At 68.7% G+C, this 55,389-nt stretch carries 63 protein-coding genes (1 of these 63 only partly in view); 36 read left to right on the forward strand and 27 right to left on the reverse strand.

Annotated features, from left to right (window positions below):
* Nucleotides 1-779: 779 nt before the first annotated feature.
* A complete protein-coding gene (locus tag BS329_RS38600) occupies nucleotides 780-1,187 on the reverse strand; it encodes a hypothetical protein (RefSeq protein ID WP_076168170.1) in 408 nt (135 codons plus the stop codon).
* 445 nt (nucleotides 1,188-1,632) lie between these two features.
* Here BS329_RS38600 and BS329_RS38605 point away from each other — a divergent pair, with 445 nt between their 5' ends.
* The 6 genes from BS329_RS38605 (at nucleotide 1,633) to BS329_RS38630 (ending at nucleotide 6,115) form a co-directional block, all read left to right on the forward strand.
* Nucleotides 1,633-2,067 carry a hypothetical protein gene (locus BS329_RS38605; protein ID WP_076168172.1) on the forward strand — a complete coding sequence of 145 codons (435 nt, stop codon included), beginning with the start codon at nucleotides 1,633-1,635 and terminating at the stop codon, nucleotides 2,065-2,067.
* Between the two features lie 9 nt (nucleotides 2,068-2,076).
* The gene (locus tag BS329_RS43650; protein WP_076168174.1) at nucleotides 2,077-3,561 is read left to right on the forward strand and encodes a hypothetical protein; all 1,485 of its coding nucleotides are present in this window, start codon (nucleotides 2,077-2,079) and stop codon (nucleotides 3,559-3,561) included.
* A gap of 23 nt (nucleotides 3,562-3,584) precedes the next feature.
* The gene (locus BS329_RS38615; RefSeq protein WP_076168176.1) at nucleotides 3,585-4,886 is read left to right on the forward strand and encodes a hypothetical protein; all 1,302 of its coding nucleotides are present in this window, start codon (nucleotides 3,585-3,587) and stop codon (nucleotides 4,884-4,886) included.
* On the forward strand, nucleotides 4,883-5,110 hold the full coding sequence (locus BS329_RS38620; protein ID WP_076168178.1) for a hypothetical protein: 228 nt from the start codon (nucleotides 4,883-4,885) through the stop codon (nucleotides 5,108-5,110). The genes BS329_RS38615 and BS329_RS38620 overlap by 4 nt, the downstream gene beginning before the upstream one ends.
* 234 nt (nucleotides 5,111-5,344) lie before the next feature.
* Nucleotides 5,345-5,611: a hypothetical protein gene (locus BS329_RS38625; RefSeq protein ID WP_076168180.1), complete on the forward strand. Its 267-nt coding sequence runs from the start codon at nucleotides 5,345-5,347 to the stop codon at nucleotides 5,609-5,611.
* 96 nt (nucleotides 5,612-5,707) lie between these two features.
* The gene (locus BS329_RS38630; RefSeq protein WP_143253389.1) at nucleotides 5,708-6,115 is read left to right on the forward strand and encodes a hypothetical protein; all 408 of its coding nucleotides are present in this window, start codon (nucleotides 5,708-5,710) and stop codon (nucleotides 6,113-6,115) included.
* 60 nt (nucleotides 6,116-6,175) lie between these two features.
* Here the strand turns inward: BS329_RS38630 and BS329_RS38635 are convergent, their stop codons facing one another.
* From BS329_RS38635 to BS329_RS43140, 14 genes are all read right to left on the reverse strand, one after another.
* Nucleotides 6,176-6,679, reverse strand: coding sequence for an Imm1 family immunity protein (locus tag BS329_RS38635; protein ID WP_076168183.1), 504 nt, complete (start codon nucleotides 6,677-6,679; stop codon nucleotides 6,176-6,178).
* A complete protein-coding gene (locus BS329_RS38640) occupies nucleotides 6,676-7,494 on the reverse strand; it encodes a DddA-like double-stranded DNA deaminase toxin (RefSeq protein WP_143253390.1) in 819 nt (272 codons plus the stop codon). The genes BS329_RS38635 and BS329_RS38640 overlap by 4 nt, the downstream gene beginning before the upstream one ends.
* A gap of 347 nt (nucleotides 7,495-7,841) precedes the next feature.
* Nucleotides 7,842-8,507, reverse strand: a complete 666-nt coding sequence (locus tag BS329_RS38645) for a GNAT family N-acetyltransferase (RefSeq protein WP_076168187.1) — start codon at nucleotides 8,505-8,507, stop codon at nucleotides 7,842-7,844.
* Nucleotides 8,508-8,638: 131 nt separating this feature from the next.
* Nucleotides 8,639-8,893 (reverse strand): hypothetical protein, encoded by a 255-nt coding sequence (locus tag BS329_RS38650; RefSeq protein WP_076168188.1) that lies wholly within the window; start codon nucleotides 8,891-8,893, stop codon nucleotides 8,639-8,641.
* 97 nt (nucleotides 8,894-8,990) lie between these two features.
* Nucleotides 8,991-9,398, reverse strand: a complete 408-nt coding sequence (locus BS329_RS38655; protein ID WP_076168190.1) for a DUF4913 domain-containing protein — start codon at nucleotides 9,396-9,398, stop codon at nucleotides 8,991-8,993.
* The gene (locus BS329_RS38660) at nucleotides 9,398-11,161 is read right to left on the reverse strand and encodes a type IV secretory system conjugative DNA transfer family protein (protein ID WP_076168192.1); all 1,764 of its coding nucleotides are present in this window, start codon (nucleotides 11,159-11,161) and stop codon (nucleotides 9,398-9,400) included. Before BS329_RS38660 ends, BS329_RS38655 begins: the two co-directional genes overlap by 1 nt.
* Nucleotides 11,149-12,741 (reverse strand): hypothetical protein, encoded by a 1,593-nt coding sequence (locus BS329_RS38665; protein ID WP_143253391.1) that lies wholly within the window; start codon nucleotides 12,739-12,741, stop codon nucleotides 11,149-11,151. Before BS329_RS38665 ends, BS329_RS38660 begins: the two co-directional genes overlap by 13 nt.
* Complete coding sequence (locus BS329_RS38670) at nucleotides 12,738-14,204, reverse strand: SCO6880 family protein (protein WP_076168194.1); 1,467 nt, start codon at nucleotides 14,202-14,204, stop codon at nucleotides 12,738-12,740. Before BS329_RS38670 ends, BS329_RS38665 begins: the two co-directional genes overlap by 4 nt.
* A gap of 70 nt (nucleotides 14,205-14,274) precedes the next feature.
* A complete protein-coding gene (locus tag BS329_RS38675; protein ID WP_076168196.1) occupies nucleotides 14,275-15,687 on the reverse strand; it encodes a TrbL/VirB6 family protein in 1,413 nt (470 codons plus the stop codon).
* Between the two features lie 29 nt (nucleotides 15,688-15,716).
* Entirely contained in the window at nucleotides 15,717-16,430 is a 714-nt protein-coding gene (locus BS329_RS38680) for a DUF8175 domain-containg protein (RefSeq protein WP_143253392.1), read from the reverse strand.
* A gap of 5 nt (nucleotides 16,431-16,435) precedes the next feature.
* Nucleotides 16,436-16,732 (reverse strand): hypothetical protein, encoded by a 297-nt coding sequence (locus BS329_RS38685; protein ID WP_076168200.1) that lies wholly within the window; start codon nucleotides 16,730-16,732, stop codon nucleotides 16,436-16,438.
* Nucleotides 16,732-17,277 (reverse strand): hypothetical protein, encoded by a 546-nt coding sequence (locus BS329_RS38690; protein WP_076168202.1) that lies wholly within the window; start codon nucleotides 17,275-17,277, stop codon nucleotides 16,732-16,734. Before BS329_RS38690 ends, BS329_RS38685 begins: the two co-directional genes overlap by 1 nt.
* Nucleotides 17,274-18,269 (reverse strand): NlpC/P60 family protein, encoded by a 996-nt coding sequence (locus BS329_RS38695; protein ID WP_076168204.1) that lies wholly within the window; start codon nucleotides 18,267-18,269, stop codon nucleotides 17,274-17,276. Before BS329_RS38695 ends, BS329_RS38690 begins: the two co-directional genes overlap by 4 nt.
* A 5-nt stretch (nucleotides 18,270-18,274) precedes the next feature.
* A complete protein-coding gene (locus BS329_RS43140) occupies nucleotides 18,275-18,793 on the reverse strand; it encodes a hypothetical protein (RefSeq protein WP_143253393.1) in 519 nt (172 codons plus the stop codon).
* A gap of 392 nt (nucleotides 18,794-19,185) precedes the next feature.
* Here BS329_RS43140 and BS329_RS38705 point away from each other — a divergent pair, with 392 nt between their 5' ends.
* The 3 genes from BS329_RS38705 (at nucleotide 19,186) to BS329_RS38710 (ending at nucleotide 21,060) form a co-directional block, all read left to right on the forward strand.
* A complete protein-coding gene (locus tag BS329_RS38705) occupies nucleotides 19,186-20,400 on the forward strand; it encodes a helix-turn-helix domain-containing protein (RefSeq protein WP_076168208.1) in 1,215 nt (404 codons plus the stop codon).
* 73 nt (nucleotides 20,401-20,473) lie between these two features.
* Nucleotides 20,474-20,671, forward strand: a complete 198-nt coding sequence (locus BS329_RS43145; protein WP_143253394.1) for a hypothetical protein — start codon at nucleotides 20,474-20,476, stop codon at nucleotides 20,669-20,671.
* Nucleotides 20,668-21,060, forward strand: coding sequence for a hypothetical protein (locus tag BS329_RS38710; RefSeq protein ID WP_143253395.1), 393 nt, complete (start codon nucleotides 20,668-20,670; stop codon nucleotides 21,058-21,060). Before BS329_RS43145 ends, BS329_RS38710 begins: the two co-directional genes overlap by 4 nt.
* A 740-nt stretch (nucleotides 21,061-21,800) precedes the next feature.
* On the opposite strand, the gene BS329_RS38715 is transcribed toward BS329_RS38710, so the two are convergent.
* Complete coding sequence (locus BS329_RS38715) at nucleotides 21,801-22,076, reverse strand: hypothetical protein (RefSeq protein WP_076168212.1); 276 nt, start codon at nucleotides 22,074-22,076, stop codon at nucleotides 21,801-21,803.
* Between the two features lie 443 nt (nucleotides 22,077-22,519).
* Between BS329_RS38715 and BS329_RS38720 the strand changes: the two genes are divergently transcribed.
* Nucleotides 22,520-23,128, forward strand: coding sequence for an RNA polymerase sigma factor (locus BS329_RS38720; protein WP_076168214.1), 609 nt, complete (start codon nucleotides 22,520-22,522; stop codon nucleotides 23,126-23,128).
* Nucleotides 23,129-23,258: 130 nt separating this feature from the next.
* Nucleotides 23,259-23,444 (forward strand): hypothetical protein, encoded by a 186-nt coding sequence (locus BS329_RS38725; RefSeq protein WP_076168216.1) that lies wholly within the window; start codon nucleotides 23,259-23,261, stop codon nucleotides 23,442-23,444.
* Between the two features lie 429 nt (nucleotides 23,445-23,873).
* Here the strand turns inward: BS329_RS38725 and BS329_RS38730 are convergent, their stop codons facing one another.
* Nucleotides 23,874-24,179: a hypothetical protein gene (locus BS329_RS38730; RefSeq protein WP_143253396.1), complete on the reverse strand. Its 306-nt coding sequence runs from the start codon at nucleotides 24,177-24,179 to the stop codon at nucleotides 23,874-23,876.
* 184 nt (nucleotides 24,180-24,363) lie between these two features.
* Between BS329_RS38730 and BS329_RS38735 the strand changes: the two genes are divergently transcribed.
* The 8 genes from BS329_RS38735 (at nucleotide 24,364) to BS329_RS38770 (ending at nucleotide 31,464) form a co-directional block, all read left to right on the forward strand.
* Nucleotides 24,364-25,179, forward strand: a complete 816-nt coding sequence (locus tag BS329_RS38735; protein WP_244197462.1) for a S1 family peptidase — start codon at nucleotides 24,364-24,366, stop codon at nucleotides 25,177-25,179.
* A 725-nt stretch (nucleotides 25,180-25,904) separates the two neighbouring features.
* Complete coding sequence (locus tag BS329_RS38740; RefSeq protein ID WP_143253397.1) at nucleotides 25,905-26,513, forward strand: hypothetical protein; 609 nt, start codon at nucleotides 25,905-25,907, stop codon at nucleotides 26,511-26,513.
* A 7-nt stretch (nucleotides 26,514-26,520) separates the two neighbouring features.
* A complete protein-coding gene (locus BS329_RS38745; RefSeq protein ID WP_076168223.1) occupies nucleotides 26,521-27,324 on the forward strand; it encodes an SAM-dependent methyltransferase in 804 nt (267 codons plus the stop codon).
* 157 nt (nucleotides 27,325-27,481) lie between these two features.
* A complete protein-coding gene (locus BS329_RS38750) occupies nucleotides 27,482-28,462 on the forward strand; it encodes a class I SAM-dependent methyltransferase (RefSeq protein ID WP_076168225.1) in 981 nt (326 codons plus the stop codon).
* Between the two features lie 225 nt (nucleotides 28,463-28,687).
* Nucleotides 28,688-29,926 carry a helix-turn-helix domain-containing protein gene (locus BS329_RS38755; protein WP_076168227.1) on the forward strand — a complete coding sequence of 413 codons (1,239 nt, stop codon included), beginning with the start codon at nucleotides 28,688-28,690 and terminating at the stop codon, nucleotides 29,924-29,926.
* Nucleotides 29,927-30,031: 105 nt separating this feature from the next.
* Nucleotides 30,032-30,364, forward strand: coding sequence for a hypothetical protein (locus BS329_RS38760; protein ID WP_143253398.1), 333 nt, complete (start codon nucleotides 30,032-30,034; stop codon nucleotides 30,362-30,364).
* Complete coding sequence (locus tag BS329_RS38765; protein WP_076168231.1) at nucleotides 30,358-30,735, forward strand: hypothetical protein; 378 nt, start codon at nucleotides 30,358-30,360, stop codon at nucleotides 30,733-30,735. The genes BS329_RS38760 and BS329_RS38765 overlap by 7 nt, the downstream gene beginning before the upstream one ends.
* Before the next feature lie 444 nt (nucleotides 30,736-31,179).
* Nucleotides 31,180-31,464, forward strand: a complete 285-nt coding sequence (locus BS329_RS38770) for a hypothetical protein (protein ID WP_076168233.1) — start codon at nucleotides 31,180-31,182, stop codon at nucleotides 31,462-31,464.
* Between the two features lie 53 nt (nucleotides 31,465-31,517).
* Here BS329_RS38770 and BS329_RS43655 read toward each other — a convergent pair whose 3' ends face one another.
* Nucleotides 31,518-31,688 carry a hypothetical protein gene (locus BS329_RS43655; protein ID WP_158075877.1) on the reverse strand — a complete coding sequence of 57 codons (171 nt, stop codon included), beginning with the start codon at nucleotides 31,686-31,688 and terminating at the stop codon, nucleotides 31,518-31,520.
* Nucleotides 31,689-32,141: 453 nt separating this feature from the next.
* On the opposite strand from BS329_RS43655, the gene BS329_RS38775 reads away from it, so the two are divergent.
* The 4 genes from BS329_RS38775 (at nucleotide 32,142) to BS329_RS38790 (ending at nucleotide 35,984) form a co-directional block, all read left to right on the forward strand.
* Nucleotides 32,142-32,702, forward strand: coding sequence for a hypothetical protein (locus BS329_RS38775; protein WP_143253399.1), 561 nt, complete (start codon nucleotides 32,142-32,144; stop codon nucleotides 32,700-32,702).
* Nucleotides 32,703-33,072: 370 nt separating this feature from the next.
* The gene (locus BS329_RS38780; protein WP_143253400.1) at nucleotides 33,073-33,669 is read left to right on the forward strand and encodes a hypothetical protein; all 597 of its coding nucleotides are present in this window, start codon (nucleotides 33,073-33,075) and stop codon (nucleotides 33,667-33,669) included.
* Between the two features lie 2 nt (nucleotides 33,670-33,671).
* A complete protein-coding gene (locus tag BS329_RS38785; protein ID WP_076168239.1) occupies nucleotides 33,672-34,919 on the forward strand; it encodes an MAB_1171c family putative transporter in 1,248 nt (415 codons plus the stop codon).
* Nucleotides 34,920-35,663: 744 nt separating this feature from the next.
* Nucleotides 35,664-35,984, forward strand: a complete 321-nt coding sequence (locus tag BS329_RS38790) for a hypothetical protein (RefSeq protein ID WP_143253401.1) — start codon at nucleotides 35,664-35,666, stop codon at nucleotides 35,982-35,984.
* A 97-nt stretch (nucleotides 35,985-36,081) separates the two neighbouring features.
* Here the strand turns inward: BS329_RS38790 and BS329_RS38795 are convergent, their stop codons facing one another.
* Both BS329_RS38795 and BS329_RS38800 read right to left on the reverse strand, forming a co-directional pair.
* On the reverse strand, nucleotides 36,082-36,450 hold the full coding sequence (locus BS329_RS38795; protein WP_143253402.1) for a hypothetical protein: 369 nt from the start codon (nucleotides 36,448-36,450) through the stop codon (nucleotides 36,082-36,084).
* A 281-nt stretch (nucleotides 36,451-36,731) separates the two neighbouring features.
* Nucleotides 36,732-38,078 carry a GGDEF domain-containing protein gene (locus tag BS329_RS38800; RefSeq protein WP_158075879.1) on the reverse strand — a complete coding sequence of 449 codons (1,347 nt, stop codon included), beginning with the start codon at nucleotides 38,076-38,078 and terminating at the stop codon, nucleotides 36,732-36,734.
* A gap of 274 nt (nucleotides 38,079-38,352) precedes the next feature.
* Here BS329_RS38800 and BS329_RS45315 point away from each other — a divergent pair, with 274 nt between their 5' ends.
* Nucleotides 38,353-38,487, forward strand: coding sequence for a hypothetical protein (locus BS329_RS45315; RefSeq protein WP_279628251.1), 135 nt, complete (start codon nucleotides 38,353-38,355; stop codon nucleotides 38,485-38,487).
* Nucleotides 38,488-38,618: 131 nt separating this feature from the next.
* Here BS329_RS45315 and BS329_RS38805 read toward each other — a convergent pair whose 3' ends face one another.
* Both BS329_RS38805 and BS329_RS38810 read right to left on the reverse strand, forming a co-directional pair.
* A complete protein-coding gene (locus tag BS329_RS38805; protein ID WP_076168246.1) occupies nucleotides 38,619-39,824 on the reverse strand; it encodes an MFS transporter in 1,206 nt (401 codons plus the stop codon).
* 289 nt (nucleotides 39,825-40,113) lie between these two features.
* Nucleotides 40,114-40,668, reverse strand: a complete 555-nt coding sequence (locus BS329_RS38810) for a helix-turn-helix domain-containing protein (RefSeq protein WP_158075880.1) — start codon at nucleotides 40,666-40,668, stop codon at nucleotides 40,114-40,116.
* Nucleotides 40,669-41,127: 459 nt separating this feature from the next.
* Between BS329_RS38810 and BS329_RS38815 the strand changes: the two genes are divergently transcribed.
* The 9 genes from BS329_RS38815 (at nucleotide 41,128) to BS329_RS38855 (ending at nucleotide 49,422) form a co-directional block, all read left to right on the forward strand.
* On the forward strand, nucleotides 41,128-41,979 hold the full coding sequence (locus BS329_RS38815; protein WP_076168250.1) for a hypothetical protein: 852 nt from the start codon (nucleotides 41,128-41,130) through the stop codon (nucleotides 41,977-41,979).
* A 511-nt stretch (nucleotides 41,980-42,490) separates the two neighbouring features.
* Nucleotides 42,491-43,003 carry a hypothetical protein gene (locus BS329_RS38820; RefSeq protein WP_076168251.1) on the forward strand — a complete coding sequence of 171 codons (513 nt, stop codon included), beginning with the start codon at nucleotides 42,491-42,493 and terminating at the stop codon, nucleotides 43,001-43,003.
* Nucleotides 43,004-43,103: 100 nt separating this feature from the next.
* Nucleotides 43,104-43,316 carry a hypothetical protein gene (locus BS329_RS38825; RefSeq protein WP_076168253.1) on the forward strand — a complete coding sequence of 71 codons (213 nt, stop codon included), beginning with the start codon at nucleotides 43,104-43,106 and terminating at the stop codon, nucleotides 43,314-43,316.
* Nucleotides 43,317-43,384: 68 nt separating this feature from the next.
* On the forward strand, nucleotides 43,385-44,230 hold the full coding sequence (locus BS329_RS38830; protein ID WP_076168254.1) for a hypothetical protein: 846 nt from the start codon (nucleotides 43,385-43,387) through the stop codon (nucleotides 44,228-44,230).
* Between the two features lie 97 nt (nucleotides 44,231-44,327).
* Nucleotides 44,328-45,218 (forward strand): GP88 family protein, encoded by an 891-nt coding sequence (locus BS329_RS43660; RefSeq protein ID WP_076168256.1) that lies wholly within the window; start codon nucleotides 44,328-44,330, stop codon nucleotides 45,216-45,218.
* 154 nt (nucleotides 45,219-45,372) lie between these two features.
* On the forward strand, nucleotides 45,373-45,960 hold the full coding sequence (locus BS329_RS38840; RefSeq protein WP_076168258.1) for a hypothetical protein: 588 nt from the start codon (nucleotides 45,373-45,375) through the stop codon (nucleotides 45,958-45,960).
* Nucleotides 45,957-47,213, forward strand: coding sequence for an MFS transporter (locus tag BS329_RS38845; RefSeq protein WP_076168260.1), 1,257 nt, complete (start codon nucleotides 45,957-45,959; stop codon nucleotides 47,211-47,213). The genes BS329_RS38840 and BS329_RS38845 overlap by 4 nt, the downstream gene beginning before the upstream one ends.
* On the forward strand, nucleotides 47,210-47,428 hold the full coding sequence (locus BS329_RS38850; protein WP_076168262.1) for a hypothetical protein: 219 nt from the start codon (nucleotides 47,210-47,212) through the stop codon (nucleotides 47,426-47,428). The genes BS329_RS38845 and BS329_RS38850 overlap by 4 nt, the downstream gene beginning before the upstream one ends.
* A gap of 392 nt (nucleotides 47,429-47,820) precedes the next feature.
* Nucleotides 47,821-49,422 carry a hypothetical protein gene (locus BS329_RS38855; RefSeq protein WP_076168263.1) on the forward strand — a complete coding sequence of 534 codons (1,602 nt, stop codon included), beginning with the start codon at nucleotides 47,821-47,823 and terminating at the stop codon, nucleotides 49,420-49,422.
* 105 nt (nucleotides 49,423-49,527) lie between these two features.
* On the opposite strand, the gene BS329_RS38860 is transcribed toward BS329_RS38855, so the two are convergent.
* A complete protein-coding gene (locus BS329_RS38860; RefSeq protein ID WP_158075881.1) occupies nucleotides 49,528-50,604 on the reverse strand; it encodes a tyrosine-type recombinase/integrase in 1,077 nt (358 codons plus the stop codon).
* 265 nt (nucleotides 50,605-50,869) lie between these two features.
* Here BS329_RS38860 and BS329_RS38865 point away from each other — a divergent pair, with 265 nt between their 5' ends.
* The 3 genes from BS329_RS38865 (at nucleotide 50,870) to BS329_RS38870 (ending at nucleotide 53,243) form a co-directional block, all read left to right on the forward strand.
* Nucleotides 50,870-51,100: a sugar-binding transcriptional regulator gene (locus BS329_RS38865; RefSeq protein WP_076168266.1), complete on the forward strand. Its 231-nt coding sequence runs from the start codon at nucleotides 50,870-50,872 to the stop codon at nucleotides 51,098-51,100.
* A gap of 37 nt (nucleotides 51,101-51,137) precedes the next feature.
* Complete coding sequence (locus tag BS329_RS43665; RefSeq protein ID WP_158075882.1) at nucleotides 51,138-51,287, forward strand: hypothetical protein; 150 nt, start codon at nucleotides 51,138-51,140, stop codon at nucleotides 51,285-51,287.
* A 480-nt stretch (nucleotides 51,288-51,767) separates the two neighbouring features.
* Nucleotides 51,768-53,243 (forward strand): coiled-coil domain-containing protein, encoded by a 1,476-nt coding sequence (locus BS329_RS38870; protein WP_076168268.1) that lies wholly within the window; start codon nucleotides 51,768-51,770, stop codon nucleotides 53,241-53,243.
* Nucleotides 53,244-53,385: 142 nt separating this feature from the next.
* Here the strand turns inward: BS329_RS38870 and BS329_RS38875 are convergent, their stop codons facing one another.
* The 4 genes from BS329_RS38875 to BS329_RS43670 all read right to left on the reverse strand — a co-directional run.
* A complete protein-coding gene (locus BS329_RS38875) occupies nucleotides 53,386-53,760 on the reverse strand; it encodes a hypothetical protein (protein WP_143253406.1) in 375 nt (124 codons plus the stop codon).
* A 221-nt stretch (nucleotides 53,761-53,981) separates the two neighbouring features.
* Nucleotides 53,982-54,536 carry a hypothetical protein gene (locus BS329_RS38880; RefSeq protein WP_076168272.1) on the reverse strand — a complete coding sequence of 185 codons (555 nt, stop codon included), beginning with the start codon at nucleotides 54,534-54,536 and terminating at the stop codon, nucleotides 53,982-53,984.
* 249 nt (nucleotides 54,537-54,785) lie between these two features.
* Nucleotides 54,786-55,055: a hypothetical protein gene (locus tag BS329_RS38885; protein ID WP_076168273.1), complete on the reverse strand. Its 270-nt coding sequence runs from the start codon at nucleotides 55,053-55,055 to the stop codon at nucleotides 54,786-54,788.
* A gap of 286 nt (nucleotides 55,056-55,341) precedes the next feature.
* Nucleotides 55,342-55,389, reverse strand: partial view of a hypothetical protein gene (locus tag BS329_RS43670; RefSeq protein WP_158075883.1) — the 3' portion only. 114 nt of this gene lie beyond the right edge of the window; only the last 48 of its 162 coding nucleotides appear in the window; its start codon lies off the right edge, out of view; the stop codon is at nucleotides 55,342-55,344.

The raw sequence follows: 55,389 nt of genomic DNA on the forward strand, positions 1-55,389 counted from the left end.
CGACGACGCCGAAGCTGACACTGCGGAGGACGCCGACGAGGCCGCAGACGAGGCCGAGCGTCGGAAAGACGCAGCCCTTCAAGCCGAGCTGTATCAGGACAGCGACGAGTAACTGAAAAGCAGCAATCCCCTTGCCCGTACCGGGTCACCCGGTACGGGCAAAGGGACTCGTAAGGGCGGGCTCATCTGCCGGTATCCGTTCCGGTGTCAGCCCCTGAGCAGTAGTGACGAAGGCCCCCGCAGCGCCCCCCGGCGTAGCGGGGGCCTTTTCGCGCGAGCACCGCCAGAGTGGGCATCGGCGAACTAGCTGTGAGGTACAAGGAGTGCCGGGGTTTTTGCGTGGCGGGTAGCCCGCAGCTCGGCGCATCGAGCGCCGACCAGCGGCCGCCGCCGGAGCGCCTCGCCTCCCACTGGCGGCGCGCTGACCGCAGGGCGGCGCATCGAGCGCCACCCCGCGGCCGCCGCCTGTCGAGCAGGTGTCTCGCGTCGACCACGAGACGGCGCGATGATTCAGCCTGGATCATTCCCGCCGGTTTCAAACCGACGATTTCGTTCGTGGTTGCGAACGTGCCCGCTGGCGAGTTGGGGGTTGAGTCCCCAGGACGCACCGAGGTAATCGGGCGGCCAGATCGATGGTGGAGAGAGGACTCGTCGATGCCGCATTGCGAAGCTGCATCCGAGCGGTAACGCGCCGCTCCCCGCCCACGCGCCCGGACCGCTCCGCCCGGACACGATCCCCGTCAGTGATGCAGCCTTGGATCAGCCTATGGCGGCGACGGCTAGGCCGAGACCGCGCGGGCCTGGTCCTCGTTGGACGGCGCGGGCCCGGCCGCGGCTTCGGCGGCGGCCGCCGGTTTGACGCGGCCGGGCTTCAGCCCGATCGCCCGCAGGTCCCGGGCCGACCAGCCACCAGCCTTCGCAGCGTTCCACGCCCTTGTCTGCGTGTCCGCTGCCGCCGCGGCCGCGCCGCCGGTCGCGCTCACGACGGCGTCGAGTTCGGCGTGCAGCCCGGACGGCGCGTCTTTGCGCGCCTTCCTCGCCCGCGCGTGTAGCTCGGCCAGCTCGGCGGCGAGGCTCGCCGCCCGCGCGAGCGGTTCGATCAGCGCGAGCTGATCGGCCTCTTGCTGCTTGCGCTCGGCCTCTTTCTGTTTTTGCAGCGCGGCCGCTGCATCGATGACGTTCCCCATGCAGTCCACCGTACGTGTGGCGGGTCCTCGTGGGCCGCCGTTGACGTCCCCGTGCCAGGCTTCGCGCCTCACCCGGGGGACGCCGCCCGGCATAGTCGCGATGACGGGCGCGGCGCGGCTCGCATCGAGCGTCCGAGCCACCGGCCGCCGCCGGATCCCGTGCGCCGCGCGTTCGCTCGCGTCGCCGGGCGCATCGAGCGCCCGTCGACGCGGTCCGGCCACTCCCGTACGAAACGGTCTCGCATCGGGGCAGCGGTCACGTCGGTGGCCGCCGGTTGGTCTGGCCGTCCGGCGCTTCGAGCGCCGGACGGCCAGCCTCGCAGGGCGAGCCGTTCGCCGTCAGCGCTCCGCTCAGGAGCAAGATAGTGTTTTCCATAGGAAAACACGGCACTACCGCCGCACGTCGTGGCACGCTGGACCCCAGGGGGTAGAGGGAGTCAGGTGCATGACGACCCGGCGAAGGGGTCGCCTCGACGGCGAAACCCGCACCAAACGAACCGCGCCGATCGACTGGGCGCCGTCGGAACTTCTCGTCATCGAGACCGCCGCCGCTGCGCGCGGCCAGTCGCCGGTGACGTTCATCGCGCAAGCCGCGCTCGCCGTCGCCAGCGGTCGCTACCGCCTCACCGAAGGACGCGGCGCCGCTGGGTTCACGCCCGAGCAGGTCACTCTCATTCGGCAAGTCCTCGACGAGCAGACGCGAGTACGCCGGTTGCTGGCATCGACCGCCGGGTCGCTGAATCAGCTCGCCGCGGCGTCGAACTCCGGGGTTTCGCCGACCACACGAGCCCTCCACGCGGCGTTGACCTACCTGCGAACCCAGCTCACCCGGCACCAGCACGTCACCAACCGGATTGCCGACCTCATCGCGCCGAGATAGGAGCGGCCGGTGATCGTGCACGCGGCCCCGAGCGGGTCGAACACCACAGGACTTCTCTCCTACCTCTACGGGCCGGGGATCGGGCCGGAGCGCGGCGGGACCGACCACGTCGACCCGCGCACCGTCGCCAGCTGGGATGGCCTGCCCGAGATCCACGCGCCCGTGCCGCGCACCGACGGCGGGCAGTCGGTGCGCGACATGGCGCGGACCCTCGACCTCCCCGCCCAGCTCGCCGGCGTGGCCCCGACCGGTCGGACCGGGCACATCATCGTCGCCAACCACGACGACGACCCGGTTCTCTCCGATGACCAGTGGCGGGAGATCGCGGAGGCGACGATGCGCCGCGCCGGTTTGTGGAACGGGCCGGACGACGACGACGCGGTGCGCTGGATCGCGACCCGCCACGATGACAGCAGTGTCCACATCACCTACTCCCGGATCCGCGAGAACGGCCGTGATGCAGGCTGGATCAACTACACCCGCGCCTGGGAGTCGATGCGGCACGAGTACGAAGCCCGGTACGGGCTGACGCCGACCGGATCGGCGGACGGCACGGCCCGCAGGCCCTACCACCAGGCCGAGGCCAGCCGAGCGAAAGCCGAACGCCACGCCGTCGACGGCGACCGGCACGCGCTGCCCGACACCGCGCGGCTACGGCACTGGTGCACCGTGATCGCCCTCGAAGCCGCAGCCCTGGGTACCCGGGCCGAAGAAGCCTTCGTCGACCGGCTCCGTGCCGCCGGGATCACCGTCGCCGAACACCGCGACTCCACCGGCGCCCTCCTCGACTACCGCGTCGGCATCCGCGCCGACAGCACCGGGCGGCCGATCCTGTACCAGCTAGGAAAGGTCGCGCCCGAACTCCACCTCGACGAGCTCCGGACCGCATGGAACAGCGCCGCCGAGCACACACCGGAGGCCGTCTCCGCCGCCGTCGACGCGCTCGAACGCGCCGCCGCCAACGCCCCCGACGAACTCACCGACGCCGAATTCAGAACCATCGGAAAAGCCGCCCGTGACGTCCTGCACGCCGCCGCGGCCTACACCGATCTCGACGAGCTCCGCGCGGCCGCCGAAGCCGCCGACCGCGCCGGACGGCTCGCCGCGCAGGCGCCGATGATCCCGTCCTCCTCCCCTGGCCCGGTCGCGCAGATGGCGCGCGATCTCCGCGTCAGCGCCGGAATTCTCGTCAACCAGTCCGGTGAGGACGATCCGGACCGGGACGTCGCCGTGCGCGTCGTGATCGCGGTCGCGTCGGTCCTGGTCCAGGTAGAGGCCTGGCACGAGCTCGCCGACCGGCGCGCCGCCGCACACGCGGCCTTCACCGCGCGGGAACACGTGCTGCAAGCCCGCCGCGCACTCACCGCCCCACACCGTCCGGCCGCCACACGGCCGGTCACACCCCGGCAGGGCGTAGCCGGGATCGACACCAGCGCCGCCAGGACGACGATCCCCCGGCCTCACACGCCGCCGGACGTCCCCCGACGTCGCTGACCCACCGATCCGGGGAGACGCCCATGCCCACGAACGAACTCGAGACCATGCCCAGCTCGCCCCTGCGTGACGCCGCCGCCGTCGGCCAGACCCTCGCGCAGCTGCACATGCTCCACCTCGACATGCTCCAGCGAATCCACATGGAAGAGGAACGCGAGCGCCAGCGGGAACTCGAAAAGGCCGAGCGGCGGCAGGAGCAGGAAGAACGGGATCTACAGCGCCGCACCGAGCAGGCCGAGCGCGACGAGCAGCGCCGCACGGAACAGGCCGAGCGGGACAAGGAACGCCGCGCCGAGATGGACGAGCGGGAGAAGACCCGCGACGAGAAACGCACCAAGGAACAGGCCGACCGCGACGAGCAGCGCCGGACCGAACAGGCCGAGCGGGATAAGGAACGCCGCGCCGAGATGGACGAGCGGGAGAAAGCCCGCGACGAGAAACGCACCACCGAGCAAGCCGAGCGCGACAAGGCACGCCGGAAGGAGATGGACGAGCGGGAACAGGCCCGCGACGAGAAACGCACCAAGGAACAGACCACGCGCGAGGAACAGCGCCGAAGGGAGCAGGCCGAGCGGGACAACGAACGCCGCGCCGAGCAGGCCGAACGTGAGGCGAAGCGTGCCGCGGAGTCGACCGCGCGAGACCAGGAGCGTCGGGCCAATCGCGTCGAGCAGCTCAGCGAACGGGCCGACCGAGCGAACAGCACCGCGCGCGAGGCCGTCGCCGAACTCGCCGAACAGGAACGCCGTCTCGAATGGCTCAAGCAGGACGCCGCCACCAAACGACAGGACTACGACGAGGTGGCCGCGAACAACCGGCCCGACTGGGAACAGAAGCGCGCCGCCGATATCGCCAACCGCGCCGAGGAAGAAGTCAGCCGGGGCATCGCCGCCGTCGCCAAAGCAGACCGGCGCGTCGAGAACACCACAGCCGAGTACCAAACGGCCCTCACCTCCCTGAAAAGCGCCCGCCAGGACTACGACGAGCACCGACCACGCCCCGAGACAGGGCCAGCCCACCAGAACCCGCAGGAACCGACGTCGACCGAGAACCAGAACCCCGCTCCCCCGACGTCCGAGCACGAGCAGTCGACAGCCGAGGCCGACAACACCGCAGCGCCGGGCGAGACGCTGGCCGAGACGGCCGGGGCCGAAGAACCCGATGTGATCATCACCGACCCGGAAGGCGCCGAGGCACTGGCCGCCGCTCAGCGCGTCGCCGCACCCGCCGAAGGCCAGCACGACAGCGCCGCGCCCACCGAGGCGGCGAAGCCCTCCCCCGCCCCGGCCGTCGAGCAAACCCAGACGCCGAAGAAGTCGCGATGACCCACGACGAGCGTGGCCCGGCATCCGCCGCGAAGGCCGCCGCCCGACTACTCAATCCCGCCAGCTCACCACCTGCCACCCAGGAGAAGGCCGCCGTCGACGACGGCACTCCTCAGCCGCTCGCCGAGCTCACCGCGCGTGTCCACGCGCTCGAACAGGAGATTCAGGCCTTGACCCGGCGCGTCCGAAAACTGGAGCGAGCACGGCCTATCCCCTCGACGTGATGCAGCCTGGATCATCTGCGAGAAGCGTGGGCTGATCCAGCCTGCATCGTCTATCCGGCTTCGCTTCCACTGCCTGCTGTCCTGTCCGCCCGAACTTTGCGGAGCTTCACCGCGCTGAGCTGCGGTCCGAAAAGTAGGTCCGGACGATGATCGTTCGGGGTTGCCCGGACCTAGTTTGCGGAATCGGTGGTGGCCGGGTCGAGCAGGCTCGGCTCCGGATGTCACGATCACCCGGTGCCGAAGCTGACCAGTGTCGCCGGTGAGGGTGCCCCGATGCCGGAAGACCCGGGATTCGTCCGCACTGATCAGCGCCACGTATTCCTGCGGGCAGTGAGGAGCGCCGCTCCCGGTTGGGCAGGACCGTTCATGATCATGGAAGGTCTCGGCGAGAGCAGGTTCGCCGCCGCGGTGACCACACCTTTCGGAGACCGGCTCAACGAGTTCGGTGCTTTACTGCTCGATCTGTGGGACCGCGAGGCTGACGAGCAGCTCACAACGTAGTCGCCGCTCACGGGAGACGCTGCCTGATCTGATTCGCGGCTTCGGTGGCTAGAAGATGTGGTTGGTTTCGCCGCAGGGGCGATGGTCAGGGTGGTCGTGCCCCGCCTGACCGAGCGAGCTCGGTCTCTGCGTGCGGTCGAGATCGCCGAACATGTCGCGGTCGAGGCCTTGCCGGACTGGAACACGCCCCGCCGAATCCGGGAACGCTCGCAGCGGCTCCTGCCCGATCCGGACTTCCTCGCAGGGCTGGCCGACCAGCTGCGCGAGGCTGTCCGGCCCGCGCTCGAACTGGACCACCCCCCGCCGGCCGCGACCCACCTTGCCGCACTCGCCGGTCAGCTCCACGCGGCCGCCGAGGACCAGCCGCAGAACTGCGCCGCGCCCGGATGCGGCCGTGAACTCCAGCCCGCCACAACGGGGCGCCCGCGCACGTATTGCGGCGCGGCGTGCCGTCAACGGGCTCACCGGGCCCGGACCTCGAACAGCGTCAGGATCGACAGGTGATCCAGGCTGCATCACCTGCTCTTGGTGCTCGTCAGGCGCGGGCGCCCCTCAACTCAGACGTCACGAAGCGGCAGCGCGCCAGGCTTGCTCTATCGCGTCGGCTTCGTCCGTTGACGCCGGTGTGCGCAGATTGGGGACGTCGCTCGTATTGATCCAGCGAATTATCGTGGGGCGCTCACCGGTGGCGATGAACTCACTGACGGCGGCGTAGACGTACTCGATGGGGATTTCCTCGCCCTCGCACCAGCTCTGTGGGTATCCGCCGTGCCAGTACTCGTGATCGCCGTCGCGTTTCGTGGTTCCCGCGGGCGCGTACGAGGCTTCGGCTGTGTACCAGCGCAGCACGCCGAGGTTTCCGCGAAGGCCTGCGCTCAGCATCGGCTGGTCGTCGTCGATGTGCTGGCTCCAGAGATCCCACATGACGCCGGGGGTCTCGTCGTTGTCCGGGTCGACCGCAGTCGTGGATCGGAGCAGGCCGACGACGTCGGGAATCTCGCGCAAGGTGGTGACCGTGGCCGTGTTGTCACGCCGGACCGCGTCCAGGTTAAGGCGTGTGCTGGTCACGTGACGGGCCTTCCGTAGTGCTTGCTGAATGGACGATTATCCTGGTAGGAGCCGTGCAGCGTCAAACTCTTGGTCCCGTCCGGGGGAAACGCCTTCGTCAGGACCCTGTCACATACCGCCCAGTAGTCTTTGAACTGCTCGGTTCCGCAGGGCGTGTTGTTTATTGCCATCTCGACTCTCTCCACGCTGGGGAACTTCTGGGCGAGAGCGGCGGCCTTCACCTCGACGTGGTACTTCAAGAAGTCCGCCTGTTTCTCGGTGAACCCCAGGTTGTCCAGCAGTTTCTTTGCGTCGACCACTTGCGGGTCGTCCTGCCTGCCCCCCGATCTGATCGGTGGCGCGAGCTGGCCGTTGACACGCGGCACCCCGACTGTCTTCTGGCCGGTGGCACCGTGGGTGCATCGAGGAGGAAGCGACGCCGCGAGCTCCGCCGCCTCTTTCGGGTAGGTATCACCGTGCGGGTTGGTGTAGGACGGTGGCGCGGAGGCTGGCGCGGGTGGCCTGACCGGGGCAGCGACCGCCTTGCCGGTTACATCAGAGGCGGGCTCCTGCTGGCCGCGCAGGTCGTCGACGTAGTCCATGATCTTGCCGCGAACTGCGAGGAGTTCCCCGAGGTGCTCGGTGGCCTTCGGCGGCACCGATGCGCAAATTTCCAGTACCTCCTCTGCCTCGTACCCGGCCGAGCTGAGGGCCTGACCGTAGGCGGCTTCAGTTTCGGCTAACTGCGGCAGAGCGTTTCCGAGAGCCTGGCGGGCTTCGTCGAGCTTCTTCACGGCACCGAGTAGCGCCTCAATCATCTTTCCGACGGAAGCCACGGGCACAGCCTGCCATCAACTGATCACGTCCGTGAACCAGACGCGAATCGCGTCGACCACCGGTGATGCAGGCTGGATCGCGGCGATTCCGGACGGCGTGCTCACGTGGAGGACGGCCGCAAGCTGTTGCTCGTCCGTTAGGGCGGGGTGGGTGGTGCGGTCGGCACGGGTTCGCGGTCGTACAGGGGAGGTTGCGCGTGCCGGGCGCGTGTCGGGTCGGTGTGTGACCGCGGGGTGCACGCCGCGAACGTGGTGGAGCACAACGAGGACGACAGTTCCCCGGCGATCTCGATCCGCGCTAGCGAGTAAGGGAGCCCAGTTTATCGACCTGAGTGATGCAGGCTGGATCATCTCCGGCTATGGCTGTCAGAGTTCGCGCGGTAGGCCGCGCCCTCCCAGCTGTCCCCGCCGTCGATCCCCGCCTCCAGCTGGTGCCTGCATGGCCGTAGTGCTCCCCCGAGCAGGCCGACGCGGGACCAGAACAACGTCGCCACGGGGCTCGTCCGGGGCCAGGTCATCGTGACGGTGTAGTCCTCGCATCGTGCGCGGGCTGCGGAGACCAGAACGCGCCCTATGCCCATCTGCCGATGTTCCTCGGCGACGTCGAGCGCCAGGACCAGCGCCGTTTGGCACGTTCGGCACAGCGACAGGTCGATGGTTCCGAACGTGTTTCCCTGATGCGCCAATGCAATCCGGCCGACTCCCGCCGGTACATTCGGCGGGGTCACGATCAGCGACAACGTCAGTCCGTCGACCTCGCCCGCGGGTTTCTGGTGCGACACCGACGTGTCGATCGTGACCCACGTGCCGTGGCCGGGGCCGCCGGCACCCGGAACCTGGCGGCACGCTCCGCACGTCCGTTCGGGCGCCTGGTACCAGTGCGACCATGACGTTGTCGCGGTCGCGATCCGCAGGTCGCAGCCCCATGGGCAGCGCACTGGGGACTCCGACGTCCGGCCTGGTTGGATCGGCAGCCGCTCCGGAGGCACGGTGTCCATCGTGTGGTCGAACACACGTGCGAGTATACGACGGTTTCCGCGTACGATCGCGGGTATGCCGACGGAACATCCTCTATCGAGACTGTGCGGGTGCGGAAACCCTGCTGGTCCGGGCGGAATCCTCTGTCACGCGTGTTTAGACAGGATCAGCGCCCAGCCCGGCCTTGGCGGCGGGAACTCGCAGAGCGACTAGCACATCGTGCGCGGATCGCCCCGCCGATTCCCTCGCTTGGCCAGCTCACCAGGATCAGCACCACGGTGGCATAGACAGCGTACAGGCCAGCGAAAAGCCCCATCCAGAACAGCAGATTGTTCGGTTTCCCGAAGACGATCAGGACCACAGCGAGGGCCGCAAACACCGCTGCGGCGACCCCGATAAGTTTCCTGTCCGCTTTCCCCATCCGTTAATCCTACCTTCCATAAGGGTTGACCAGCGAGTTTCGGGGAGCGGCCCCAAGACGATGAGCCGTTCCCATTACGAGCGTGATGCAGGCTGGATCACGGGGGCCGTGGTGCCTCGCGTGGAACCGGCTCCCGGTCGTACCGGGGTGGCTGCGCGTGCCGGGCGCGTGTCGGATCGGCATGGGACCGCGGAGTGCAGAAGGCGAACGGCCCGTTCTCCCCCAGCAACTCGCGCAGCATGGGGTCCAGGTGATCACGGTGCCAGGTGGACAGTCCCGCGCCGGCGTTCGGGGCGAGTTCCTGCCACGCGCGGTGACACGCTGCGAACCGCACCCAGGCCTCGGCGTGCGCCCACCACCGGCTGCACCAGCGCATCCCCGGCCGCCCGAGCGGCCGCAGGTAGACCGGGAAGAAGCAGCTGTCCAGCCATTCCAGCAGCTCCGCCGTGTCCCACGTCGCCGGTTCGGGCTTCTTACCCTTCGGCGCGGGTGATCCAGCCTGCATCAGGGACGACTTCCGCGTAGCCGCGCATCGAGTTCTTCGTAATAGGCGGCTTTCGACTCCTCGACGATGTCGCGATAGGACGTCTCATACCACGGGATCAGCTGGATCAGCACCGGTCGCCTACCGGTCGCGAACACCAGCGCGGTTCCCTTGGGCATCGCGCGGACCGCGTCCGGCGGGAGCGCGTCCCGCTCTTGCGGACTCGAGGTTTCGGAGTGTCCGCCGTCGCTGTAGGTCGTCGACCGCTGGAAGACGTCGTGTTTCCCGATCGCCTGGGCGATGCGCTGCATGAGCCGGTCGTCGTCGATCCCGGCGCCGAAGACTTTCACAGTGGCCGCGCCGTACAGCATTTCCATGCCGACGTCGCCCCAGACTTTCTTGCCCTGCGCCCAGGATTGGAGGATGGCGATGATCAGCACACCGATCGATCCGGCGAAGGACGCTACTTTCGGCAGCCGGTCCCACGGCGCGATGTTCCCGACCTCGTCGAGTACGGCTGTGACCGGGACGGGGAGACGATCCCCGTGCCGCTCGGCCTCGTCCTGGCAGACGTCGAAGAGTTGATCCAAGAACCCGGCGAGCAGGGGCGCGGCCGCGCCGGCGCTGTCCTTGCTCATGAGGTACATCGCGTCCGTCGAGCGGACGAAGTCGCGCATCTGGAATTCGGGCAATCCCGGCTGACGGGTGACCCACTTGAGGATGTTGGGGTTCCGCAGACACGAGGCGCCGGTGCGGGCGGTCTGGAAAATGGAGTCCCGGGTCTCCGGGTGCAGGACCAGCGTTCCGCGCAGGCTCTCGGCGACGCTGCCCGCTCCCCTGTCCTCTAGGAGCCGGACCGGTTCGTCGTCGGTCGGGGCGTTGAGCCACCGCCAGACCTCCCGCAGCGTCAGGCCGTTCAGCGCGGCCGCGAGGAACAGCGCACTCAGCAGGTCCGCCGCAGCGTCGGTCCAGAACTTATCGCCTCCGTTCGGGACGATGGCCTGCACGAACTGTGCCGCCAGCTGCCGCGCGCTCTCGTCGTCCACGACCAGCCGCAACGGGTTCCACCAGAACGTTTGCACCGCCCGGGTGACTTGTTGCGGGTCGAAGCGCCACACCGTGCCGAGCTTCTGCCGATACAGCCACGTGTCCCGGTACAGATCCGGCTTGTTCGCGGTCGCGACGACGGCGCCGGGCGCGGCGAGGACTCGAGGAACCGCCCGCGACGTGGTCTTGCCCGAGCGCGGTGCCATCCAGGCGATTTCGACGTCCTCGAAGCCGGGGAAGATCTCCGGACCAGACGGGAGAACCGTGCCGAGGACGTCGCGCACGTCCGCGCGGCCGCCGACCGGTCCGGCCGTCATCAGCGCGGGGTGCAGGCGCGCGGTCTCGGCCGCCCGCGGCTTTGCGGTCATGCCCTCGACGTCGGCGCGGGCGTTGACCGCTCGCGCCGAGGCGAGACGCTGATAGTCCCGTCGACGTCGACGGATCAGTGATGCAGCCTGGATCACCCCGAAGGCGACGGCCAGCAGCAGGACGGCCAGCACGACGAACGTCGTGGTCTTCGGGATCTCTGACCGGCCGGTGGCGAGCTCACGCAGAGGCCCGATCCCCCAACGAAATGCCGGGGCAGCCCAGCCACGTCCGTCCAGAATGGTCGCCGCGCCTTGCGCGATCCACAGCAGACCGGCGAAAACTTCGACGGCCGCGCCGAGACCGAGGACCAGCCACGGCACGAGCAGATCATCGCGCCGCCCCGGCTTCGGCTCGGCTACGCCGCCCACGCTTGATCCGTGTCGTGGTAGGGCTTTTCCGAGGCGGGCAGCCGCATCGTGACCGGGATTCCCAGCCGCTCGCGCGGTTTAATCATGAGCTTTCCGCGCCCGGGGTGCTGTTGCGCGGGTGCCCAGGTTGGCGGTGCGGCCCAGGACCGGATCAAGGCCTGTTCGTCGGGACTCATGGGGACGATGCGGCTGAGCTTGTCCAGTTCGGACTGAGGTTGTGCCAGGCAGATCGAGATCGCGCAGCGCGCGATGATTCCTCTGGCCTTGGCCCGGTCTTCCGCCGTCGGCAACGCCTCGAAATCGTCCACCGAGTGCGTGGCCATGATCGATTGCACGCCGAGGTGCCGCCCGAGACGGGTGACCTGATCGGACAGTTCGACCATGCCCGTGCCCGCGCGCAGGACCCGCCAGTACTCGTCATAGAGCTGGACCCAGGTCCGGCGGACCCCGAGCGCCTGCCCGGCGTCGATCAGCGCGGCCGACCAGCCCCACGCGGCGAGCATCGCCACCGCCACGGCGGTGTCCTCCGCGTCCGTGGTGAGCCGGGACAGGTCCAGGCACACCCCCGGCGTGCCTGGTTCGATCGAAAACGTCGACGCGCCGTCGAACAGCCCGGCTAGCGGGCCGCGCAGCAGCAGGTGCAGCCGGACCAGCAGCGGCCGCAGCAGCCGCGCCAGCTCGGCGGCGTCAACGGCGAGCATCGCCGCGCGGATCTCCTCCGGTGCCTCCCGCAGGATCACCGCCAGGTCCGACAGCGTGGGTGTCGTCCCGGGACGACGTCGCCCGTGGAGTTCGTACGCCAGCGCGAGGCCCAGTCGTTCGGTGTCGTCGAGCGGGCGGCCGGACGCGATCGTGAGCCCGCCTTCGGCCAGCGTCAGCGCCCGCGCCTGGATCTCCTGCCGGATCCGGTCCCGAACCGCCTCGCCCACCTGGTCGAGCACCAGCCCCAGCGGGCCCGGGTCGAGAAGATTGATCTTGTGCAGGCCGCGGCCCAGGGTCACGCTCGTCCCGCCCAGCGCCTCGACGAGCTTCCGGTGTTCGCCCTTGGTATCGGCGGGAACCAGGACGCCGGTGCCGAACGCGGCCAGTCCCCACATGATCCGGCGCGCGACCGTGCTCTTACCGGTTCCTGGTTCGCCGCTGAGATACACCGCAGTGTTGGTCGCCCAGCCGTTGCGCAGGTACTCCCCCGCGTCGAAACCCACCGGTTCGCGCGTGAACTGGTGGACCCCGACCGGGACGCCGGCGGCGGGCACCCCGGCGGGCAGGACGAACGGATAGAGACCGGACACCTGTGTCGTCGACCCGACCCAGCGCGACAGGCCGGGGGTGATCGGTGACCGGCCCGCGCCCCTGGTCCGCCAGCCGAGCGCGGGCGGCATCGGCTTGTCCCGCGCGGTGATCCACTCGGCGGGCAGCCCGGCGTCCGGCTCCGGCAGAGCCCGGTTCTGCTCGGCCGCGAACTTCTCGACGGTCTCCCCCGCCGTCGCGTCCACCGTGGACAGCACGGTCGCCGCCTGCTCCGCCGGTGATGCAGGCTGGATCACCGCTTCAGGGTTTTCCGGTGCCGGGCGGGTCATTTCGCCTTCCCCGGTGTCCGGGCGGCCAGCTCGTGCGGGTCGACGCCGACACCGAGCGTCGAGCAGAAACCCAGCAGCTGCGCGCCGTAGAGGCGCACCAATCGCAACCGCGCGCCGCGGGCGCGGTTCTCCACATCCGCGCACGCCGCCGCGAGGTCCGCCTTGTCCAGCACTGTGACCGTGACCAGGATTCCCGGCTCCCCCAGGCCCGCGCCGCGTGCCTGCTCGACCGCCGTCGAGGTCGCCTGTTCCGCGTCGAGTCGTTCGCGCGGGGTGAAGTCTCTGCGGGCTTTGCGCGCGGCGGACTGGCGGACCGACGCCGCGAGCATCTCGGCGTCGACCACCGACGCGGCCGTCGCCGCCGGATACGGCTGGTAGGTCACCGCGACCCGGCGCGGCCACCGGCCCGGCGCCATCAGGCGGCGGAGGACGTCGTGGCGGACCCGCGCGGCCGGAAGGTCCCGGAGTGCGTAGGTGACCGACCAGCCCGAATCGTGCTGAAGGTGGTCCCATTCCTCAGTCGCGGCTTGAGGTCCGGCTTGCTGCCAGCTCACCGGCGCCTCATCGGCGCGGTCGCGTTCGATCTGGGAGCGGCTGCCGGGATCGAACGCCGCGCGGACCCGGGCGGCCGTCCAGCCCGGGGTGGCACGGCCCAGGACCCGCACGCCGCCGTTGTTCAGCCCGTCCACGACGCCGCCGAGTGCGACGGAGGTGTCCGCGACCGCCTCCACCATCGTCCTCGGCGACGTCGGCAACCGGCGGGGGTCGAAGGTCACGGCGGCCCACTGGTGTACCTCGGCTGTCTGGCCGGGCAGCTCATCGAGCACGTCGGCCATCAGGGCGCGTGCCAGCGGAGGCGCGTCCGGGACCTGGTGGGCGAGCACGTAATCCCGGACCCGGGATCCGGCCGACGGCGCGGTCTCCACCACGATCGTCACCGAGCGGATCCCCGTAACGTGACCCAGTCCGGCCTGCCACGCTCCGAAACTGTCCACCCAGGACTGCGCGGCCGCCGGATCCGCCATCAGCGTGCCCGTGGAGGTCAGCCGGACTTGCGCGGTGAGGAAGCCTCCGCGCCGATCCCAGATCCACGCGGCCGGCTCGCCGGTCACCTGCCGGACCGCGAGCAGTTCCAGCGGAGCCAGCGGGCCCGGAAGGTAGGAGGGGCCGGGAAGCTTCGCCACCACTTCCGACCGGTAAGAGGTGAAGCCCCGGCGATGGGCGCGGGCCCAGATCCAGCGGCGGACGGCGATCACCACCACCGGTGTTCCCGCCGAGCGCACCAGCACCGCCGCCGCGACCAGCAGCCCCGGTATCAGCGCATACAGCCCGGCCTGCGCGTCGAGAAGACCGACCAACACCGGGATGCACAGCGCCACCAGCACCGCGGCGAGCGAGCTCCCGGGCAACCCGAAGACCTCGAAACCTCGTCGTCTCCGCCAGCCGCCGTATGTCCGTGCCATCCCTATGCCCCCCGTGATCGGTGCCAAGCGGGGGTGATCCAGGCTGCATCACCCGGCCTGCGGTGTGTGATCATGACGGTTCGTCCGATCCCAGCGGGGCCGGATCGGTCGCTGTCTCTGTCGCGCTTTCCGCCGCGCCGATCGCCTGTTCCGCTTGCTCGGCAACGGGATTCCCGCCACCCCCGGAGGTGGCGGGTGTGTCGCCGCCCCCGGCGGCCGTAGCGCCGCCGCTCGCCCCCGCCGTCGCCGCGGCCGCCGCTTCGTCCTCGCCACCGGACGGCGTCGGATCCGCGAGATCCGCTGCCGCGCCCGGCCCCGGCTCCTCGGCCGGGCCCGAACCTTCGGAATCCGCCGGAGTGTCCCCGCGCGATCCGTCCGGCGACTGGGCGCCGCCGGACTCCATCTCCCGGACGTGCTCGGTCGCGAGACCGCCGCCGGGCTGGTCACCCGGCGACGGATTCGGGCCGCCGGTGTCGGTGCCGCCGGTATCGCCGTCGCTGTCGTCGCCGGTGTCGTCACCGGTGTCGGTGCTGTCGCCGCCCTTCTTCCCTTTCCCTATGCCGCGCCGCGCCATCGCCAGCCCGGCGAGCCCGGCGGCCGCAGCCATGCCCCCGCCACCCGAGGCCATCGACGTCCCCGCCCAGCTGAACAACTTGGCAAGCATGGGCAGCGCGATCACCGCCATGATGAGGATGACCAGCCCCTGCAACATCGTGAGCAGGGTCTCGCCCTTCGCCAGCGTCAAAAATCCCTGGGCGTAGATGGTCGCGCCGACGGGCGGATAGATGACGATCGTCACCGACCACGTCACGACGGTTTTGGCTGAGTCAGAACGTCCTTGCAGTACGGAGGCGGCACCGGCGAGCGGGAGCATTCCCGCCAGCACGACCAGCGCCGCCGACCGGAACAGCATCAAGAGCCATTGCAGCAGCGAAACGAGGATCGCGAACAGGGAGATCATGATGATCCCGAAGGACGCGGTGTAAGGGTTCGCGGCCGCGATCGCGAATCGTTCGCCGAGGTGCTTGCCCGCGTCCTTGAGAATCCACGCGCTGTAGGCCTCACCGCCCGCCTGGATCGCCGCCAGCAGGCCTAACCCGGCCGCCGAGATGATGATGAAGACCACGAGGTTGGTGACCAGCTGCATGAGCGGTTCGCCCTTGCGCGCCAGCGCGGTCCGGATCGCCGCCGCGATCACGCCCAGCGTCAGCAGGATCATCGTCAGCGGCATGGTGTACGCCCGCACCGTCTTCAGCGCCGGTGATCCGAAATCGACCGAGGACGTGACCGTCCACCAGCCCAGGGCCGTCGTGATCAGCTGTCCCGCCGCCTGACCTGCGGACTTCGCGGCACTGTCCAATACGGACCCGCTGACCGCTTGTGCCCCCTGCTCTGCGGCCAGGGGCGCGAGCGTCGTCGCCGTGTCGCCCCACCGGATGACCTCACAGACGACGGTCGACAGCAGGTTTCCCGGTTGACACATCGCGCTCCCCCTTCCCTGTTCGACCCTGATCAACCGGCCGCGAGGTGCTGGCCGGGCATCGGGGTGAAGCCGGGCGGGACCTGATCGACCTGGCGACCGGCCCCAGTCGGGACGACCAGCCGCCAATCCCCCTCCAGCCACCGCACCCGGGCCGTGCCGGTGATCAAGGCGTGCTGGGACGGGCGGGCTGGATTGGCGGAACGGCTGAGCACGTCCAGCCGGACGTCATCGACGCCGACCTCGACCAGGCGGTAGCCGACCACCACCGTCGCCGGTGCCCCGCCCCGCTGCGCGAGCTCCGCGCGGACGCCCCGGATCGAGGCGAGATAGCCGGACACGTCGCCCGTGGTCTGCCGCGCGATGGCCGGGCCGTACACGCTTTCGTCGCCGGCGAGTCCGGACGACCGAGTCAGGATGTTCACCGCCGCCAGGACCGCGCCGTGCGGATCGTGGGTGAAACCCGACGCTGTCACTCCGTCGTTTGTGGATGGTCCATGCGCGATCGACAGCGGAACCATGGTCCCCTGCAAGGAAAACCAGCGGACGTCACCGGGAAGCCACACCAGCCCGGCCGCCGCAGCAGCATCCGGCGCCGTCGGCGCGGCCGAGGCAACGGTGCGCGCGGGATCGTGCGAGTCCGCATACACCGCCGAGGCGATCACCAAGCCCACCAGGAGAACGACGATCCCGGCCAGCACCAGCGGCCAGCGTCGACGGCTCGGTGCCCGTGAGCTCCAGCTCATCGCGGTCACTCGCCCCACATCAGGCCACGCACGATCGCGGCCGCGCCGGTGATGATCAGCGCCGCCCCGATCACCCACGGGATCCCGATCGCGCCCTGCGCCGCCATCTCCGAGCGGTTGCGGCGACCGAGCGCCATCATGATTCCGCAGATCCCCAGTCCGACGATCACGGCAAGGATCCCCAGCCCCTTCACCCAGCTGACCACGTCCGATCCGAACGACTCCAGGCCCGGCGGCATGGACGGCGGCGGGTCGAGATCGAACGGCGGTGTGGGCTTCGGCTGTTTCGGATGACCGCGCATCAGCGTCGTCTCCTTTCCGGTAGTGCCAGCGGTGGAAGGGCGCACGCGTCGCGCGCCCGCGTCACCGCACGGCGAAGAGCCCGCCCGGTCGGCGGGGTGAGCCCGTAGGGGCTGGTGCAGGTCCGCCAGGCCCGCGTGTACGGGAGATGGACGACGTCCCCGACCAGCGGCCCAACCAGGGTGATCAGGGCACGAGAATCAGCGGGAACGCGGCCACGGCCATCACGGACCACGACCAGCAGCGGCCGCCCGCCGAGCTGCGACAGCAGGGTCAGCACGCGGCGAGCCCGGGTCATCGACTGCACCGAGACCCCCGCCACCAGCACATCCGGCATGATCAACGGCCCGGGAATGTCCGTCCGCCACACGCCGGCGTCGCGGCCGTCCAGCAGCCGCGCTACCGCCGAGGTGCCCACTCCACCGGACGCCCCGGCCACCACCACCGGCTCGGCGGGTGATGCAGGCTGGATCACCGGATCCGTTTCGGTGGGTGATGCAGGCTGGATCACCACGTCGCCCGGTTCGTGCATCGTCGGCTCGCTCATGCGGCCACCCGCACGGCCGAAGGCATCAAGCCCGCGCTATCGAGCGCGTACGGACGTTGCCGAACGACCTTTCCGTCCTCCGGCGCCTCGACCAGCTCGCCCGGTCGCACCACGAGCGCGACGTGATGGATCGTTTCCGGATTGGCGGTGTTGTGCGCCCAGAACAACATGTCACCGGCCTGCGCCTGCGCGACCGGTACCTGCGTGCTGCCCGGCGCCCGGTACTGGCTCCGGCTGACGCGCGGCAGCGCCGCGTAGGGCGCGAACGCGTACACCATCAGCCCCGAGCAGTCGAAACCCGGCGTCGTCGGCCCGCACGGCGACGGCGACGTGCCATCGCCCCGGGTCGGGCCGTCCGTCGTCCCGCCACCCCAGCAGTACGGCATCCCGATCTGCGACAGCGCACGGCCGATCGCGCCCGGCGCGTCGATGACGCCCGACGGCACGCACGGATCCGGCAGGATCCCGGCCTGCCCCCGGACGTCGGCGACGATCGCCGCTGCCTTGACCTCCGCCGGGGCGTACCGTCCGGGGAAGCCGGAGCGCTGCACGGCCTGGGCGGCCTGCCCCGGCGGCATCGATTCCCAGCCCCGCAACGCGACCAGGCCGTCGAAGAACTTCCCGGTCGCATAGACCGGGTCCATGATCTGCGCGGGGCTGCCCCAGCCCTGACTTGGTCGTTGTTGGAAAACCCCGAGAGAATCCCGGTCCCCGTAATCCAGGCTCCGCAATTTCGACTCGACGATCCCGGCCGAGACCGCGATCACCGACGCCCGGGGCGCAAGCCCGCGTTGGTCGGCCACCGACAGGATCACCTGCACCGTGCGGACTTGCTCCGCGTCCAGCGCACCGAGACCTTTCGCCTCACCGGATGCGGGAGCCGTGCACGACGTCCCCGACGCTGTACCGCCGAGCATCACGACGGTCACCAGGACTACGGACGCCGCGATCACCACGATCACCACGACCACCGACACGATCGTCCGGCCCATCGCGATCAGCCCCCGACCACGGCGACGTCGACCAGCCACCGGCCCGAAGGCCCGTAAGCCAGCACGACCCGGCGGTTTTCGCGCCAGGTTTCCGTCGCGAGCCCTGAGTCGTTGCGGACCGTGCGGGCCGCGCTGATCGCCACATGCGCGCGGGTGTCGGTCCGCGGACCGGTCGACAGCTGCACCGTCGCCGGTGCACACGTCGCCGTCTCGTGCGTGCCCACGACCTCACGGGCCCACGTGTCGCTGTCGGTCCCGATCAGCGCGCGGCCCGCGTCCGGCGTCATCACCTCACGCGCCCGCGACTCCCGCGCACCATGCGGGTCCCGCCAATCCCAGCCACACCACCGCGACGCCCATTCCCGCGCGGCCGCGAGTACCAGGCCCTCGCCCGCGGAAGGAGTCGGCGCGGAACTCGAGACCGGCGGCGAGACAGGTGATCCAGGCTGCATCACCCGCGACGACGATGAGGGCATGGCCACCGTGGGGCCCTGGCAACCGCCGAGCACGACACCCAAGACCACCGCCGAATACCAGGCCGATCGCACAGGCTCCCCCAAATCCCGACCCACGAGGGCCTTCCCCAAGGCCCAGCCACACAGCCGATGTTACGTTCATTTACCAACAGTCCCGAGACTAAGCTAAAACGAGAGCTTGTCAATTGAACCTAATATCAGTGGAGGTGTGGAGACCGGGGCTATAGGTCCCTGGCCAGGCTAGATATGCCTCGACCGCTCCCCAGCGGTCGAAGTGAACGCGGTTCATGTACGAGGCGAGCGTGCGAGCGATGCTCACTTCTCCAGGGCGCTACGCTGGAGACTGCACCCCGTGTGCATCCTCTACGCGGAGGACGCCCCCGGTTTGGCCACCGGGGGCACGCGCAGAGGATCATCCCCGCGTAGAAGGCAGGTCCGTCATGGACGAGCGCGCAGAAGCCCTTGCCGCGACGATCAAGCGGAAGCGCAAAAACGTGAAGCTGACCCAACGGGAATTGGCTGAACGCGCCGGCCTGAGCCTCGGGACGATTCGAGCGCTGGAACAGGCCCTACGGTCCGGGTCGATCGGTACTCTTCAGGCGATCGCCCACGCGCTCGACGTAACTATCGCCGACCTGCTGGCGAAGGCGAAGGCGCTCCCTGGAGATACTCCGGACTCAGGCATTGTGGCGATCCGGCGGGTACTGACCTCCGTTGACGACCTCCTTGACGACGTCGTCGAAACCGATGAGCCGGTCAGTCTCCAAACAGCATCGCGAGATTCCACCTACGCGTGGGGCGCGTACTGGGGTGGCCGATACGAGGAGCTGTCCGCGCTGCTGGCGCAGGCGATGATCCGCGCCCGCGCGGCCGAACACGCCAGCTCAACCAAGGACCGCGAGGCCGCAGCCGACAAGCTCGCCCAGCTGTATCAGGTCGCCAGCTGCACGCTGGTGCATCTCGGGCACCCCGACACGGCATGGCTGGCCTGGGATCGGGCAAAGCAGGCCGCCAAGCGCGGCAGCGATCCGCTTCGTATTTCCGCGCTCCACGGCAGCGCCTCGTGGCTCTTGCTGACTGAAGGTCGGTACGAAGACGCGGTGAAGGTGGCGATCCAGACCGCCGAGAAGATCGAGGTCGCTGGGAAGGCTTCGCTTCCGCAGCTGTCCGTGTACGGCCAGCTGATGCTGTCCGCGGCTACCGCCACGGGCCGAAACGTCAAGCTTCGAACCCGCGCCGAGAAGGCAGCCGACTTCCTTCAAGAGGCCCGCGCTATGGCGGAACGGACCGGCGAGCGCAACGACTACGAATCCGCCTTTGGACGCAACCAGGTGATCATGCAAACCGCCGACGTGCAGGTGGTCACCGAGCAGTACTCCAAGGTCTTGCGGACCGCACGGCAGATGCCCCGCGACGCAGGCCTCCCGTTGGCAGCTCGCAGTCGTCACCTCACGGACGTCGCTTTCGCGCAGACCCGGCTCGGCATGGACGACCACGCGTCGAACACCGTCCTGTCGATCTCCGCGAGCGCCCCGGACTGGATCAGTCATCAGACCTTGTACAAGCATGTCGTGGGCGAGCTCGATGCCCGGCTGATGAAGACCCCTCTGCATGAGCTGGCGCAGAAGATCGGCGCAAACAGCAAAGAGTTGTAGCGCATTAGTCCGAAAGGGTAGTGCTACAAGGCGTGGTACCTGCTCAAGGTCAACCACATTTAACGTCTTCGCCGTGGTCAACGACGAGCGTTCTACCAGCGAGAACGAGGCTCCAGAAGCCTCGTTGACACGGTCGTGCACAGCGTCGTTCTGGCCTGCCGACCTCGTCACCGATACCTGGCAGTGGATCGCCGATACGCGTCTGGCTACCTCTGCCGAGTGCCGGCCTTGGGGTGCGGTCAACGACGGCTCCGAGGCGGCAACAGCATGAGCGCAACTCGGATGCGGGTCCGGATCGGGATCCGCAACTACCTCGATCTGCGTCACGCCTACCTCGACGCGCAGCTCAAGCAACTGGAGATGCGTGACGTCGCCAAGATCAACCCCCTGTGCCACGCCAACCCTGCGAGCGGCGGCCACTCGCATCCATTCGACATGGTCGGCCGATACCCGTTCATGAACCTGGGCGGCGAGTTCGTCGCGTGCCTCGGGTGCCGAAGCTGGATGGCAACCCACCCACACCTTGTCGTCTACCGCAACCACCTACTCGTCAACGACGAGATTGTTGGGTTCCGCGGTGACCTGCCCGCGTACGACCTGCCCGACCCCCGACACTCACGAGAGCGAGTAGAAGGCCAGCGCTTAATGGCCGTCCCCTGATCAGCCTTCGGCTCACGCGCGAACTGTTTAGCAGCAGTTTCACTCCTCCCCCAAGAAGAGCGTGAGCCGGAGGTGTTCCACCCTTCTCCTCCTCAAGGCCCACCAGTGGGGTGGCTGCGAGGAACACAGGAGATGGGCGCGGTGCGCGGGAAGTGTGGGAGCCCTGACGCGTGCACCAAACCGATGAAAGAGCGTTCCAGATGCGCGCGTCCCATCGGTCGCACGGCGCTCCCAGGGGTCTTATTCACCCCTGGGAGCGCCGTGCAAGCTGCCTCCTTGGCTGGAGGTGTTGAACCCATCTCCTCGAAATCCGGGGTTAGACAGCTCCCCGGACGCCGAGGAACGGGCGGTGCACAAACCACGGCGGTGGGGATCCGTGCACCGACCGGCCGATCCGACATCGTCCGCGGACCGGTCGGCAGGCGCTCCCGGAGCTACTCGACTCCGGGAGCGCCCCACAACTTCACAACCCCGGCCAGGACATGGACCGCGCAGCAGGAACGAAGGGCAGCTGTCCGTCGTCGCATCAGCTTTCCGGCGCACGTCACGGTCATCCTTCACCGCTGGCTCAGGGACGGCTCTTTCCCGACGGGCCACCGCCCGTGTAGCTGCCGAGCCGCCCTCTGCCCGTCGAAAGGCATCACGACATGACCACAACCCACGCCGGTGATCCAGTCTGCATCGCCGCTGTCCGCGCCGGAAACAGCGACGCCCGCGGCGTTCTCATCCCACGAGTGAGTTCACCACGCCCGGCGGCCCCAGTGCGGCAGCTGATCGGAGTCGGCCATGACGCCGTCCGTGGTTGAGGTCCTGGTCACCGTGACCGCCGCGATCTTCTTCTCCTGGCGTTGCACCAGCCGCATCAGCCGATGCCGACGGCGGCAATCGCCGTCGCGGCTCCCGGCGGGGGCTGCCGTCGACTCGATACGACCCGTCCCCGTTGCGATCCGGGCCGGATCGGGCAGGTCGTCGTGATGCGCTCCACTCGAGTTCCGGCGCCAGGCGGGCTCCTGCATTCCACGGCCTCGACCCACGTCCAAGGGATCTTCGGGAAGCGGAACCATCTCTTCCCCCGGGGCGCCTGGGTGTTCAGGCTCGACAGTGTCCGGGCCGCCGCACTCGGCTGGCGTGGCCGGTTCGTCGTGCTCGCCTACTGCGGCGCCTTCTGCTGGACCGACATCGAGGTCGACGACGACGACATTGACCTGCAATGCCTTGACTGCCGGAAGGCCCGCGCGGCCGCCGCCGAACGAGAACGCGCTACCACGGCATCTCGCGGCGGAGGGCTCGATGGGCGTGACAGCGGCATCCTCGACCTTCCCGGTCCCCTACCGCCCGCACTGATTTCCGCACGGGACGTAGCCCGCGTCGCCACCAGACCGAAGCCCGGCTCACTGCCAGGGGGCCACCGCCCGTGTACCCGTCGAACCGTCCTCTGCCCGTCGAAAGGCGCTCCGACATGACCGCTACCCGCCTTGATGATCCAGGCTGCATCATCACAGTCTCCGGGCGGAGCGACAGCGAGCTTCTCGCCGCCGTCCGCGCCGGCGACAGCGACGCCTACGCCGTTCTCTTCCGGCGCTACCACGGCCGCGCGCTCCAGTACGCCCGCAAACACACCAGATTTTCCGAGATCGCGGAAGACGCGGTGATGGACGCCTTCCTGGGAACCTTTCAAATACTGCTGCACCAGAAAGGGCCCACGACGGAGTTCCGGAAGTACCTCTTCACCGCCGTGTGGCACGCCGTTGTCCGACGGTGGGGAGAAGGCCGCCACCTCCTGCTCGTTCCGGTCAGCGACGAAGCCCTGCACGGCGCCGAGCCCTCGGCGGAAACGATCGTGCACGACCGTTTCGCCGCCCGAGACCAGCGCAAACGAGCGGAAGTCGTTCTCTCGCTGCTACCCCGACGATGGCAGCAGATCCTCGAATTGACCGTCCTCACTGAACGACCCATCGCCGACGTCGCTGCCATCTTCGGCCTCAACCCGGAGGCGACCCGCTCCCTGGCCGCCCGTGCCCGCCGCGGATTCAGAGCGAAGTTTCTGGACCTGCCCGACGTCGCCTGACCGGCAACGCCGGGTGATCCAGCCTGCATCACCCCCGGGAGACGGCAACAGCACACACCTCCGCCGTTCCTGCTACCACCCCGACGACCACGGCCATCACAAGCCCGCCTACCGATCTGCTGAGGAACCCATGCGCGACGGACGACACCACCGCACCAACACCAGCCGCACACTGGTGAAATCCGCCGAGCACGGACGTGTCGGCCACGCAGGACTGGCCTTTCTGCTGCTCGCTGGCGGGGTGATTCTCGGAACCGCGCTCACCGTCGCCGTCCTCGCGGGACGGCTCTACTTCGGACTTCCCCTGATCCCTTAACCGCAAGCTCCCGACCGGCCAGACCACCCGGTCGGGGTCCAGGCGCGAGCGAGGCCAGCGGCAATTGCCTCTCCACCCAGTCGAGATGCGATTGCCAATTCCGCGGCTGGCCGCGCCCCTGGACACGGTGGCCCGACTCTCCTTCAGGCGCGGAGGAGGGTCGGACCACCACCCACGCCCCCGGTCGAAATGCCCTCGGCCGGGCGTCCAGGGATCACCACGGCGAGTGAGGAGTAACTCCGATCGCTCATCGGCTTCACGCTCACTGCCGCTTTCCTCGTGGTCACCAGCTTTTTCGGATTCCCCTAGATTTCCTAACCACGCGCTCCCGGCCCTTAAGCAGGCGGCCGGGGTCCAGGTGTGAGCGCGACTAGTGGCTTTGTGCTTTTCCTTCCACGCTGGCCGCGCCCCCTGGACGCGGTTGCCCGGTCACGACCTTTGGACGATCTCCGAAGAAGGCCGGGCAACCGTCAAAACGTTGTAGTGCCGATCGGAAGAAAAGAATCGATGGATGAGGAACACACCGGGCAATCCCATAACAGCGATGACCCTTACGCCCCCGCCGCAAACGCTGCCCTGCTTCCGCTCACCGCCCAGGCTGTGAAGGTCCTGCACGCCCTCGCCGCCGCTGCTCCCCAGCTCGCCGTGCTCCTCGAGTTGAACCTCGTCACCCCCGACGATAAAGCCGAGTGCACTCGTCTGCTGCGCCATGCCGCGAACCTCCTCGACAGGCACGCGGGAAGTGCAGACCCGGCATCGGCGGAGAGTCCGGCAGCACCGGAGGACGTTCGCGGACAGGAACCGAGCAGCTGGTTAGTCGACTTATCCGATGATTCCGGCGAATCGCGTTCTCGGCCCCGAGACTCTCCTGCGCGGAAAAGCGGAGGAGACCCCGTTGAATAACGAGAGAAAGGTAACTGTGAGAAAGACACCAGCAGCGTTCATCGCGGCAACGGCCATCCTGACCGGGGCCCTCGCTACCCCGGCGATGGCGCAGGACGTTGAGCCGAACCTCGTCGGCGGCACCCCCGCCACCGGCGAGACCGGATGGGCGGCCAGCATGCACATCAAGGGCCGCGGCTTCCTCTGCACCGGGATCCTCCTGTTCCGCGACACGGTGGTGATCCCGTCCCACTGCGCGTTCAAAAAGATCGGCGGCATGGAGCCGTGGGACGCGAAGCAGGTCACCGTCCACGTCGGGTCGAAGGACCGCACCGCTGGCGAGGTGCTGAAGGTCGCCCAGGTCATCCCTCACGAATCTTTCACGTGGGGTGAAGGCGGCAAAGAGTTCTACGACGCGGCAGCGCTCAAGCTGACCAAGTCGGCGAACCAGCAGCCGCTGACACTCGGCGGCGAGTCCGCCCAGCCCGGCGACAAGGTCACCATGTACGGGTGGGGGTCCGACCTCCCCAGCGGGGACACCTCCAACCTCCCGCGGAAGCTGCAACAGCTCAAGACCACCATCGTGGACCCTGCGGAGTGCGCGGACGCCAACATCGGCGTCTACGAGGTGTGCACCGATAATCCGCACGGGACCGACGGCCCAGGTGGCGGTGACTCCGGTGGACCCGTCGTGAAGGTGGTCGACGGCGTCCCGACGCTCGTCGGGATCATCAGCCGTGCCCGTGATGGCGCCCGGCCCGGCGAGGACGAGACGGTCGCCACCGACGCCCCGGCCTTCCGGGAGTGGTTCTACGGCAAGGCGCGCGGCGTAACGGCCGCGCCCCCGGCGTAGCCGTCAGCGCCTAGCGCTGCGTCAAGCCGGGTGGGCGGCGCCCTCCCCAGAGGCGGGCCCGCCCACCCGGCCCCTTCGCCCCCGCCCAGGTGATCCAGCCTGCATCACCCGGGCCCTGTCCAGAGAATCGAGAACGGCATGACCTACACCGGGCGAACCGGGCCCGCACAACCACCGGAACGGAACGTCAGCGCCGTCCGCAGCCGTTGGTGCAGCAGCGTCCGCGTCCTCCGCTGGGGCAGGGGTACAAGCGGCAACACCGGCGCAGACGCCGCGCTCGACCTTTTGCTCCACGCTGTCGACGCGCGGAAAGCCACCGCCACAACGGACGCACCAACGAAGGCCCCGGCATGAGCAGCACAGAATCCGAGCCCACCTCCCAGCCGACTCCACACGCGACACGCTCACGCTGGCCGACGATCGGCAGCCAGGTCGCCGACCAGCACCGCAGGCTGGAACCCGGCACACCCGATCTCGACTGGACGACAGAGCCACAACCCCCAAGCAGCGACCGACCCATCCCCTCCCGGTGGCGCGAACTCGAGCGACACGCGCCGAAAATCGGCCGAGCGCCCATCGTCACGCGCACAGAGCAGCCCCGGATCGTCGCGCACGAGGCCTCCGCCAACGCCACTCACATCCAATTCCGCCGGTAAGGGAATTCACGCACCCTCATGAAGAAGGCTTTTGAGACACCCTGGCCTGACGGGCACGAGGAACTCACCGTGCTTGCTCTCCCCGACCTCGACCGCGACGCCGCGCCCGGCACGGGGACCCCGCTGGCGAGGCTCGTCGACCGCGTCCGCACGTTCGTGCGCCCGATTGACGGGTTGAGCCCCGTCCCGGACGCTGCCCTGCACCTGACGATCCAGCCGGTCAACCACCTCCTTTTCGACGCGCCACCGGTCGGCGACGACACCGTGGAGATATTGGTCAAGGAACTGATGGGCTTGTGCGGTGCCTGGTCGGCCTTCTCGCTGATGATGGGGTCCCCTGTCATCGGACGGGGCGGGATCACGCTCGACTCCCACCCGCCGGAGCCGTTCAACCTCTTCGTCCACGAGGTCCGCGAGGCCATCCGCCACGTGTGCGGGCCCGATTCGATCGGCTACGACACCCGGCCCGGCCATATGGCGCTCGTCTGCGCCACCCGCGACCTGGACACCGACGACTTCGCCAGTGCGTTACGACACGTCCAGCCCAGCCACGCCGACATGCTGGTCCGCACGATCGTCCTTGCCCGCGTCCGCCAGAACCCCCCGGCAGCCTGCTACGAACTGGACGTCGTCGACCGTTTCGAGCTGCAAGATCCCCGTCACCTCCGGAGCACGTGAGGTCGACATGAGCAGGAAACCCCATCACCTCAGCGACGTCGACAACATCGTCCGCCATCTCCTGTTCGGCGACGAGATCACCCGCCGGAACCAGCTGATCACCGCCGAAGTCCGGGCACTCGCCCTCGCCGCCGGCGTCACCCAGGTCCTCCATCTCGGTTGTGGGATGCCCACCGCCGACGGGGACCAGAACCATCCCGCCGGGCTCGGTATCCGCGAGGTCGCCGTCGACAATGACCCCATCGTCGTCAGCGTGCGGGAGCGGCAGCGCCGCACCGAAGCCCGCAGGCGCAGCTACCGGGCTAGTGCCCTGCCCGCGATCCTCGAAGCCGACCTGCGCGACCCCGGCGCCATCCTCGCCAGCACCACCGTGAGAAACACCCTCGACCTCGGCAAACCACTCCTCCTACTCGCCACCGCCGCCTTCCACCACATCCCCAACATCCAGCGCCCCGGCGAGATCGTGGCCCACTACCTCAACGCCCTCGCCCCCGGCAGCTACATCGTGGTGTCCCACCTCGCACTCCCCGAAGACCAGAACGGCAGGCGCCGCCTCGCGGCCGCGCACGGCCTGTGTCCGGACGTCACCCCGCCTGCCATCGCCCGCCCCCGCGCCGTCCTCGAAGGATGGCTGCGCGGCCTCGACCGCGTGCCGCTCCAGACGAACGGCGGCCGTTTCCTCCACGCCGTCGCAGGGAGGAGCCACCTCGCCCCAACGGCAGAGACCACCCCGGCACCGCGGCGCGGCCCGTCGCACACGCTGATCCAGCCTGCATCATCCGGTAGCCGGGGAGAGTCGAGGACGTCATGAACAGCCCCGAACCAGCGCACAGCACGCCGTGGCCGATGCCTGCTTGCAACAACGGCAACGGTCCCTTCCTCCACGTCGCGGCCGCGCGAACACGCACCACCGCGAGGGCCGACGCGTGAACCCGTCACCGACCCCGCCGAAGAGGGCAACACCCCACATGCCCCACCGCCCGCCCGGCGACGTCAACCGCGCCGCACACTCGGCCACCGGCGCCAGCGGAGGCCCGGACAACAGACTGCTCGCGATGCTGCTTGATCAGCTCGCCGTCGAGCCCGGCCACCGGATCCGCGAAGTCGGCCCCGGCCATCTCGCCGACCAGCTCGCCGTCCTCGCCGGGCAGACTGGAACCGTCGTCTACGGCACGGGAGGGTGGCGAGCCGACGCGCTCGCACCCTACGACAGGATCGTGGTCACCAGGCCACGGTGGGATCTCGCGCCCGCATGGACACGCCAGCTCAGCGACCACGGGCGCCTGGTCGTGGCGCTGCGGCTTCGCGGCGGCACCCACTGCGTCGTTTTCACGGGCTGGCGTTGCTTGTATTCCGTCACCATCCGCCTCTGCACCCCCACCCCCCACAACCAGCTTCCCCACCGTGGCGAACGCCGCCAGGTCCTCGACATCCCCGGTGAGCGGCCCGTGCTCACATGGGACCAAGATCAGACGATCAACCCGAGCCGCCTCGGCCGACACCTCGGCCACCCTCCCGGCGTATCGCTGTGGACCGGTGTCACCATCGAGGACGGCGAGGAACTCGGCCAGCTGTGGCTATGGCTCGCCGCCAGGGAGCCCGGCGCCTGCGGACTCGCCGGCGGCACGGGTACCTGGCTGGCTCCCCTGGCCAACCCTGACGGCACTCCCACGCTCGTCGAAGAAACCACCTTCGCCTACCTGACGCGCCGTGAACCGCCGCCCGGATGCCCCGGCAACCCGCGGCGGTTCGAGATCGGCATAGCCGCCTACGGCCCTTACGCCGACACCCTCAGCGCCCGGTTCGCCAACCACGTCAGCCTCTGGAGGGCCGCGGGTAACAAGCACGTCGGCATCGCGGCCTACCCGCTCGACGGCTCCCCGCCCCTCAGCTACCCGCCCCACATATCGGTGATCGACCGGTACCGCACCCGTTTCGTGGTGGGCTGACCCGGCTCCGGTCAGCCGGACTGATGCAGCCTGGATCACCGCCACCAGAACAGAAAGGCGCGCCAGCTCGACGCCCATGATCTGGGCTATCAGGCGTTGCCAGCGGGGTCGGTGTGGTTCACGCTGGTGGGGATCTCTTCGCCGGGGTCGGACGACCCCCCGGCCCTGCGACCGGCCGGGGGTTGCGGCGGGGAGAACACGGATTCGGCGAAAGGGGTTACCGCGATGGACACCGGCAGCAGCATGTGGCACCCGGGCAAGCATCTACGCCGGTTGCGGGCGATCCAGGGGAAATCGCAGGAGGTCGTCGCCGGGCTGGCCGGAATCACCCCTAGCTACCTGTCCCGGCTGGAGACAGGCGAACGCAGACTGGATGACCGTCGCCTGGTCACCGCGCTGGCCGAAGCGCTGGAGGTATCTCCGGCGGAACTGCTCGGCCAGCCGGTACGGCACGAGGACGCGGACCTGGCGGCGGCACAGGGCACCGTGGCGCCGCTGCGGGCGGCGTACCTGTCCACCGTCCTGGGCGCGGTGCCCGCCGTCGGTGGACAGGTACGCGGCCCAGACGAACTCACCGCGGCGGTGCAACGCGGGGTGGGGTTGCGTACCGCCTGCGATTTCACCGCGCTGGGTAGGTTGCTGCCGGGGCTGCTGGTGGAGCTGCACCACCTGGTGGCCACCGACGCCACGGCGCGGCGCGGCGCGGCGCGGCGCGGCGCGCTGGAGGCGTTGCACGTGGCGTGCGCGTCGGCGAGCGTGCACTTTCTCGCCCTGGGATATCCGATGGAGGCCGTGGTCGCGGCCGACCGCGCGGCGGAAGTCGCGGCCGAACTCGGCGGCGCGTGGCCCGCCCTGGCCGCGTTCTCCCAGGTGACCGCGTTGTTGCCGACCGGCACCCACGACCACGCTTACCGGATCGCCAGCGAGGCCACCGACGCGGCACGAGGCCTGAGCGGGCAGATCACCGATCAGCCGGCGCAGGCCGCCTACGGGGCGCTGCTGCTGGCTAGCTCGCTGACCGCGTCGGTCACCGGCCGGGCAGAGGAGGCCGCCGACCGGCTGGCCGAAGCGGGCACGCTTGCCGAGCAGGTGGGCGAGTGCGGGCCACTGGTGGCCACGTTCGGCCCGAACAACGTGCGCGCCTACCAGTTAAAGAACGCGCTGGAACGCCACGAGTTCGAGAGCGCGGCGCAGGTCGGGGACCAGCTGGACTTCGCGGCGATCGGATCGCCGGAACGCCGCGCCGCCTTGGGGATCGACTACGCCCGTGCGCTGGCGAGGATCCCGCACCGCCGCGCCGCTGCCGTGACAACGCTGGTGGCCGCGGAACACGCTGCACCGCAACGGGTCCACACCTCCGTCTGGGCGCGGGCGGTCACCGGGGAACTGCTCGACGAGGCCTATCGGGAAGCGGGCGGCCCCCAACTTCGTGGACTGGCCTACCGCCTGGGCCTAACGGGTTAAATCCCCAGGGCTTGACCAGCCGTCAAGGTCGCAGTCCTCCACCGCATTAGCGTCGTTGCCCGAGACGTCAATCAGACGCAGATCCCGGGAGTGGAGGGCGGCGGCATGACGACACCTCCGACAAGCCCCGGCCACCGGGGCGGGCCCGCACCGATGACGGTCGGGGACGTCTTCGACCTGCTGTGGCCACACGTGCCCGAGGCCGCCGAGGGGCTGCTGCTGCCCGGGATCCCCCGCTGGGTAGCAGCAGTCCACCCTTCCCGACTCTGCTGCGGAATCTGCGCGGAGGCCATCGAGCGTGGTGACACCCAGCACCGGCCCCGGCAAGCGTGGTGGCACCGGCTGCTGCTGGATCCCGGCACGGGACGAGTGGAGGAACGGCTCTACTGCTCGGTGCACGCCGAGATCGCCCAGCTCGGCGAGCAGGACCCATGGTGAACCTCGTGGCCGGGGACACCCTGATCACCGTCGATCTCGGCGACGGCATGGAGGCCACGATCACCGCCACCAGTGTGGGCGGTGTGCGGATCTTCCCGTCCGTGTCGGCGCGGATCGGCGGGAACGCCCACCCGATCGGGTTGCTGCTCGATCTCCGCGCCTGGCACGCGTTCCTCGCCGACGTGGGGTTCTACCTGCCGTTGCGGTTCGCTTCCCGCACCGCCGCCTACGTTGCCGCGCGCCGCTTCCACCAGGACGTCACCACCCAGGAACTCGGCCCCATCACCCCGGGCGCCGTCGCCGAGTGGGCACGGTGGTGGACCACGGCGCACCCCGACGCCACCTTGCTCACCGGCGGTGACCATGAATGACCAAGCCCTCACTGGCCCGTACACCCCAAAAATGCTCATCGTGCACCACGGTGGGCCCCGATCCGGCACTAGCCAATGCTGATCCAGCCTGCATCACAGGACTGATCCAGCCTGGATCACCTGTGTGGCTGCACGCGATTCGGCTAGCGAGTTGTAGCGGCTACGTGCGCGCCGTGTTGCCGGGTTCGTCCAGCCCCCGCCAAGGCCGATCCAGCGTCACTACGTGTTCCTGTTGGCACAGGAGTGGATTGACAGCTGTCAGGTTCGCGGTTCTTTAGAAGGGCGGTGGATTGTCCAGCATGCGAAAGTTCGCACATAACGTAGCGCTGAGCTTTCTCGGGCGCAGACACCCGATGAGCTACGACCACGATGTCAGTGCACCGTGCGAAAAGACGGTTCCCGTACCATCTGCCGAGGCTGTGGGTCAGCGTGTCATTGCGGCCAGTGACTCGGTACAACCAGTCGGCCTACCAGAAGGTGACCTGGTGGTCCATGTACGGCCGGGCCGTTGGATGGTTCTCGGTGATGTGGGTGTTCGTGCTGTTGCCACTCGTGGTCTTGTTCTTCGTCGACTCTGCGCAAGCGTGGCAAAAATTCTACGAACTGGCGATCAGCCTCGGCATCTTGATCCCGTCGTTTTCTCTGATGGTCTGGTGGAAGAACAGGGACGAGCCCCACACGGTGGACGAACTTATCGAGCGTCAGAACCGTGCTGAGGTGCAGAAGTAGACCAGGGCCCGCTGCCTGGAACTCTTCTTCCCTACCCGGTGATCCAGCCTGCATCACCCGTGTGACGGGGTCCTGTGCTCGGTCTCGGCGGCGACGGGTGCCACCTCGACGCCCATGATCTGAGCTATCAGGGTCGCCGAGAGATCCGGCATCAGCCGGGCCAGTTCCTCGAGGTCTGCCCGGTCGATCAGCCACGGCGCGACGGCGTCGGCCTGTCTCCTCACCGACTGTGTGAACCGGTCTCGACGTGAGTTCTCGGAGTCCTCACGTCTGCTGCTTTCCCCCATGTGCGTCTCCTCGGTCGTGCGGGCCGCGCATTCCCCCTCGCGGATTGGCGCGAGTGAACAGGGGGCGGCTCTGCCCGAACCGCTCCCCTGCTGGGCCCTGACGTCGGCCCTTCCCTGCTAATCGCCCCGACACTGGACGCCCCCAAGCATCGGATGCGCCGGGGTCCTCCCGATCAGCGGGGCCACTCGGCCATCGCATCTGGGCGGTACCGGCGTTCTCCATGCGGAGCACCGGCTTGTGGCCCAGATGGCTTATCTCTGCGACGGTCTGGATCTGCGTTGTTAAGTGCGGTTACCATCGCCTGGGGGCAAGCTTAGATCAGGTCGCGGCGCTGTCAACCTTGCGTAACATCGCTGTGATCCAGGTCACACTATACTGGGGGCTGGGGAATGTCCGAAGAGCAAGCGGGAAGGCAGAGGCAGGGCGTGGCCGAGGGCAGGATGTCCGAGCGCGGTGTGTGGAATGCCAAGATCAAGAAGCGGCTCATCGACCTTCGCGCCACGGTGTTGAAGCCGGACGGCTCCGAGCATTCACTGGGGGAGATCGCTCGGCACGTATCCGCTGCTACCGAGGACCCGGTCTCCCGGCAGTTGGTCAGCAAGTGGTTCAACCCGGCCTTGAACAACCTGCCCACCGAGTGGCAGCTGCCGCACGTGGCTGCGTTCTTCGCGGTGGCCAAGGAGTTCTTCACCGACGACGAGGCGCACCGCACGATCATGAAGGAGATCGCGGACGTCATCGCGCTGCGCAATGTGACCAAATACCTCAACGATGAGGACACTCAGGTTCTCCGCCGCGACCTCGGTGACTTCACCCCTGAGCAGGCGAAAAAGATGCTCGCTGCGGTCCAGCAGATCAAAGCCGAGTCGGACGCCGCGGACAGCGCGCGTGACAGTCGAGCGAAGGCCGTCCCCCTTCCCGCGTTCCGGCCGCCCCGTCGCGAGTCCTGAACGCGCCCGGAGAGTTCGGCTCCGGCGCCGGGTCGTTCCTCGGTCCGGCGCTCTCCTCTGATCCAGGCTGCATCACCGGACGTAGATCAACTGAGCAGCAGTAAGGCTACCTTGGGTAATCGAACCTCTGTTCTTATTTCGATCGGTTGACACGTAGCTGTCAGGGCGAAACATGCGACATTGAGTGATAACGGTTCAGCCATTAGAGTGGAGCGATACCGCGTTATCGCTCTTGAGGGCGGCTACTCGTTGCCAATTCTGCTACAACGCTTAGGTGCACTCTTCGTAATTATTGCCCCATGGTTGCCCTGACTGGCCACCTCGCAGCCTCCGAAGAGTTGTCACCCGTTCGGACGTAAGGGGGATGAAAGTGACTTACCGTAGTTATGAGCGGGTGCGGCCGCCGGTGCATGTCCTGTCCGGCAGCACGGCCAGCGAGGCCCCCCTGCACACCTCGCAGCGCCGTCCGTGCCTGGCACTGGCGGCCTTGGGTCTTCCGCCGATGTACAGCCTCGACGTCCTCATCGGCGCCGTCGCCGACCGGGTTGACCGACGGATCGAGGTGCGCGCGGCCGACCTCGACGGCGCGCTGCCGTGCGGCATGGCGGTGGCCACCCCCGATCGGTACTTCATCGTGTATCCGCGGACGTCCACGGTCCATCACCGGACCCACATCATCGTCCACGAGCTAGGGCACATCCTTCTGGAGCACCACAAGGCCCTGCCCGACTCGGTCGATGACATGGTCCGCGAGTACGCGCCCATCCTGGCGCCTCACCTGAGCTCCGACCTGATCCGCCGCCTCCTCGGCCGGACCGTCTACGACAACGACCACGAGCGGGAGGCCGAGGATTTCGCCGGGGCGGTGATGGACCAGATCGGGCACCTCGCGGACTACTGGGCACAGCCCCGCGAGGACCCCGCCGTCAACCGGCTGAGGATCCTCTTCGGCGGGACGGCCCGCTGAGGATGGAGGTCCTCACCGTCGTCGCCGCCGTGCTGTCCCTCGCCGCTGCCGTCGCGAAGGTGCGCGAGGCCCTGCGCGCGGGAGCCGAACGCGCGACGATGCTGTATTTCGCCGGTGCGCTCGGCGGGTTCGGCGGGGCCATCGGGATTCCCGCGCGGATCATCGTCCTGCCCGGACAGCCGTACCTCATGCCGTGGATCGCGCATTGCTGCGCGATGCTCGGCGCCGCTTGCCTGCACACCGTCGCCGTCCGGATCGCCGGCGCGCCCACCCCGAGGCCGCTTCTCGGTATGGCCGCCGTGCTCATCGGCGCGGTGTCCCTCGCGACCGCCGCCAGCGCGAATCCCCACCTCACGGTGCCGGGCGCCGCCGTCGCGGACGGCGACGTTCTGCACGCCACCGCGACCCTGGTCTATCTCTCATATCTGTTGTGGGCATTGGTCCGCAGCCACATCCTGATCGGCCGGTACGTCCGGCGTGAGGACACCGGAGCCCTGCTCCACCGCTCCCTGACACTCACCACCAGTGGTGTCACCGTCGCGGTGATCTGGGTCCTCTGGGTCTTCTACGTCCTGTTCTCGGTCTGGCTCGGATCAGGCGGGTTCCCGGCGGTGGCTACGGTGTTCTCGCTGATCGCCGAACTGCTCAGTGGGGCGGCAATACTGCTGATCACCATCGGCGCCACCTATACCAGCTGGGCGGCACCGGTGACCCGGGCGTGCACCGCTCCCCTGGCCCGGAGGCTTCTGCGACGGCTCGAACCGCTGCATCAGGCCGTCATCGACGTCCTGCCTGAGCTTGCTCTCCCCGACGATCGGCTGCCGGTCCGGATGCGGCTGTATCGGCAGGTGATCGAGATCCGGGACGCGCAGATGCGCCTGCGCCCGCACGTTCACCCCGACGCCGCGCGCCGCGTCGCCGAGGAGAGCAAGCAGTCGAGGCGCGGCCGCGCGGGAATCTGGATCTCCGGCGGCGATAGCTGGGGAGCCATCCGTGAGGCCGCGGTGCTCGCGACCGCGATTGACGGCTACCGCCACGGCCGCCGCTACGACCGCGCGGGCGACGTCCGGCAGCCGGAACCCTGCCCCGGGCTACAGCGCACCACCCTCACCGAGGCCCGCCTCCTCGCCCGCGTCGCCCGCGCCTACACCGACAACGCGCTCGTCAGGGAGATCCGCGCGGACCTCTGCCGTGACAGCGAAGTCCGCACCCGGCCGCCCGGATGGCGGCCCCGGGCCACGAAACCCTGACCGGCGCGACCAAGCACGGCTTGATCGATCAGCTCGCGCTCGGCTACCACCCCGACTGCGCCCTACCGACAGAGTCGTCATAACCTGTTACAGCTGGTCAGCGCGGGGGATGGCCTCCCCGATCGCGTCGTTCACGTCGCTGTCCGGGGTAGCCAGGTTACCAAGAGAATCGCATCCGCTACGTCCAGGCAGTCCTGTCGAGTGCGTGCGGTTTCGGTCGCTCGGTAGACCAGTATCCGATCCGCTCGCGTAGCCCGATATCAGTCATTTGCTCAGTGTCCCGCATCCGTGGCCCGGTGATGTCGCGCTTATGTCGCGGACGAGCGCCGTGGCCCACGCTGATCGCAGGCCCAAGGGCCTTTCCGGCGAGGTCCTCGCTCGCTCGCGGGCCGTTCCGGGGATTAGCCTCTCCGGCCGACCGGGGCGGAGATGTTGGCGGAGGCCTTCGCCGCTGCCCGTCCATGACCTGGTGATGCCTCTGTTCAGCTTGATAGTGCAGCCTGGTTCACACCGCCCTTCGGTGGTGTATAACGGCCTATTCGCACGCGCTGTGTGCGGTGAAGTCCCTGTGACAGTGAATCGTAGTTGTCACAGATAGTGCCTCTGCCGACTGGCTGATTGCTCAGCTGTGAGGTGCACCTGTCACCAGATATGACCGACCGCTGTCTGCAAATAAAGGGACCGGAGGCCGAGACGATGGGTTCACCCGTTCGTGACGCATCAGCTCAAAGTACGTTCTTCCTCATGTTGGGACATCAGCCGTTTGACCCGAAGCAGTCGTTCGCTGAGCAGGTCGACGCCACTCTGTCATCCGCACTGGCTGCGGTGCGCGCACAGGGCTACGGCCCCGAAGATGTGTTCGCACCGATCGACGTGTCCGGCCGCACCGACGAAGAGGTGGAGATCGTGCGCGAGCGCGTGGCAGCGGCGGGTCTGGTGCATGCCGCCTTGGTCGACGAGCGCCAGCCGCCTCGTCCTGGCACGGTAACCAGAGCCTCGTTGGATCCGGAGTCGAACTCGGTCCTAACGGACGCCCGCGCGGCTCGCATCCTCGGCGACTCTTGAAGCGTTGATGACGCCTATCGATCACATGTGACAGATAGCTCTCACAGGCACAGTCCCGCAGATGCTGCCGAGGGGCGTTAGTTGGCATCCACAGGTGCTAGCTGGCACCAGTTCGGAAGAAAGTTGTTGCCTTGTGCACCGCGCGCTCGAAGCGCTCCTCGTCCAGCGGAAGAATTGCCATCCGGATTGAGTCCGCATGTGCCGCGTCGACCTGCGCCGCGATCGCCTGATACGCCACCGTCGTGAGCTCGGCGACGTCCTCTGAGGTGGTGCCCGGGTCCACATGGAGCGCGACGGCGAAGGAGATCATCCGGCCCGGCGTCGGCTGACCGGTACGCCGTGCATAGGCGGTGACCTGCACCTGCTCACCCGGATCGACGGGGATCAGCGCGACGTCTGCGGCCATCGGCACGGACGCCACTGTGACCGCGTCGGCGACGAGCTGGCCGAGCGCGGCGACGTCCACGTCGTCAGGACATTCCGCCGTCACCAAGACCGGCATGACGTGTCCGGTGAACTGCGGTTCGGCACCTTGCACCGTGCGTATATATCGCAGCCGTAGTAGAAGGGCAAACAGGGTCGCGATAGATGCCGACTTCCGGGGAGCCGCGCGCACGGCATGAGGGGGGAGGGTTGCCGTGCGCGCGGCGACTGGGCGATCGGGCAGGCGGCCGGTGATGCAGCCTGGATCACCCGTCGGAGGTGATCCAGGCTGCATCACCGCGCGGGCCTGCGCGGTCGCGGTCTCTACATGGCCGTCGCGGTTCGTGCGCGCCTGGGCGCGCACACCCGGTTGCGGCCGTTCTCCTTGGCCCGGTACACCTCGTCGTCGGCGATCTTCATCGCCTCGTCGAGCGCGGTTCCGTGTTCCGGCATGGCCGCCACGCCGATGGAGACGGTCCGTACTTCCTCCGGTCGCCGGCGTCCGTCGGCGTCCGTCGCACCGCCCATCACCCACGGATCTCCGCCCGCCGCGCGGGTGATCGGGATCTTCAGGACCTCGACGGCGCCGCGGATCCGTTCGGCGACGACGACGGCCTCCTCGATACCGGTGTCGGGCAGCAGGATGACCATCTCCTCACCGCCCCACCGGCACAGCACGTCACCGGCCCGCGCCGATCGCCGCAGCTCCCCCGCCACGTCGGCTAGGACGTGGTCGCCGACCAGGTGCCCCCAGGTGTCGTTGACCAGCTTGAAATGGTCCAGGTCGATCACCATGACCGAGGTCGGCGAGCCTGAGCGTGCCGCGCGGGCCAGGATCTTCGCCGCCTGCTCGGTGAAGGCCTCCGGGCGAAGCAGGCCGGTCCGGCTGTCGATGGAGGACGATCGCCACAGATGTTCGAGCTGGTGCATGACGATCGTGATGCAGATTCCGATCGGGGCGACCAGCAGCGCCAGCGGAGGCCAGAGCGCCGCAGAGCACGTGATGGTCATCGCGATCAGCAGGACGACGACGATCTCGACGTTGTCGCGGACCGTGCCGAACATGTCCAGCCTCAGGAGCCGCCGCCAGTCCGGCGGCCGCTGCGAGCGCGGCTGATCCCACAAGTCCGAGGCCAGCCCGCGCGCCGCGCCGACCATCACCGCCTGCGCGGCGAAGTAGGCCCCGACCGCCGCCGCGAGCCCGATACCCACGGGCGCGAGGTCCGTGGTTCCCGGCGTCCAGGACGACACCGGGGTCCATTCGGTCACCGCGTGCACGCTCACGACCGACAAGCCGATCGAGACCGTCGAGTGGACGAACTTGAACAGCGGTTTACGGGCGATCCACCACCGGTGAGTGCGGACCAGGACCACCAGCGCGATCGTGAGCGGCACGGGCAGCAGCACCGCCGCGACGAAGAACACGAGCGAGGTGTGGTCGACGTGCGTGGCGCTGCCATCGCGGCCACGACGACGTTCCGCCGCGACGTTGGTCGCGACGAGGTAGATCAACGCGCCAAGCGCCAGCCAGCCGAAGTGCTCCCAGTCCGCGCTGGTGATCCCGATCGCGAACGCCCGGGTCGACGCGACCGCGATCAGGGCCAGGACCACTGGTTCCGCGATCAGGGCCCAGGTGACCGGGCGTCGTCCCCAGCTCCACAACTGCCACATCGAGCGGGGGTGGGTAACGACACGGGCGCAATACCCCACCTGTTCCACCACACGAGTGAGACACGTCCACAGGGCAGCCATTACCCTCAGGGCGTTCAGAGAGGCCGATCCTCCCGGTCTTTCTGGTTCCCGAACCGCGGGACTGCCTACTCGCGGAGGTGGTGACGATGCCATTTTTGCCGGGCCCACCACGACCCGGAATTTCTTCATGCTCTTTTTCCCCCTTCGCTCACCGATCAGCGCGGGAGGTGATCCATGCCCTCGCGCGGAGATCGTGAAACCTGACGATTCGTTCGGTACCGAACTGTTCCCCTATTCCCGTTCCTTTACGTTGACTGGAGAAAAACCAATGACGCTGCTCATTCGTGGCGACCGTGAAACCTTCCACCTCGGCGACCGCGAGACCTGAGCGAACCGCCGCAGTCTGTCCAGTGTGCTCCTTGATCCCCTGTCGTGACCTGGAGAAACCTATGAATATCGTGCCTGGTGACCGTGAAACCTTCCACACGCTCGGCGACCGCGAGACCTGAGAAGTACCCACTACGCGGGTCTCCTGACAGGCTGTAGCAGCACATTGGACCGTCGCCATTGGACGGAACACACTCCTGTCAGGAGTACCCCCGTTGTGCCCAGGATCGCAACGGCCATCACGGCGGAAGAAACCTCCGCGAGAATACCGGCCGTGAGCGCACCTATGCCCTGACTCGCCCGAAGCAGGGTGTTGATTAGGCCATTCGTTGTGCCCGCGATTCCCCCGTCGACACGCTCCGTGAGTGTGGCTACGGCGGGTGAGTAATACGTGGCCCCGAAACCGGAAACGATGAGGAGGGCCAGGACGACCGCGAGGGAGTGCAGGCTCACCCAGAACGCCGCCAGCGGGATCATGCTCACCAGCGCGAGCGGCACGATCAGGCGCTGTTTCCGGTCCCCGATCTGCCGTTCCAGCCACGTCGACCCGGCGATGAACCCGACGCAGTCGGCCGCCAGCAGCCAGCCGACCGCCCAGCGACCGGCGCCGAGTTCGTCGGCGAGCGGCACCACCACGGCGTCCGGCGCCGCCGTGAACCCGATCAGCGCCACGGCGACGACCAGGGCCCGCGTCAGCCCGTCGTGCCTGACCTGCCGCCCGAACGCGCGCAGCTGCCCGCCGAGTTCGGCGAACGCCCCGAACCCCGTCGACGTCCCGGGCGCGCTCGCCGGCCGCGCCCGTAGCCAGACCCTGAGCACCACGGCCGCGACGGCGAACGTCACCGCGTCGATCACCAGAGCCCACGTCGTGCCGATCGCGAGTACCACCGCGGCGCCGCCGCCGAGCCCCGCCAGCTGCCCGACCTCACGGACCAGCAGCAGCCGCGCCCGGCCTGCCCCGTTGAGCGCCATCCGGGCGTCGTCGTCTGGCGCGATCCCATGGTGATCGACCCGGTAATCTGACAGCACGTGCAGGATGGTCGCGCCTTGCGCGCCCTTGACCGGGATCTGCAACACCGCCACGCACATCACCCCGGCGAGCAGGACGAGCAGCGGCACCCCGGGAATCGCCATGACCGCGATGATCAGGCCTTGCAGCGTGCAGCAGATCACCATGAGCGCCCGGCGCGGATATCGGTCCGCGAGCCCGGCCAGCAGCGGGCCGACGAGCAGCGGCGCCAGGAAGGTGGCCGCGTAGGCGGCACCGGCCCAGCCCGCCGAGCCCGTCCGGTCGAACACGAGCAACGCGACCGCGACTTTGGCCAGCTGGTCGCCCACCGTGGACGCCGCTTCGCTGATCCAGAGAGCCGGAAACTCTCCCGATCGCGGCAGCCTTAGGGCAGACCCCTCCCCTTGCTGACGTGCCATTGATCCCCACCCTGCGTATTTCGCTTGTCACGAATCGCCCCGCAGCGAGCGTAACCGCGAGTAGGACAACGGTGACTACCATTTAGGTGATTCACTCTACCGCCCTTGACTGATTACGCACGGTTGCGATCGTAGGGAGGATGCGACCAGATGCGGGGGCCAAACGGGTTACGCCGGTGATGCAGCGTGGATCAATCGGTCACGTCTCGGAGTCGGACCCGCGGCGTCGCTGAAGCGACCGCAGGAGATCGCCGCCGAGCTGGAGTTCCGGCGGGTCCAGCGTGAGGGCCACCTCGATGACGTCCCGCAGGTCCGGGCGTCCTGCCAGGGTGCGGACGAGCGCCGCGACCAGTTCGACGTCAACCGGTTTCGTCTTGCGCAACAGTTCGAGCGCGAGATCGCGAAGCGGACCGTGCCGGAGCGCGGTCGCGGTCTCGATCTGCTTGACGATCTCCTGGGATGCTTTGTCGTCGAAGAAGTACGCCGGTGGCACACCGAAGAAGTCCGCGAGCGCCTGCAACCTGTCGCGCGTCGGGTTGTCGTGCTGTCCGGACTTCAGATACCCCACGGACTGATAGGAAATGCTCTCTCCCAGCCGTTCGCTCATCCCGGCGGCGACCTGCCGCAGCGTGAACGGTTCCCCGTCCGGGCGCCGGATCCGCTCGAACAGCACCGTGATCCGCTCCGCCAGGCTCAGCGGCTGGTCGCTCTCCGCTTCCGCGCTCTCGCCCGTCCTCTTCGTCTCGCCACCCACGACGACATCCTTCCCCATCAGAGTCCCGCCCCGCCGGACTTCCATGCAGACCCGCCGTCCACCCTGGGATATTAGGTTCATTTGACAAAGTTGCATGTTCGTCTAGTCTCGGCAGCGATGATAAATGAACCTAATACTCTTGGGAAGGGTATTCGGTGCCCATCATCGACACACGCAGCAACGGCAGGCGGCACGACCAGCGAAGACACCACCCCGGGCTCACCGCAGCGGGCCCACCGCAGCGACACGGCTGGTGCCGCCTGACTGTCGAGTCGTCCACCGGCCCGTGGGGCGGTACCGGTGGGCTCCAGCAGGACCGCGACGCCCCGCGGTCCGAGGCGGCCACCGGCAGATGGGGACCACCCACCCATCCGGATCCCTCTGCCGGTGGCCACCGCCCGATTATCCGGCTGATGCACCGTGCATCGCCGAGGGGACACAGAACCTCGGGGGAGGACCATGTCACCGCACACCTGGCGCCGACGGCGCCACCATCTCGAACTCCACCTCGCCGACGGCCGCGTCGAGCACGTGCCCGTGCCGGTCGACGGCCTGCTCACCAACACGCCCGGCGCCCTGACCACCGACGCCGCCGCCGACCTCCTGCACCTCGACGGAACACTTCAGGCGCTGGCCTGGACACTGCGCCTCAAAAGCGAGACCGCCGCCCGGACCCTGATCCAGCTCCGCGCGGGAAGTCGCCCCCGATCGGTCGACTCGCTGCCCGCCGGTAGCGATCCGCTCACCTACGCGACCACCGAACACGCCCTGCGCGTGGAGCAGCTCGACAACGTCGAGATCACCGCCATGACCCTGCGAGAGTTCGTCATCTGCCTCGACCTCGGTGGGCCGCTCGCCGAGGCGGCGGACGGATGGCAGCGCGACCCCGCGCCGCCCGCCGGCGTCGAGGCCTTCGTCGACGCGGACCACTTCATCGCCGCCGAGCCGCGCCGCGCCCAGCGCGCCGTCTGGGGCGGCACCGTCCTCGACGGCGTCGAGGTATGGGGAACGCAGTGGCGCAGGGAACCCGACGACCGTCCCGGGCACCTCGAGCCCTACGGCATCGTCGGCACCTGGGCCCTCGGCTACCTCCCCGCCACGCAGGAGCTCTACGCCGTCCGGCGCGAAACCGGCCAGCCCCGCACCGTGTGGCTCCTCGGCCGCGGCTTCGCCGTCATCGAGGACGTCGCCGACGTCCTCGCGCCGATCCTGCCGACCATGCGCCGCCCGAACTCCCTCCTCTACGCCGCCGACGCCGTGCGCGCCTCCCGTCGGCCCCGCCTCGTCCATCCACCGGGCGGCACCGGGTGATGCACGCTGGATCACCCCTCCGAACCTGAGCGCGCCCCGCTTCCCCGGCGGCGAAGCTCCCCACTCGTCGCCGCGCCCGTTCCGCAGGCCGGGCGCGGCGACGGCCCTCTCCGCACCCCTTCAGCCTCTCCCGCATAAAAGAGCGGATTAAACCGGCTTCCCTTTTTAGAACCGAAAGCATTCGGCACACCCGCCTGACCTAGGTCGGACGGGCCATTGTCATGCCCGAAAAATGTGTCGAAAACAGGTGCGAAATATTCTCCCGAATAGCTTGACGAACCACAATTTCGGCCTGCATCGTAGGTCTCATCAGCAACACAGGCGCTGATCGCGGGACGTCACAGCAGTCCCGGACCATGGCAGGCGCGGGCAGGTTGGGGAACCTGCGCAATACCGCCCAGCCCGCAAGAAGTATTTCGCCGCCAGAGGAAACGCGCGGTGAAACCTCTTGTTTATGGCACTTGTGACGTCTCTGCGAATCCATGTTATGGATATTCGCAAGGGAGAGAGAATGAAGCTGTTATCGCAGCGGGCGAAGATCGGCGTGGCCGGTGCTATCGCTTGTGCCAGTTTGGCGGGAGGTACCGGGCTCGCCGAGGCGGCACCGGCACCGGCCGCTTCGCACGCCGCCGCCGCCGAGGGCCAGGCGGACGCGGTCAGTATTCCGGTGAAGATCTCCGGCGGGATCACCCTCGCCCGTGACCAGCACGGCCCTCGTCCGGGCAGCAACGTCCCGCCACCGGCGGCGGGCCCCAAGGGGCAGATGAGCACGATGGCGGGCTACCAGTGGTTCCCCGGACGCAGCAACAGCGCCACCGGTGTCCGGATCCGCGCCACGGCTCCATCGGGCACGGTGCGCGGCCACCTGCCCCCGTACTCCCACCTGTGGATCTGGTGCGAGCACCCCGCCGGAGGCACCTGGTGGAACTGGATCGCCTACAACACCGGCAGCCGCTGGATCTACGGCTACGTCAACTTCAACTACACCTACCTGTCCCCGCCCCGGTCGCTCCCGCGCTGCTGACCTGCGCCCGCAGTGACGCGCACTTCGCGCAGTGACCTGCGCTATCGCGAGCTCGCACACCCCGCGACTCCCCATTACCGCTTTTCCTGGAGGTACCTCAATGTCCCGCACTCTCGCCCGCCGAACCGTCGCCGGTCTCTTCCTCGGTGCGGTCGTCACCGGCGCCGGCCTCGCCGCCGCCGGAACCGCGCTCGCCGATACCCCGGGCACCGCGAGCGGTCCCGCCTCGTACCTGCACGGCGTCGGCACCACCGGCGCCGCGCCGGACGGCACCCGTATCACGTTCAGCACGCCGGATAGCCGCGAGCTGTAGCCGATACCCGAGCGGCCGCGCGGCGGAGTTGTCCGCCGCGCGGCCCACCCCGGCCGGAAGACACGACGATGACCACGACCACGATCCACGCTGCATCACCTCCCCGCCCCCGGATCAGCAGTTTCCGCCGCCATGTCCGCAGGCTGCACCGGCTGTCTTTCGCGGCCGCACAGGGTGATCAGCCGACCCAAGCGCATTTCATCCAGGCCTACGCGCGGGAGATGATCGTCGACGGCGTCCCGCTCGACCTCACCGTCCGGGGCGCCCTGCTCGACCACGCGCAACGCCAGCGCCTGCCCGCCGGGCACCTCGAGGTCCCGGACCGCGCGCTGGTCCGCGCGGAGTTCAGTTTCTGGTGGCACCTCACGCTCGAGCTGCTCGGCGCCGCCTACACCGGCCAGCGCCAGGCCCTGCCCTCCCGCGCCGAACTCGACGGCCTCATGTACGCCAGCGGCGGCAACCCCGCCATGTCCCCGTTCAGCCCCGAGGAGATGGGCCCGCTTGCGCGGACGATCGGCTTCTATCGACGGACCGACCTCGGAACCGATCCCGGGGACGTCGTCGAGGGGCTCCTCCTCGCATCGATCATCCGCGTCGAGCACGGGTTCCAGGGGCGCGGTGAGCGCTACCCGGCGCGGCCGTGCACCGACGGCGGCGACCCGCACCGTTCACGGTTCCTCCGCCGCTGCCAGGCCGCGCGGGACAACTTCCGCGCAAGCCAGGCCGATGTGGACGATCGGATCTACCGGGCACTCTGCCGCCGCCTCGACCGGCTTGACACCGGCGACCCGGTCCACCACGCCTACCGCGCGCTGATCGAGGACTACAACCGCCACCACCCCGACGAGCCGGTCAACCGGCTCCACGTCCCCGCCGACACCTTCCCCGCCGACCCGGCCCCCGCCGCGGCGTAGCCCGGCGATCCAGCCTGCATCACCCCACCGTCCACGCCGCGCACGACGGGCGACTTGCGCACCGGAATACCTTCCGCCGCACCAGGAAGCCCGCCCCGTGACCGACACACCACCCACCCGACACCCGAGGACCCTGCTCAGGAACGGAAACCGGCGGCTCGCCGCCCTCAACGTCTACACCTGGACGATCCCCGCGCTCTCCGCGCGGATCGACGGCGTCACGATCCGCACCTGCCCCGCCGCCGGAGTCTGCGCCAAAGGCGCTTGCTACGCCCTTGCCGGAACGTATCGCTGGTCCAACGTCCGCCAAGCCCACGAGGCGAACCTTCGTTTCGTGGTCACCGACCCGGAAGGATGGGAACGCGCGATGATCACCGAACTCGCCGCCCCGAAGTTCCGGGGCGCCTGGGTGCGCCTGCACGACGCCGGCGACTTCTTCTCCGACGACTACACCCGCGCCTGGATGCGGATCATGCGCACCGCCCCGGACACCCGTTTCTACGCCTATACAAAAGAAGTCCGGCGGCTACGCGAACTCGTCGAGCCCGACCCGCCCCCGAACTTCGCGTGGCGCTTCTCCTTCGGCGGCCGCGAAGACCACCTCATCCGCGACGGCGACCGGGTCGCCGACGTCTTCCCCGACGACGACGCGATCCCCGGCGGATGGCGTAGCCAGCGCGGCGACGACCTCATCGCCGCCGACGACACCGCCCTCGTCGCGATCCCCGCGAACAACCTCCCCGCAGCCCGCCGCGCCCAAGGTGACCGCACCTTCTCCCAATGGCAGGCCGAGGACGACGCCGCCCGCGGCCGCCCCCACTGCACCGACCGCGTCGACCGCGCCCTCCACACCCAGCCCCGGCGCGGCCCGCGCTCCCTGATCCAGCCTGCATCACCACACCGCGCCACACCCCATCTCGCCACGAGCACCGGCGAACCCGACCCCGCCACCGGGGAACTCACCACGGAAAGGAGGCCACCGAGCTAGCAGCGGCCGCGCGGCACCAGCGAACCGCGAGAGCCGCCCGTATACCCCCCTCATCGGGCGCCGCCGTGACCCTCACGGCCCGCACCGCCGTTCGCGGACCCTCACCGCGCGGCCGCCGCTCACCCTCGAACCGCCCCCGACCCGGGAACCAGCCATGATCACCACCAGCCCCGCCCCAGACCTCGACTACGACCTCGCGCGCCTCGCCCGCATGGTCCGCGCCGCACCCGGCATCCTCGACGCCCTCACCTGGTGGGCCGGATTCCCCCTGCACACCCAGCAGGCCACCGAGCCCGTCACCGAAGCCCTCGACCACGCCGACGCCCCACTGCTCGACCTGCCACCCGGAACACCCGTGCTCCGGCGCACCACCCGCCTCACCGCCGCCATGACCACGCCCATCCTCATCGCCGCCACCGTGACCGAGCTGGTCGCCGAACCCGCCCTACGACTCGACGTCACCGCCCGCCGCGCCCTGCACGACGGCGGGCAGCTCATCGAATCCCTCATCGACGGCCTCCACCGCGCCGCCTACCTGGTCACCCGCCCGCAGATCGGGCACCACTACGACGAAGACGGCACCACCCCCGTGATCATCAGCCGCGCCGTCCTCAGCGCCGCCGGGCGGCCAGTCGCCCTCACCACCGAAACCGTCCGGCGGCAGCTCCTCACCCGCCGCGCCCCCGGCGTCCTCCCCCACTACGCCGCCCACCTCCCCACCCCCACCCAGGCCGCACGATGACCACCCGGACCATCGTCCCCGCCACCTACGCCCTCGCGGCCGCCACCGTCGCCACCGGCGCCGCCAACCACGCCGTCACCGGCCTCATGCCCGCGCTCGTCGACGACCTGCACCTGTCCATCGCCATCGTCGGCCAGCTGAGCACCGCGTTCGGCCTCGCCTCCGGGCTCGCCGCACCCATCATCGGCATCCTCACCGCGCATTGGTCCCGCCGCCGCGTCCTGCTCGCCGGACTGCTGCTGACCGTCGCCGGAAACGCCGTCGCCGCCGTCGCGCCCGGCTTCGGACTCCTCATCGCCGCCCGGATCCTTGCCGGGCTCGGCAGCGCCGCCGCCATGGCGGCCGCGCTCGGCCAGGCCGCGGAACTCAACGCGCCCGAACGCCGCGCCCGTGCGATGGCCGTCGTGATCGGCGGCTTGACGCTCGCCCTCGCGATCGCGCCACCTCTGGCCGCGCTCGCCGCCGCCCACCACGGGCCCGCCCCCGTCTTCGCCGCGCTCACCGCGCTAGCCGTCCTCGCGCTCGCCGTCGCCCGGACCGTCCTGCCCGAGCAAGCTCCCGACGCCGCGCCCGTCCCGTTCGCCGGGCACCTCCGCGCGATCACGCTCCCCGGAATCCGCCCCGTTCTCGCGGCGAAATTCCTCATGGCCACCGCCGCATTCATGGTTCAGACCTATTTGACAAACCTTGTTTCATCGTACTCACCTGTGCACATTCTGGCCGCCTACGGAGCCGGGGCCATCCTCGGAACACGACTCGGCGGACGCGCCGCCGACCGACACGGCCCGCGCACCGCAGCGTCCGCAGCGATCACCCTGCAAGCCCTCACCCTCGCCGCCTGGCCCCTCACCGCGCACACAGCAGCCGCCGTCACACTCCCCTTCGCCGCCGGACTCGCGTTCTGGAGTGCACAACCCGCCTACGTCCGCCAACTCGCCGACGCCGCCCGCGACCAGGCCCCCGCCGTCCTCGCGATCGACTCCGGAGTGATGTTCGCCGGAATCGCCGCCGGAGGCCTCACCGGCGCTGCCCAGCCTGTCGAGACCTTCGCGGTATCACTGCCCGTGTCAGGCGTGGTTCTCTCTGTAGTCGCGTTTGGTTGCTTGTACCTGCGAGGGCCACGCGACCGAAGAACCCATGGTGACCAGGGTCGACGCGCGGAAGAGCCTGGAAAAAAGGTCCGAAAAACTCCGCGAGTTCTTGAGCGTGTCGCATTTTCCGGCCGGAAAAATGCGATAGAAAGATCACCATGAGTACGCGTAAGCCCTCCGCATCCCCGGCCAAGCCTGGGCGGCCGTCGAAGGACTACGAGACCGAACTCAAGTTCGGCACGTATGCCCATCTCAAGGCTGGAGTGAAGACCCTCGCCAAGGCCTCCGGGATGAGCGTGCCCGAACTCCTCAACTCGCTCGTTGAACGCGAGATCAAAGCCAACCCGCAGGGGGTGTTCCTCAAAGCAGCGTCGTGATCACTGGCCCGGACGGGCCGACCGACTAACTGAAGAGCAGCACCGGCACCCGGAAAGACAAAACCCGCCCTCTTGGGGCGGGTGACAGCGGACGGGGGACCGAGGACACATCGGCTATTGGCGTAGCCGGGTCCTCTTCTTCTGTTGCGCGCTTCTCCGGGCCGACTGTTAGAGCAGTCAACTACCGGTGCCCCTGTACCCAGGAGGCTTGCCTTGGACGGCAGCTTTCAGGGTAGCGCACGCCCTTCACACATTTCCAGCACTTCCCCCGACGACACGCGGACGGACTATGCCGTCATCCGTGATGCCGTCGGCATCAGGGCCGATGGTGCGCTCATCGACCCTGCCCACCATGCCCGGTCACACGTGCACGCTGACCAGGCCATTCCGGCATGACCACCGCCGAATGGCTCCCGCACGCCGAGGCATGGCCCCCGCATGGCACCGACGAACTCGCCGACGCCGCCGATCCACACGATCAACACGGAAACGTCTTCGCCGACGAGAAGGGCCTTGTCGACCGCACCCTGATGACCCTCGGTGTGCGGTGGACGAAGTTGCGCTGGATGCCCCGCAGCATCCGGATGCGGCTCTTCCGCGAGATCGTCGGCCGCCGCGACACGATGCCGTCCGGAGCCCGAACCTGCTGGGAAGGCGCCACGGTGTGGCTGGACGAGGTCCACGCCCTCATCGACGCCCAGCCCTGGCAACAACGCCGCCGAGACACCTGGACCGCCGTCGCGCAGCTCCTCGCCGAATCCACCCGCGACGGAATGCGTCCCCTCACCGAGATCAGCCACGAGGCGATCGCCACCGCGCTCGACGTCTCCGACCGCTACGTCCACACCATCACGCGATGGCTCATCGAGCGCCGACTACTCGGACAACTGCTCTCCGGGACCAGGTTCCCGCGCATGGACATTCCCCAAGACGAGACCCGCGCCGAACACCGCGCCCGCCTCGCCCGCGAGAAGGCAGCCGAACAGGCCCGCCGCCGCCAGCGGGAACACGCCTTCGCCCAAGCCCGCGCCGAACTCGACGCCGTCCGCGACGGCCTCCCCGTGCCACCGTCCGAACTGGACCCCTACCGCGAATTCCGCGCCGCACAACAAGGAAACGCCGAGCCTCCCACGCTGATCAACCTCGCCAGCGTCTACGAACTCCGCCTGCCCGACGACACTCCCCCGCCACCGGAACCGACCAACGTGATCTCCCTCAGCGATGCCCGCCAGCGACGCCTAGCCTCCGGAACCTCCACCGTGGACCCGCACGGCGACAGCCACACAGCCGTGACCAGCGGGAATCCCGTCGGTCCAAAAAGTTCTAGCCCAACGCCTTTGGGGGAAGATTTAGGGGTTACTCCAGATAGACAGTGCAATGTGGATAAAAAGGGACGCGCTTCGCGCGGCTCAGACAAGAAGGGGTCGACTCGATTTAGCGGGTCACATCGAGAGGTAACACGGCTCTCAGTCGCTCAGCGGACCGCACAGGCCCTCTTACGGGGTCCTGTCGCGGGCTGGTGGGAACAAGACACCTCCCTGCCAGACAAGCTCACCCAGGGAGTCACCGCCGCATGGCTCGCGCGCGAGGTCGATCCCCTCGTGTCCGCCGGATGGGACCCGCTCGAACTCGCCTGGCACATCACAACCAAGGGCGGCCAGTGGTACTACCTCCCCACCCACATCCCCAACCCGCCCGGCTGGATCCGCGCATCCCTGCGCGCCGCTATTCCCGCTGTCCGGCCATCAGCGAAATGGGCAGCTGACGAGGCCGCCCGCGAAGGAGCCGAGCTAGCCGAAGAACGGGAAGACGAAGTGAGCCGCCATGCATGGCTGCGCAGCCTGCGCGAGACCGCCCAACAGCGTCGCCACGGCCGCGCCCGCCGCGCCGCCATCGACGCCTGCGACCTGTGCGACGAGGGCGGATGGCTGCCCGAGGAAGACGAAATCGGCGTCGTCCGGTGCAACCACGACCCCGAAACCGGCGGCTGGTGAGGCCCTACGCCGGTGGTTCAACCATTCCGAATGGTTCGGACCACCAGCCCGCGGACCGCAGTGCCTGCTCGCGGTGATCAGCGAGGCCGGATGATCCAGCCTGGATCATCCGGTGCCCGCGAGCGCCGCATCGAGGACCCGCCCCACCTTGTGCGGCACCCGCTCCCCGTCCGCGTGCAGGTACCGCTGAGTCGTCCGAAGGTCCGCGTGACCGAGAAGCAACCGGATCTCCTCAGGATTCGCGCCGGCGTCCAAGGCCTGATCGGCCGTGCTGTGCCGGGTCGCGTGCGGCGTGATCTGCTCGACGATCTCGCGCGGCAAGCCCGCGGCCTCGGCGACCCGGCGCAGCAACCGGAAGATCTCGAACCGCGATACTCGCTTGCCCGTGCGGGTCATCAGCAGCGGAATCCGATCCCGGGCGCCCGCCTGGCCGCGCCGAACCACGACCTTCAAATCCGGGCGGCTCTCCAGATACGCCAGCAGCCGCACAGCGGCCAGGTCCGCGAGTTCCAGCGCACGCGGCCGCCCGCCCTTTCCCTCGAACTGGAGCCGGTGTTTTCCTTGCCGTGTAACGAGATTGTGCAGCGATAGGTCGCAGCACTCCCCCACCCGGATACCGGAAACGAGTAGCAGCGCCACCGTGGCAGAGTTCCGCAATCGCATCGGACCCGCCAAGTGGTCGGCGGTGCTGATCATCGCCGCAGACTCCTCCGGAGCCAGGACGATCGTCGGTGACTTGGGAGGCAGATAGATCCCCTGCGCGGCCGCCGACACCTTCGCCGCCGGCGACCTTTCCACCACGCCCCGATCCTCCAGGAACGCGTACCAGGACCGGACAGCCGCCAGCGCCCGCCCCCGCGAGTTCGCGCTGTACCCGTCATCCTTGAGCGCCTTCACCCACCGGATCACCTCGATTTCCGGCGCCTCCAACGGATTCACGCCGCGTGAACGCAGCCAGCCCCACCAGCTCTTGCCGCCGAGCAGCGGCGACCGAGCCCGGCCCTTGTGCGGATGATCCACCGGAAGGCGATACCCGAGATCCCGGCCATAGCCGCGGGCCGTGTCCTTCGACTTCGCTTGCAGCCGCTCCAGCCACTCCTTGGTCTCCTTGATGAGTCGGCCCTCCAGCTCCTCCCACCCACTACTGGCCCCGCGCAGCACCAGCGCACCCGTCGCATCCACCACCTGAACCGCCGCCCTTTGGTCACCGGTGATGCACGCTGCATCACCCGCTGAACACCCAGCCACTTCTACCACGCCGGGCCGACAAGTTCGTCTGAGAGTTTCGATAATAGGCATTATCAGAACATCGGGCCGCCCTGATGAGGTGATCTTTCAGCGAAGGATCACCCTGGACTGTTTCGTCACTGTGACGTTACTTGTGATGCAGTCTGCATAAGTTTTTCCGGGTTTGCTCAAACCTAGTTTGATCTCTACGGTGTGCCCGATGAACAACAGCAAAGGCCCCGCACTCACCGCGGCGCAGAAGAAGGCACTGGCCGAAACGGCGGCCGCCTCCAAGGCGGTCAACGACGCGAACGACGAGTTCGAGAAGGCCTTGCTCAAAGCAGCACGGCTCGGCCTCACCCAGCGCACCATCGCGCCCCACACGCACATCACCCAGTCCACCGTCTCGCGCACCCTCGGCAAACTCGGCTGGACCCCGCCATCCGACTGACCTCTTCGCACGTCCGCGACCAACGCGGCGACCACACGTGTTTCGACCCTGGGAGCCGTGGCGCGGGGACCGCCTCGTCGGCACCGCCGACGGTGACCACGACCCCGACGCGATCGCCGCGGTGCTCGAGGTCTGGGCAAAGCTCCTCAAACTCGAACCGCGCGCGTACGGGGGCCTGGATCGCTGACCTTCATGTCTCCCAAGGCATCCACTCGCCTCCCTGTCGAGATCTGGGGCGACGTCGACCGCCAGGTGCAGGAGCGCACCGAGCGGTAGATCCGCGGGATGTGCCCGTGAGGTGATCCACCCTGCATCACCTCCATTTGAGGCGCCCATATCCACTCAACGCGCGGCCGCGCCGCTCACCTGTGGCGCCGGTGGTTCTCCGAGTTGTCGCGAACGAAGTGCCGTAGCCCACCCGAGCGCGCTCGCCGAGGCGGGCGAAGACCTCCCCTCGCCGCGCTCGCTGCCCCTGGGGGCCGGGGATCGAGCCCGAATGGCGCCAGCCTCACCCGTCCGGCGTAGCGAGCCCGGCCGAGCGCCGCCGACCACGACGACGGTCGTCCCCGACCTACCGGCACCCCCCCCATTCATTCATTACATTCGTTTCAGATACATAAATGGATAGAATGCTATGAATTAAATGAAATGATGCTACGATGAAGTCATGACCGAGGATGGCGGCGCGGGCCGCACGGGACGGGCGAATGCGCTGGAGACCGGCCGTGAGGCGGTGCGCGCGGCGATCGCGGGAGCGGTCGACGTCCGCGCGATCACGTCGGAGACGGGCGAGCAGTATCTGGCGGAGATGCAGCAGCTTGGCGACGAATACGCCCTGCATGAGTGGGTTCAGGGCTACGAGATGCTCGCGCCGAGGATCTGCCGCTACCCCGGCTGTTTCGAGCCGCCGCGCCCGCGCACGGAAGGCACGAAGGGCGGCGCCCGACCTCAGTACTGCGAGGTGGTGCGGGACGCGCACGGCGAACCGGCGCACACGGCGCCGAAGAGTTTCGCGTTCCGGCGGCAGCTGGAGGCGGGCGGGCCGCGGGAACCGGTCGCGGCCGAGGCGTCGAACTCGGTGGACGCGCGGCCGGTGGCGTCGGCGAGAGCGATGGTCCCCGCGACCGTGGAACGGCTCGCCGAGCTGCTAGAGGGGCAGCAGGCAGCGATCTCCGGACACCTCGACACCGTCCGCCGGTCCATGGCGCTACTCGGTGACGACGAGGCGCGGCAAGTCGAGTTCGAGGCGATCCAGGCCGAGGCGGACAAGAAGATCAGGACCGCGCAAGACGAGGAGCGCCAGGCCAACCAGCGGGCCCGGAAAGCCGAGGCCGAGGCCGCCCGTGCGGCAGCGGCCGAGCGGGAGGCCCTGCAAGCCGCCCAGGAGATGGCCGAACTGGTCGAGCAGACCGAGAACCGCCGGGCCGAGCAGGAAAGCCTCGACCAGGGCCGGGTTGAGAACGCCCAGCAGGCCGAGCAGGCGGCCGTGCAGGCGATGGAGACCGCGAACCAGCGCGCCACCGCCGCCGAGGCCGACCGCGACAAGAAGGTGAAGGCCGCCGAGGACAAGGCGACCGCCGAGATCCGGAAGGCGAACGAACTCGCCGACCAACGGGTCAAGGCCGCCGAGGACAAGGCCGCCAAGGAGATCAAGGCCGCCAACGACGCCGCCAACCAGCGGGTCAAAACCGCCGAGGCCGACCGTGACAAGAAGGTCAAGGCCGCCAACGACGCCGCCGAGGCCGCCAGGAAGGACCGCGACGAAAAGGTCGGGGCCGCCGGCGCCGCAACCGCGCGGGCCGAGCAGGACGCCGCCAACGCACGCACCGAACTCGGTCTCGCTCGCGAGGACCTGACCGCCGTTCGTGCCGAGGTCCAGAACGTCCGGACGAAGCTTGAGGAGGAAGTCGGCCGCACGACGGGTTTCCGCGAGGACCTGGCGACGGTCCGTGCCGAGTTGAAGGCCGAGCAGGCCGGGCGCGAAAGGGACGCCGAGGCGGCGAGGGCGAGGCTGGAAGAAGCCCGCGCCGAGACCGAGCGGCGAGTCACCGAGGTTTCCGCGCTCAAGGACGCCCAGCTCGCCGACCTGCGCACGCAGTTACGCGCCGCCGACGACGAAGACGAGCGGACGGAACGTCAATGATCGGCGATGTCTCCACCTGATTTTTCCGTTGCGCGCCAACGACACGATCGGGGCCCTCATCGAGTTTCGGGAGCCGCGCGGCGGCTACGACCACTGGCTTCGCGTTCGCGCGATGCAGCGTGGATCACCCGATAGCCGACAGTTACGTCGCGCGGCCGCTGCGGTGAGCAGCCCGGCACGGCGCGCAGTGACCGCCCTGCCGGGCCCCCGAGGCTGTGCCGCAGATCTCCGCGCGGCAGGTCTCCGCGAGCACCTGCTCCAGCTTGTCGCGGAACTCCGGATCCCAGCGGGCCCGGCCGTAGACGCCGTTGGTCGTCTGGCCCACGACGGCCGCGGCTTCCGACAGCCGGAGACCGGCGCGCAGCTGCGCGAACAGGATCTCGTGGTCGTCGACGTCGAACTCGGCTTCGCGCAGCGACCGCCGCCACGACGTTATCTCGGCGTTGTGCGCGGCGCGTGCCGAGTCGTCGCGGTCGCCTTGCCGCCAGCGGGAGACGTCCGCGTAGACCATGGGCATGTGTTCCTCCATAGGACTGAAGAAGAGGCAACCCCTGCTCAGGCAGGGGACGACGTCCAGAGCTGGCGGTGCGACGAGGCAGGCCAGGGATCAGCCCCACTCAGGTGGGGAACATGCAAGTCCGGATAGTACTCAAAGGCCGGTCGTCGTTCCAGCCGCCGCCCTTCTGTGGCCGCGCTTCCAAACCCGGACCACAACCCCGCCGGGCGATCCAGCCTGCATCACCCGGAGCCGACCGCGCCTCTCCCCCGCTGAAACCTGCGGCGCCGAGCCGGGCGCGATTCACCGGGCAGCCCCGCCCCGAGACGGGCCATCAACGCCGTCATCACGGTCACCAAGTCGTCCAGCGCGGCCCTGGCCTCCAGGCGGCGGGCCGCCAGCCTCTCCGCCGAGCGTCCCGACTCGTCGACGGCGGTGTCCATCGCGAACACCGCCCCCACGGCCCGAGCGACCTCAGAACCCAGCCGTGGCACCAGGACCGCGAACTGCGACCGCGGCCTAGTGATGGCGTTACGCGTCGTCAGCGATGCCGCCAGCGCGGCGTCAATCTCGTCCTGGCCGCCCCTGACTCGCGCCGCCTCCAGGTCCCACATCGCCACGTAGTGCGCCTCCAAGGCGTGCATCAGATCGCCGAAGATCTTCACGACCTCCACCTGCCACTCATGCACCCGAGCCGCTTTGTCCGCCTTGCCCTTCAGCACACTCCCCAACACGGTGCCGCTCACAGTCCCCGCCAGCGTCGCCGCCACCGTCATCACAGCCTGCCAAACCGGCATCAACGATCTCCTCCTACGATCAGTGCAGCCAGATGACTTCCTGAACGACGATCAACCAGGAGGGCCGACGCCGCCGAACTCGAGCGAATCGAGTCCGAACTGGACAGGTCCCCGGCAAGCCGCCAAAGGACGCCAAGCAGTCGACCGCGAAGCGGTAGGTCCCGACGTAGCCGCCCTCCCCCAGCTGAAACCAGCGGCGCCAAGCCCGGGAGCCGGGTGGCTGATCACGGCTACGGGGCCGCGCCGGGGTCAGTAGTCCGTACGCCAGGATGGCGGCTCGCCCTCGCTGATCACCTGCCGGATGACCGGGTCGTCGCCCAGCGCGGGCCCCAGCTGGGCGACGACCCGCCAATACAGCTCCCGGCCGTAACGGCGGAACAGCGGGTAATCGTGCGCAGTCTGTAGTGCGGCGATCAGCACCAAGGCAGTGAAAGGACCGATCTCCACCAGCGTGCGTTCACCGTCAAGTTCGCGCTGGCGTAGCTCGCGAAGCAGGTCAGGGTCAGGGTCATCGGGCACGGTAGCGAGCCTATCGGTGATACTGGCGTTCTCACGGGCACGCTCCGGTCGTCCCCAAGCGCCCCCCCACGATGGTCGGCCGCCTGCGTGCAGACAAAGACGCCTAGCTCAACGAGCTACGCGCACAACTGCACACTGCGACAGAGGACGGCCGAAGATCGGCGGTAACCGCCGATCTTCGGCTTCGCAGCACCCACCGGACACACCAGGACATTTCGTCACGGTGACGAAAGGCTTATCGGTTCGCGGCGCCGCAAACAGGCAGCCGACCGTGATGCAGGCTGGATCACCCCGGCCAGTCACCGAGAAAGATAATCCGCGATTCGAGCGCCCG

Source organism: Amycolatopsis coloradensis (assembly GCF_001953865.1).
Lineage (GTDB): Bacteria > Actinomycetota > Actinomycetes > Mycobacteriales > Pseudonocardiaceae > Amycolatopsis > Amycolatopsis coloradensis.

Excerpts from the sequence above, each read along its gene's own strand:
- BS329_RS38715 (WP_076168212.1), bottom strand. The coding sequence starts at position 22,076 with ATGCAGGAGCCCGCCTGGCGCCGGAACTCGAGTGGAGCGCATCACGAC.
- BS329_RS38745 (WP_076168223.1), top strand. The coding sequence starts at position 26,521 with ATGAGCAGGAAACCCCATCACCTCAGCGACGTCGACAACATCGTCCGC.
- BS329_RS38695 (WP_076168204.1), bottom strand. The coding sequence starts at position 18,269 with ATGGGCCGGACGATCGTGTCGGTGGTCGTGGTGATCGTGGTGATCGCG.
- BS329_RS38750 (WP_076168225.1), top strand. The coding sequence starts at position 27,482 with ATGCCCCACCGCCCGCCCGGCGACGTCAACCGCGCCGCACACTCGGCC.
- BS329_RS38775 (WP_143253399.1), top strand. The coding sequence starts at position 32,142 with ATGTCCGAAGAGCAAGCGGGAAGGCAGAGGCAGGGCGTGGCCGAGGGC.
- BS329_RS38760 (WP_143253398.1), top strand. The coding sequence starts at position 30,032 with ATGACGACACCTCCGACAAGCCCCGGCCACCGGGGCGGGCCCGCACCG.
- BS329_RS38710 (WP_143253395.1), top strand. The coding sequence starts at position 20,668 with ATGAGCGCAACTCGGATGCGGGTCCGGATCGGGATCCGCAACTACCTC.
- BS329_RS38855 (WP_076168263.1), top strand. The coding sequence starts at position 47,821 with ATGACCACCGCCGAATGGCTCCCGCACGCCGAGGCATGGCCCCCGCAT.
- BS329_RS38665 (WP_143253391.1), bottom strand. The coding sequence starts at position 12,741 with ATGACCCGCCCGGCACCGGAAAACCCTGAAGCGGTGATCCAGCCTGCA.
- BS329_RS38865 (WP_076168266.1), top strand. The coding sequence starts at position 50,870 with ATGAACAACAGCAAAGGCCCCGCACTCACCGCGGCGCAGAAGAAGGCA.
- BS329_RS38670 (WP_076168194.1), bottom strand. The coding sequence starts at position 14,204 with ATGGCACGGACATACGGCGGCTGGCGGAGACGACGAGGTTTCGAGGTC.
- BS329_RS38870 (WP_076168268.1), top strand. The coding sequence starts at position 51,768 with ATGACCGAGGATGGCGGCGCGGGCCGCACGGGACGGGCGAATGCGCTG.
- BS329_RS38850 (WP_076168262.1), top strand. The coding sequence starts at position 47,210 with ATGAGTACGCGTAAGCCCTCCGCATCCCCGGCCAAGCCTGGGCGGCCG.
- BS329_RS38830 (WP_076168254.1), top strand. The coding sequence starts at position 43,385 with ATGACCACGACCACGATCCACGCTGCATCACCTCCCCGCCCCCGGATC.
- BS329_RS38615 (WP_076168176.1), top strand. The coding sequence starts at position 3,585 with ATGCCCACGAACGAACTCGAGACCATGCCCAGCTCGCCCCTGCGTGAC.
- BS329_RS38655 (WP_076168190.1), bottom strand. The coding sequence starts at position 9,398 with ATGCAGGCTGGATCACCCGCGCCGAAGGGTAAGAAGCCCGAACCGGCG.
- BS329_RS38790 (WP_143253401.1), top strand. The coding sequence starts at position 35,664 with ATGTTGGGACATCAGCCGTTTGACCCGAAGCAGTCGTTCGCTGAGCAG.
- BS329_RS38650 (WP_076168188.1), bottom strand. The coding sequence starts at position 8,893 with ATGGGGAAAGCGGACAGGAAACTTATCGGGGTCGCCGCAGCGGTGTTT.
- BS329_RS38825 (WP_076168253.1), top strand. The coding sequence starts at position 43,104 with ATGTCCCGCACTCTCGCCCGCCGAACCGTCGCCGGTCTCTTCCTCGGT.
- BS329_RS38705 (WP_076168208.1), top strand. The coding sequence starts at position 19,186 with ATGGACGAGCGCGCAGAAGCCCTTGCCGCGACGATCAAGCGGAAGCGC.
- BS329_RS38785 (WP_076168239.1), top strand. The coding sequence starts at position 33,672 with ATGGAGGTCCTCACCGTCGTCGCCGCCGTGCTGTCCCTCGCCGCTGCC.
- BS329_RS38620 (WP_076168178.1), top strand. The coding sequence starts at position 4,883 with ATGACCCACGACGAGCGTGGCCCGGCATCCGCCGCGAAGGCCGCCGCC.
- BS329_RS38680 (WP_143253392.1), bottom strand. The coding sequence starts at position 16,430 with ATGAGCTGGAGCTCACGGGCACCGAGCCGTCGACGCTGGCCGCTGGTG.
- BS329_RS38720 (WP_076168214.1), top strand. The coding sequence starts at position 22,520 with ATGACCGCTACCCGCCTTGATGATCCAGGCTGCATCATCACAGTCTCC.
- BS329_RS38880 (WP_076168272.1), bottom strand. The coding sequence starts at position 54,536 with ATGCCGGTTTGGCAGGCTGTGATGACGGTGGCGGCGACGCTGGCGGGG.
- BS329_RS38800 (WP_158075879.1), bottom strand. The coding sequence starts at position 38,078 with ATGTGGCAGTTGTGGAGCTGGGGACGACGCCCGGTCACCTGGGCCCTG.
- BS329_RS38605 (WP_076168172.1), top strand. The coding sequence starts at position 1,633 with ATGACGACCCGGCGAAGGGGTCGCCTCGACGGCGAAACCCGCACCAAA.
- BS329_RS38840 (WP_076168258.1), top strand. The coding sequence starts at position 45,373 with ATGATCACCACCAGCCCCGCCCCAGACCTCGACTACGACCTCGCGCGC.
- BS329_RS38685 (WP_076168200.1), bottom strand. The coding sequence starts at position 16,732 with ATGCGCGGTCATCCGAAACAGCCGAAGCCCACACCGCCGTTCGATCTC.
- BS329_RS38820 (WP_076168251.1), top strand. The coding sequence starts at position 42,491 with ATGAAGCTGTTATCGCAGCGGGCGAAGATCGGCGTGGCCGGTGCTATC.
- BS329_RS38765 (WP_076168231.1), top strand. The coding sequence starts at position 30,358 with ATGGTGAACCTCGTGGCCGGGGACACCCTGATCACCGTCGATCTCGGC.
- BS329_RS38600 (WP_076168170.1), bottom strand. The coding sequence starts at position 1,187 with ATGGGGAACGTCATCGATGCAGCGGCCGCGCTGCAAAAACAGAAAGAG.
- BS329_RS38675 (WP_076168196.1), bottom strand. The coding sequence starts at position 15,687 with ATGTGTCAACCGGGAAACCTGCTGTCGACCGTCGTCTGTGAGGTCATC.
- BS329_RS38845 (WP_076168260.1), top strand. The coding sequence starts at position 45,957 with ATGACCACCCGGACCATCGTCCCCGCCACCTACGCCCTCGCGGCCGCC.
- BS329_RS38755 (WP_076168227.1), top strand. The coding sequence starts at position 28,688 with ATGGACACCGGCAGCAGCATGTGGCACCCGGGCAAGCATCTACGCCGG.
- BS329_RS38875 (WP_143253406.1), bottom strand. The coding sequence starts at position 53,760 with ATGCCCATGGTCTACGCGGACGTCTCCCGCTGGCGGCAAGGCGACCGC.
- BS329_RS38725 (WP_076168216.1), top strand. The coding sequence starts at position 23,259 with ATGCGCGACGGACGACACCACCGCACCAACACCAGCCGCACACTGGTG.
- BS329_RS38690 (WP_076168202.1), bottom strand. The coding sequence starts at position 17,277 with ATGAGCGAGCCGACGATGCACGAACCGGGCGACGTGGTGATCCAGCCT.
- BS329_RS38815 (WP_076168250.1), top strand. The coding sequence starts at position 41,128 with ATGTCACCGCACACCTGGCGCCGACGGCGCCACCATCTCGAACTCCAC.